Source organism: Paenibacillus sp. JJ1722 (assembly GCF_048282685.1).
In the GTDB taxonomy this organism is placed as follows: domain Bacteria; phylum Bacillota; class Bacilli; order Paenibacillales; family Paenibacillaceae; genus Paenibacillus; species Paenibacillus polymyxa_B.
This window is the reverse complement of the sequence record NZ_CP182500.1, coordinates 5894447-5952117: the sequence shown is the minus strand read 5'-3', so window position 1 is coordinate 5952117 and position 57671 is coordinate 5894447. Positions and strand designations below refer to the sequence as shown.

Genomic DNA, 57671 nt, shown 5'->3' with positions numbered 1-57671 from the left:
GAAATGGGTTATTTCCGGGGTGGCTGCCCGTGTCGCGGCACCTCATAAGTATGTTACCAATTATCTTAAAGGAGGGCATGCAGTATCCTTGCATCGAGTGCTATTCAGCCTTTTTAAGCACAACCGCGCGAAAGCAGATGCCTATTTTCGTAGAATCTCCAAACTATCCGTCATTATTGCCAAAAAGATCAATGAACGGCATCCGGTTCGCGAATTGGGGGTTGATATTGCCATAGATAAAAAAGGTCATATTTGGATTATCGAGGCCAATTCACACCCAGGACATATGCTATTTACTCAATTTCCCGATCCTACTATGATCAACACCATCATGAGAAACAAGAGTCTTATTCGAAAGTAGATTCCATGCACGTTATTTTTAGGGGAGAAGGAGAAAGTTTCAATGAAAAAAACAAAGCAACTTAGAGACTTGGTCAATTCACAAAAACCAGAGTTTATCATGGAGGCTCATAATGGTCTGTCAGCCAAAATTGTGGAGGAGGCAGGATTTAAAGGAATTTGGGCCAGCGGGTTATCCATCTCTGCAGCGATGGGAGTAAGGGACAACAATGAGGCCTCCTGGACGCAGGTTTTGGATGTTTTGGAATTCATGAGTGACGCTACCTCTATCCCGATTTTGTTGGACGGAGATACGGGGTACGGCAACTTCAACAATGCAAGGCGCTTGGTGAAGAAACTGGAGCAGCGCCATATTGCGGGGGTATGTATCGAAGATAAGCGGTTCCCCAAAACGAATTCTTTCATTAACGGTCAAGAGCAGACTTTGGCTGATATCGAAGAGTTTTCCGGGAAAATTAAAGCGATGAAAGATACGCAGACGGACACGGATTTTACGGTGGTGGCCAGAGTAGAGGCATTTATTACCGGGAGTGGGCTTAAAGTGGCGCTGCAGCGGGCGGAGGCATATCGAAAGGCAGGAGCCGATGCCGTATTTATACACAGCAAAAGATCGGATGCCGCAGAGATTGAAGCGTTCATGAAAGAATGGGCTGGAAGATTGCCAGTAGTGATCGTGCCTACCAAATACTATACGACTCCAACCATCAGGTTTCAGGAGATGGGGATTAGCCTTGTGATTTGGGCAAACCATAATTTGAGAGCATCCATTCAAGCCATGAAACAATTATCTGGCCGAATTTATCGGGATGAAAGCCTTGTTCATGTCGAAAAGGAAGTCGCAACCCTCGAAGAAGTATTCCGGCTTCAAGGGGTCGAAGAGCTGCAAGCTGCGGAAAAGAAATATCTTCCATCGTCAGAACCGGATTCGGGTGAGCGCGTATAATGGACACGAAATTGTTAGGAGAAGAGCTGAAAAAATTAGGATTTACCTTTTTCAGCGGTGTTCCATGCTCCTTCTTGAAAAGCTTGATCAATTATGCCATAAACGAATGCGATTATGTTGCAGCGGCTAACGAAGGGGATGCGGTCGCCATTGCATCCGGAGCTTATATAGGGGGGAAGAAATCGGTAGTCCTTATGCAAAATTCGGGGCTGACCAACGCTGTTTCGCCATTGACCTCCCTTACTTACCCTTTTCGTATTCCTCTGCTTGGATTTGTCAGTCTGCGCGGAGAACCGGGGATACCTGACGAGCCTCAGCATGAACTGATGGGCCAGATTACAACGCAAATGCTGGATTTGATGGATGTGGAATGGCAGTATCTCTCCAAGGATTTAGAGGAGGTAAAAAATCAATTGATCCAGGCTAATGAGCAAATTGCCCGGAATCGCCCGTTCTTTTTTGTCGTTAAAAAAGGCACGTTCGACAAAGAGCCATTGAAAAAACAGCAAACCTCCATCCATTTAAATCAGATCCGGCAGCATGGTCGTGCGAATCATCAAATGCCTACGCGCTATGATGCATTATGTGCGATTAACTCCATGAAAGACAGCCATACCGTCCAGCTCGCAACAACTGGTAAAACTGGGCGCGAACTATATGAAATTGAAGATGCAGATAACAACCTGTACATGGTAGGTTCTATGGGGTGCATCGGTTCTTTTGGACTGGGGTTAGCTCTGAGCCAACCAAGCAAAAATATTGTCGTGATTGACGGAGACGGATCTCTGCTGATGCGTATGGGGAGCCTGGCAACCAACGGGTACTACCATACGGCCAATATGATTCATATCATGCTAGATAATAATGCCCATGAATCAACAGGCGGGCAAAGTACGGTATCGCATAATATTGATTTTATAGATATTGCTGCTTCCTGTGGGTATACAAAGTCGATTCTTGTTCACAGTCTCGAGGAACTAAAAGTCTTTTTACAAGAATGGAAAATGAATAGAGAACTTACGTTTTTGTGCCTGAAAATATCCAAGGATTCCAAGGATCAGCTTGCTCGTCCGCATATGAAGCCTCACGAAGTAAAAGAACGTCTGCAGCGTTTTATTCATAACGATCCTTTGAAGGGCAAGGAAGTGGGCGGTTCATGAGTTCTGTCGTCAAGAAAAACATTTTGCTTACCCCTGGGCCGGCAACGACTACAGAAAGTGTGAAATGTTCACAGGTCGTTCCGGATATTTGTCCTCGTGAAGCCGAGTTTGGCCAAATCATGGAGTACATTTCTACAGAACTGACCCGGTTGGTTGCTGACCCGGATGATTATGCGACCGTATTGTTTGGCGGATCAGGTACTGCAGCGGTGGAATCCATCATCAGTTCGGTCCCGAATCACGATGCAGTAATCATTGTCAGCAATGGGGCCTATGGAAAACGGATGTGCGAGATAGCGAAGGTTTATGGGGTAGATTATCTTGAATTCAAAAGTCCCCCCGATGATGCGATTGATTTGGCTGAATTAGAAAGGTGTATCCAATCTTCCGAACGCACTGTCTCCCATCTGGCCGTCGTACATCATGAGACGACAACTGGCCTGCTTAACAAGGTGAAGGATATCGGAGAATTGTGCAAAAGATATCAAATCGACATGATCGTGGATGCCATGAGCTCATTTGCGGCCGTTCCAATTCAATTGAAGGAAATGAACATTGCCTACCTGGCGGCAAGCTCCAACAAAAACTTACAGGGAATGGCCGGGGTTTCGTTTGTGATCGCCGAAAAAAGCAAATTGGAGAATTTGAAAGGCCAGAAACCAAGAAGCTATTATTTGAATTTGTATGCTCAATATAACTACTTTGTGGAACATGGGCAGATGCGGTTTACTCCCCCAGTCCAAACCTTATATGCGCTTAGACAAGCGATTGAGGAATTAAAGCAAGAAGGGGTGGATAAAAGGTACGAAAGGTACGCGACATCCTGGAAAACCTTAATTAACGGGTTAGCCCGGTTAGGCCTAACCTATATCATTCCCGAAGAGCATCATTCCAAGATCATTACTTCCATTCTTGAACCTCATTGTGCAGGTTATGATTTTCAATCTATGCATGATTATTTTTATAGCAAAGGCATGATGATTTATCCCGGCAAGCTAGAGAAGCTAAATACGTTCCGGATTGCCAATATAGGTGATATTACGTATAAGGAAATGGAGTTATTTTTGGAATTGCTTGAAGGCTATCTCAGTAGCATAAAATGCGGATGAGAAAGGTGGAGTTCCCATGGCATCAGGAGCAAAAGATAAGTGGTACAAATATTTGTTATTGAGAAGGTATGCGTCTCTGAGGTCTTATGTCCCCGAGACGAGGCTCCTGGATAGGCATAATTTCTCGAAACTTCTCTCCAAGTACGTGCATGTTATTGTGAAACCGGTGTGGGGGAGTCGTGGACGGGGGATCTTCCAGGTCTCCTGGTTAGGAAACCATAAGTACATCGTACATTACGAGAATAAAAGAGTTTTAGTAAGGGGTAGAACCAATACGTATCATTATATTAGAAGAAAAATCGGGAACGCCAGTTATATGGTTCAACGCAGAATTACCCGTCCGACCATCAACAAACGCCCTTTTGATATGAGAGTCATCATTCAACGGAGAACCGGCTCACCTGTATGGGTAGTCACAGGGAAGGTTATCAAAGTTGCAGGCAAAGGTTATATTGTTTCCAACAATACACGGAGTAAGGGAACTTTACTCAGTTTTAAATCCGGCATAAAACAATCTTCTGTTCGGCACCTGTCTGCCAGTGCCCTAGAGTCCCGTATTAATCGTGTTTCCATCCGTTCCGCGAAGAGATTAAGTAATTTTTTTCCGGGACATCGTATGTATGGACTGGACATTGGAATAGACCGGAAAGGACGTATCGGGATTATTGAGGCTAATCTTTATCCGGCAAGGTCCCATTTCCGTAAGTTGAAGGATAAAACGATGTATTACCGCATTACGGATTACAAAAATGGATAACATAAATGAAAAGGTGGCTCTGTATTCATCAGAGTCATCTTTTTCTCATACAGTTTCTAAGTTGGGAGTTTTAGTCATGGGACAAGGATTATTAAATGGTGTTACCACGGGATTTGTGATAATATTTACACCTATATAGAATGAGGAAGTGACATAGTGATTAATATAACAATTCCAACTCCGGATATCACAATTACCAAACAGGTTAACCCTGAGCTCAGCCATATTTACGGATTTACCGACTTTCACCTGATCCCTAGAGATAAGGCTGGTATCTTTATGTTCTACAACACACAGGAGGAATTGCTGTTCGTTGGTAAAGCAAGAAAGCTGAGACAAAGAATCAAAAAGCATTTTGAAGATACCGTATCGCCGATCAAGGACAAGCGGAACGAAGTAGCGATTATTGAGGTTTGTATTGTGGAAGATGCTGTAGAGCGAGAAATCTATGAAACCTACATCATCAATTCACAAAAGGCTAAATATAACGTCGAAAAAGTGTTTTTTAAATAATGAAGTAACTTCCGTATGAAAAAAAAGAGCAATAAGTCGCAGTGACTGTACTGCCCTTATTGCTTTTTTGTATTTCTGCATTTTAGATCCTTCCAGAGAGGGGCCGTGGTATGAACAAAACAGATCGTTTGCTAGCGATCTTGCTAGAGTTGCAGCGTAAGGATATTTTACGAGCCGAGGATTTGGCAGCCATATTCGAAACGAGTGTGAGGACCATCTATCGGGATATTCAGGCTCTAAGTGAATCGGGTGTACCGATTGTAGGAGCACCGGGCATTGGATATTCCTTGATGGAGGGGTACTTCCTGCCCCCCCTGAGCTTTACCGCAGAAGAGGCTGTGGCGTTGCTAATCGGAACGGATTTTGTCGAACAAAAATTTGATACAGACTACGGTATCAAGGCGCAAACCTCCCGCAGGAAGATTGAAGCCATATTACCGGAGAGCGTTCGCAGGGAAGTTTCCCGGGTGCGTACGACCATCAGACTGCTCGCGGTGGGTGAAGGGGTAAACCATAGCGAGAAAACCTGTTTGGAAACGTTGCGTCTCGCAGTATTGGAAAAACGGAAAGTACAGTTTGGCTACTCCAAGAGAATGCCAGAGGCTGACGGGAATCGTCAAAGTGTGCGTGTGGTCGCTCCTTATGGTCTTGTACTGCTCCGTGGTTCTTGGATGTTAATTGGGCAATGCGAATTGCGACAGCAGCTTCGCCATTTCCGTCTGTCACGTATGGACAAGCTTATCGTGCTGGAGGACAGGTTTCAGTTGCCTGTCGATTTTCATTTGCAGGATTACAAGCAAACCGATGACCGTCATGTAACTGTTCGCATATTAGCACGTTCAGATATCGCAGATAAGGTGAAGGAAGCGAACAACTTTTATATGGAGGCCATAGAGGAGCGTGCAGATGGACTGCATGTACTCTTCCGCGTCAGACAGCCAGAGGAACTACTGCAATGGATACTTGGATGGGGCGCGGATATGGTTGTGCTGGAGCCTGAGTCGCTCAGGGAGCGGATACGTGTGGAAGTGGAAAAAATGTTGAAATGCTACTGACATAATGCTGTCAGTAGCATTTTTGTATAGTAAAGCTACTTTGATAGAGAGGGGCAATTATTAATATATGAATACAACTGAAACATTGCAGCGTTTCGAAGAAACGGCACAACACTATCTTCTTGAATTGGACAGCTTTAGCTTGGAGGAACTGCAATACACACCTCAGGAGGGTCAATGGTCGCTTGGACAAATGTATCTTCATTTGGTGAACTCTGCACTGTATATGCATCTTAAGAACATTGATCTTTGTCTACAGCCTAATGGGGAGACAGGAGTTAAAACGGAGGCAGGCACAGCCATTTTTAATCTGGGGAGCTTTCCGCCAATGCGTATCCAAGTTCCACCATCCCCTCAGTACACTCCCCAACAACCCACTAGCAAAGAAGAAATTGTGGAGGGATTAAACGTCGTGATCCGCAAGATGAGAGAGATTGAGCCGACCGTTGGGAAATCAACAACGCTGTTCACCGTCTCTCATCCCAGTTTTGGTGCGTTGAATGCTGGAGAGTGGTTTGAGCTCATTGAGATGCATTATCGTCATCATCTTTTGCAGAAGGAGCGCTTGAAGCACGCAATAGCCGATTAATCGTCTCCCGACGCAGCCCAATAAACTGGCCGATTTCCTCCTGCGTCAGCACGTCCGTTAACGTGGCGGGTGCGATGTAGGAGTGGAACCAGCGTTGGAGCTTCCGAAGCTTCTCGGCAGGTGACACCTCGGTGAGCTGGTCAATTCGTTGCTGCATCATGCGTAACTTGTCCTGTAGCTGCAAAGCGATAGCCCGACATTGAGCCGGATCTTGCTCCAGCGCCTGATACCATTCTTTTTGCGACAGAACCTCGACCTCAGAGGTTACCAACGCCACCGCTGTACCATAATAAGGATTGGGGCTGATCAGGGAGTGGTGCGGGATGATTTCATCGGGCACAATCACATTAACTAAAATTTGCGAGCCGTCTTCATGGACTCGGACAATTTTTAACAAGCCGCTCTTTAAGTGATATAAAGGGCCGGATTCTCCTTGTCGAAATAAGGTCTCGCCTTTGTTTAATATCATGAACGTAAACAGCCTCCATTCCATGTATTCCAGCTTTTAGATGAACCCGCCATTGACGCGGATCGTTTGCCCGGTAACCCACTGTGATTTGGCGCTGACCAGGAACTCAATCACATCAGCGATATCTTCCGGTTCGCCGAGCCGACCCATAGCATTCATTTTTTTCATGCCTTCGATTTGCTGCTCGGTTTTTCCTGCTTGGAAAAGCTCGGTGTTCACAGGACCGGGAGCCACAGCGTTGATCGTAATTTGCTTGCTTCCGAACTCTTTGGCTAGCTGACGGGTAAATTGCTCCACTGCGCCCTTGGTACCTGCATATACGCTATAGGCCGGGAACATTTGTCCGATCACGGATGTAGACAGGTTCACGATTCTTCCGTAGTTCTCCATATATTTCATGGCTTGCTGACATGCAAAGAAAGTGCCTTTTACATTGAGTGCGAATTGTTTGTCAAAATCAGCTTCGGTCACCTCAGCCAGAGGTTGGGTGATCATCAGCCCAGCGTTGTTAACCAGAATATCCACTTTACCGAATTCAGCAATCGTATTTGTAAATAATGCTTCAATATCACTCATTTTGCCCAGATCAGCGTGAAGTGCAATGGCTTTGCCGCCTTTTTGAAGAATGCTCTTCACGACTTCTTGGGCTTTGTCCGGACTGCTGGCATAATTGATGACTACATTAGCGCCCAGATCAGCCAGTTGCTCGGCAATGGCACGTCCAATCCCTCTGGAGGACCCGGTGATAATTGCTGTTTTTCCGTCCAAATGCTTCATATGTGTTTTGTCCTTCTTTCCTTTATCTATTTTAAGTGATTCCTTTTTCTAAAAGCATCCACACATCCGAAAACTCCTGATTAATCACGGGACTCTTCCATTCGTAAGCATGAGCGGGATGATGAAAACGGGCTGTGGCATAGAAAAGGGTACGCGCCAGTTGGGCTGGCTGATCCGATGTGATGTCCCCGCGTGCAATGATATCAGCGAGCTGATCCACAATGTGGGCGATATGCAGGTCGATTAAATCAGCGGCTTGCTCGGTGACCCTCGTATACATCTCAAACATTTCCTCGTCGTCGCGGGCATAATACTGCTTAAGTTCGACTAAGGTCTGTATATATCGTTTTAAATGTGGCGTTCCCAGTATAGATGAATTCTGACAGACCTCCGTTAACGGGCCAATAATCTTTTCATTCAGCCATTTTTCGGTCACGCCTTCAAGAAGCTCGGCCTTACTTTTAAAGTGTCGGTAAATGGTGCCATGACTTACTCCCAGTACTTTGGCAACATCGGTCACGGAGGTTTTGGCTACACCAAAACGTCTAAGGGTGTCTTCTGTAGCGATGAGAATCTGTTCCTTGGTTAGCACATCTGAGGATTTTTCCATAGGGACACGGTCAAGTGCCGTGTGAGTCACCTCCTTGAAGTCAGGATAACACAAAGAGTATCAAATGACAAATATTCATTTTTGTCATTTGATACTCTTTTTTTAAAGAATCCAAAGAAGTGAACGGAAAAATTACAATAGCGATTCGATGACAGGATCAATGGCACAGGGCTCGGTTGTTACTTCAAATCTTCCTTTTACATGGCCATCGCGATCGACCAAGAATTTAGAAAAGTTCCACTTGATACCGTCGCCAGCGTATATTTCTGGATACTTATCCCGCAGGAAATCCTCCATCCATTGACCGTCTTTGGTCTGGGTATCGAAGCCTTGAAACGGTGCCTGTTGGGTCAGATATTGAAATAAAGGATGAGGAGATGAGCCTCTTACATCCGTCTTCTCAAATAGCGGGAAGGTTACTCCATGGTTCATTTGACAGATTCCCTGAACCTCCGAATGGCTACCCGGCTCTTTTTCATTGAATTGGTTACAAGGAAACGCAAGGATTTCAAAACCTTGTTCCCTCCGTCTTTCGTAGAGCCTCTGCAGATCAGCGAATTGACTGGAGAAGCTACACTTGCTGGCTGTGTTTACAATGAGGAGAACCTTTCCTCTGTAATCTGAGAATTCAATCGGCTTCCCGTTAATTGAGGTTGCCTGAAAATCATAAATAGACATATTAACGTTCCTCCTCACGTTATTTTTTAATACATCATATATCCAGAATTATTATTGGTCTAATATATTATTGGAATCAACTTTATAGGTATTTGCAATAACTTCGTCATGCAAAGAACACTTTGTTCATTTCTCTCTTGAAATCAAAGAAGACTCGCCTTAAAGAAAGTAGGAGATTTGCCTCTTTCATAGCAAACTGTGGCATTCGCCGTTACCAAGATAGAATATAGATGCATATTCATGTAATGTGTGCAAAAACCCAACAGAATCGAGGGATATTCGTGCCCATTGGAAAGATGATTCAATACAAGGAAATGCGACAACATCCCATTTTACGTTCTCACTTGCCCGAAACCCGCTGGATCAGTAATGCAAGGACTTTACGGATGCTGGATACCTATCGCACAGTCTTCATCAAGCCTAATTATGGGAGTGGAGGAACTGGCATCATACGTGCGAAAAAGCTGGGGAGGAAATATGAGATTCGTTGTGGCTCCAGTCGCAGAGTCGTTAGATCCCACGCCGTAAGAAGAGCAGTTAGAACCTATCGGAGACCTCATCGCCGTTATTTGGTACAGCAAGGACTTAAGTTAGCCAAGTACAAAGGTTCCATTTTTGATGCCAGAGTGTATATGCAGAAGCCGGAATCGGAATGGGTCATTTCAGGAATAACCGGCCGTGTCGCTGCACCTCGAAAAGTCGTTACCAACTATCGGAAGGGAGGACATGCGGCGCCGTTGTCCAAAGTGCTTTTAAGGGTCTTTAAAAATGACAGAACAAAAATGAAAGAGATTCTGGACCAGATCACCGAGCTTTCTAGAATCATTGCCGACACGATAGATACAAATCATCCGGTTCGCGAGCTGGGCATCGATCTTGCTATTGAAAAGAGCGGTCAAATCTGGATTATCGAGGCCAATCCGCATCCCGGACATATGTTGTTCAGGCAGCTCCCCAATCACAAGATGATTCGCAACATTTTGAGAAACAAACGTCGTATTCATCACTAGGATAAAGTTTGTGAAATCATTCATTGATAAGAAAAGAGGAGAACGCCCAAGCAAAGATGCGGGAGCGTTCTTCGTTTTTTTTGTTAAATGACTGACGGATTTAAGACGAAGCTTTTATGTTAAAATGTGTCCGCCATCCACATGAAGGACTGTTCCGGTCACAAACTGATTTTGAATCAAATAAATTACACCTCGTGCAACATCCTCGGCAAGTCCAACTCGCTTCACAGGAAGCTTATGCGCGATCGTATCATAGAATTGATTGCGCGTATTTTCAGGCATTTTGCTGCGTGAAGGTGTATCAATAATGCCGGGTGAGACGACATTCACGCGGATGGGAGCAAGCTCTAACGCCAAGGTTTGACCAAGATTCGAAACCGCTGCATTCACAGCACCGAGCGCAGAGGAGCCAATCATCGGCTTGTATGCCACCACTCCTGAAAATAAGGTAATGGAACCCTCGGTTGAAAGTTGGGAAGCTCCGTATTTAGCTGCATAATACTGGCCCCAAAATTTGTTTTCGAATAGCTTGCGGGCTTGATCCGTCTCCAACTGAAGGAATGACCCACCTGAGGTTTCTGCCGCGCTAACGATAAGATGATCATAGGGGCCGACTTTTCCGAAGAAGGATTTTACCTGCTGCTCATCTGACGTGTCCAGCACATGTATTGCAGCACGAGGGCCCAGCATTTCTTTGGCCTTGTGCAATTTATCCTCCGAGCGGCTGGCGATTACCACTTCCGCTCCAAGCGAAATGACTTGCTTAGCTGTTTCTAAACCAATACCTGAGCTTCCACCAATAATGACAATCTTTTGGTTTTGCAAATGGATTCCCTCCTAGTGTTCCTCTGGATTTGTTAATCATGTAATACGGCTTGTAGATGTATATCAAGATCAGTAATAAATTTAGGTATATTTGGATTTTTAATAACATCGTAGCACGCAAAGCTTTTCAAAGGCTCCATGCCGAGAAATGTATGTGCAGAATGCAAATGCCTGAGTGCGGCTTCTAGACTAGCGCCATTAAAAAATTGATTTGGATCATTAAAAGCTTTTTCTGGAGCGTTCCAAGTCGTGGAGAACATATATTTCTTGTCGGTTAATAAACCTCCGCTACCATATTCATGAGCACCCGTGAAGAATACACCGTAAGCATAGACTTCATCCATATAAGTCTTTAATAATCCAGGAACGCTGAACCAATAGATAGGGGTTTGGTAAATGACTACATCCGCCCATAAAAATTTTTCTTGTTCTTCGCTGAGGGTATAGCCATTTTGAACAGACGTTGTTTTGATTTTGTTCTCTTCACTTAAGAGACGCACCATATTGTCCATCAATGTTCGGTTCAATTTCCCTTCAGACGAATCATATTTTTGATGACCGTTAATGATTAGTATATTTTTCATCTCTTCACCTCCTCGTATTAGAGAAAACATGACTTGCTACACCGATATTGTATATGTAGTAAGTTTATTTAGGGAAGTAGTGATATTTAATTCATATAGTTTCCTAAATGGAACTATTGTGATACCATTGGGTTTAACAGATATTTTTGGAGGAGTTCCTATGCACGCCCAAGAACCTATTGAATTGACCAAAGGAATACCAGGTAAGCCGTGTCCTATTGCCCAAACACTTGATTTGATCGGAACGAAATGGACTTTTTTAATCATCCGCGACCTTCTTATCGAAGGAACACTGAGATTCAGCCAACTTCAAAAATCCATGAAGGGGATTAGCCCCAAAACGCTTTCCCTACGCCTGAAGGAACTTGAAGATAACGGCCTGTTAGAAAGAAAGGTATATGCCGAGGTTCCCCCGCGTGTTGAATATTCGTTAACGGAAAAAGGGAAGCGACTGGAAGGTGTTTTTATTGAGCTGAAGAGATTTGGCTTAGATTTAAAAGCAGATCATTGAGGGACATGACGCAGTATTCCAAGGTATCGTTGAGATGAACGATGCCTATTTCTTATATACAAAAAAGGAAGCGTTTACTATAAAGTTCACAGAAAGTTCACTTATGTGGAGGTTTTGACTATTTATATAATTACCAAGGTACACAGAAGGGATGATGGAATTGCCAACAACGAAGAAAGAAGATTTTTATTTTGGTTTAATGATGTGCTTGGGGATGGTCGTATTCATGACATTTTATAATCTATATACAAATGACTTGATTGGCACAATATCTCTAAAAGTAATGTTTCTGCAATTTATTTTATGTTTTATCATTGCTTTCGTATTGGAATTATTTATTGTCGGCCCACTAGCAAAGAAAATAGCCTTCTCATTACCATACGACAAATCTAAAAAGGTATTTGTGATTCTGTCCCTCTCATGCTGTATGGTCATTGGAATGGTTCTCTGTATGTCACTTTATGGATTGGGGACAGCTTACTTTTTTAATGGTCTTTCGGGAGACTCATTATTTAAAAATTACTTGTCTTTAGTTTGCAAGAATTTTATTTTTGCTTTCCCTCTGCAGCTCTTAATTGTAGGGCCGCTTGTTCGGTACTTATTTGTTAAATTCGTGAAAGGTACACGAATTGCGGTATCTCTAAGCTAAAAAACGTAGTCAACGACGGTATACGATAGCTCAAAAGCCGCCTTCTGTCTGAGAAGGCGGCTTGTTTTTACGCAGAAATCCCAGTATTTTTACAGCGTTTGTCCGCTGTCCACCGTAATAGTCTGGCCTGTCATGGCTTCCTGTTCCAAAGCAGAGCAGATCATGCTAGCAATATCCTCGGGCGTGGAAATGTGCTGTAGGAGCAAATGAGGAAACAGTTGCTTCATTTGTTCTTCCCTGCCTGCCCACCATCTTGTCGCTACGGCTCCCGGCACGATGCAATTGACGCGAATATCCGGTGCCAGTGCTCGTGCTAAAGATTTGGTCAGCCCGTGGACGGCCGCTTTGGATACCGCATAGGGAAGAGAGGAACCTAGCCCTGTTTGCCCTGCTATACTTCCCAGATTGACGATAGCTCCTTGTTTACTACGCTTCATAAAAGGAGCTACGGCTCTGGCGCAGTAAAACATGCCTTTTACATTTACATCAAATAGATCATCCCATACCTCTTCCGTGGCTGCCTCCAGATCATCCATAGGAATGTGATGTGTAATGCTAGCGTTATTCACGAGTATATCAATCGTACCAAATTGCTGGACAATCTGATCAACCATAGTTCGAACTTCCTGATCTCGGGAAACATCTGCCTGTAATGCGATAGCACGTCCGCCTTTTTCAAGGATCATACGTACAGTTTCCTCAGCATCGTTTTTAGAGCGGGAATAGTTTACGACTACCGTAGCTTTTCGATCTGCCAAGGCCATACATACGGCTCTCCCAATTCCTGTACCTCCACCTGTAACCAGTGCTACTTTTTGATGTAAATCCATATATATTCGCTCCTTCCCATCCAGTTCATTTTGCGTCTGAAAAATAATATGATCTGATATGTATCATTGTAGAAGATGTATTGTGTTCTGTATAATTGAATTAACTGAATTTACAATTCAATAAAATTGAATTAATTGTGCATATAGGAGTTTGAGAATGGACATTAAAACACTCAAAACATTTCAAATGATTGTGAATTACGGGAGTTTTATTCGTGCAGCGGAAGAGTTGAATTATGCACAATCTACCGTGACGATGCAAATACAGAAGCTGGAGTCCGATATGGGAATTCAACTGATCGAACGGGGCAAGAAAATAAAGTTAACTGAAGCGGGCAGGATGTTTTACGAGCAAAGTCTACATATTGTAAAGGATATGGAGCAATTGCAGGAAAATATGGACAATCTGCAAAGAGGAACCGCAGGCGACCTTCGTATAGGAGTGACCGAACCGACTGCCAGTTACCGACTACCAGAAATTTTAAAACGATTCTTAACCCATTATCCGAACATTCGAGTTTCTGTTGAGTTTGGGAATACCCCTACTCTAAGCGAGCGTGTTCTCAAGGGGGATATTGATTTAGCGCTGTGTTCCGCACCGGATTTGGGCACAGAGCTATATTTTGAACCTTTATTTAGGGAGAAATTTGTAGTTTTAATGCCTGAAAATCACCCGCTTGCGGAAAAAGAAAACATTGGGCCGGAGGATTTACAGGGGCAGCGGTTGCTTATTACGTCGGCCACCTGTCCATATCGTCGCAAACTTGAAATGGTCATGAAGGAATATGGAATAACCATATTAAACACGATGGAAATTGGCAGCATGACGGCTCTGAAATTTTATGTGGAAAGCGATTTAGGTATTGCACTTGTGCCACAAATTCTGGTCAGTTCTGTCCCGACAGAAACAGCGGTGAGGGAGTTAAGCGGCAGCCTGATCGATATGACCTTCGGCCTTCTTTGCAAAGCAACAGACTATCCGCTAAAGCCGGCAGGTTCAAGGCTATACTCTGTGTTGAAGCAGGAGCTTGGGGAGTTGCCTGGGAGCATTAAGCTAGAGTAGCGAGTATGCAGGGAGTTGTGTTTTCTGCCACCTTATGATGTAAATGCAGTACGGTATAAAACCGACTGCAATAGGCAGTCGGTTCGTTGTTTACTTTTTCTTAATCGGAATCCAAACTTCACTTCGGTAGTCTTCAGCATGTGAATCGCCCATAGTATACACTTCCAGTTCCGGGCCGCCTGAATGCTCATAATTACTGGCAGGGAACCATTCCTGAAAAATTCTTTGCCATACCTTTTGGATCGAGTGAGGCATAGGGCCGATGGATGTAAATACTGCCCAGGTTGAAGCCGGAATGGTTCTGGCTTCTAATCCGCTGGAAGCGGCTACGTCCTCGCTGCCTTCTGCGGCAATCAGGTACGTGAATTTCTCTTCCCCATGCTTGAAATCCAAACAAATACCGAGGATATCGTCGCCTGTTCCCAAGGCATGAATCTGATCCGATGTACCATCCGCATTCAGTTCGTTCCAGAATTTTGGGATTTCTCGAAGATTATCGCCGTTCTTAGTGGTGACTTGAATGGACTTGCCAATGACCGTAAAGGCCGCCTTCTCTATAATTTTGTAATCCATTTCCTGATCTCCCTTCAACGATAAATGGAAGGTGATGCGTGGAAAGGCTTTCAGGTTTACCCCAGGGCTTCTGGCCTCAGAGGGCGAAATACCGTGTACCCTTCGGAACGCTTTAGAAAAAGATTCGGGGGAATCATATCCGTATTTGAACGCTACATCCAGCACCTTGGCGGAAGAAAGACTCAATTCCTGAGCAGCCAAGGTCAATCGACGTTTGCGCACATATTCTGCAACCGTAACGCCGGTTAGCATATGAAACATACGCTGAAAATGGAAAGGAGACGAGTAGGCTGCCTTTGCAATTTCATCGATATCGAGTGGCTGCTGCATTCTCTCTTCCATCAGATCCAGTGCGTTCTTGATCCGAAGCAACCATTCCAACCGCATCACCTTCCTTAGTTGTAATCATATCATTAGGAGTATCTGTAATCCTGTCTTTGCGTGCTCTTGTTGAACAGGTTCTGTCGCCTAGTTTAATGTGGCTTGTACTTTGTTTCAAGATATAATTTCGCGCTAAAATTTTGGAGAAACCATGTGCCTGCCCCCTTGTGTTCATAATTAAAATTTGGGACAATGGAAGAGGCGTTTAAATAGCGCAGATTACTTAAACATGCTATGATGCAATGATGGTTGAGACGAATGGTGCGTGCTTAGTTTCATATAGAGGAAGACGAATTTGAATGTTTTGAAAAGAGGATCGAACATGAAAAAAGAATCCATTTATGGATTAACGCTAGATCAATTGACAGCATGGCTCATCGAGCATGGACATAAGAAATCCCGGGCATTGCAGGTATGGGACGCATTGTACCGGAAGCGGGTTACTGATTTTGCAGCGATGGCAGAGGTTCATGAGGATTGTACTCGCCTGTTGGCCGAGCATTTTTCCATTGAAACACTTGAAGAACACGTGAAGCAACAGTCAGCAGACGGGACGGTTAAGTTCTTGTTCCGGCTTCAGGATGGTAATTTGATTGAGACAGTATTGATGCGGCATAAGTTTGGCTTATCCGTATGTGTGACTACGCAGGTAGGGTGTAACATTGGGTGCAGCTTCTGTGCGAGCGGATTGTTGAAAAAGAGCCGTGACCTGTCCAGCGGTGAAATTGTAGAGCAAATTATGAAGGTCCAGCTGTATCTGGATCAGGAACGACCGGGCGATCAGGTCAGTCATGTTGTTGTGATGGGAATTGGCGAACCGTTTGATAACTTCGTGAACCTGTCCGATTTCATTCGGGTCATTAAGGATCACAAAGGGCTAGCGATTGGGCCACGGCATATTACCGTTTCCACAAGTGGACTGGCTGATAAAATCATTGAATTTGCAGATTCCGACCTGCATGTCAATTTGGCGATCTCCCTCCACGCTCCGAATAATGAGATTCGTACTCGCATTATGAAGATCAACCGGGCGATTCCGATTGAGAAACTCATGCAGGCGATTGATTATTATTTGGACAAAACAAATCGTCGGATTACGCTGGAGTACATCTTGCTGAAGGATGTTAATGACGGTAAGGAGCACGCGCTCGAACTGGCTGAGCTGGTGGGCCATCGACGTAATCTGGCCAATGTAAACCTGATTCCGTACAATCCGGTGGATGAGCATAGCCAATACCAGCGGAGTGAGTCGGAGTCGATTACTGGCTTCTATGATGTTCTGAAAAAACAAGGCATTAGCTGTAGTGTTCGGCTGGAGCATGGAGTCGATATTGACGCGGCCTGCGGGCAGCTACGCAGCAAGCAAATCCGCAAGGATGCCAAGGGTAGCCGCAATGCGGAGCGCGAAGCCATTAGTTAAATACACAAGCGTACTCTCTAACAGGAGTACGCTTTTTTATATCACGAGCCGCAGGGCGAAACGTTACCCGAAAATGTGAAAATAGTCACGTAATAGTTGCTGCTTTTACGTTATAGTGAGTGGTTAGTGGAGGGGTTATATGGCTAACGTAATTTCGAATGTGGCGCTCGTTCCGGGCATTTATGTGATGAAAATAGAGGGAAAGTTTAAAGGGAACATGGGGCAGTTTTACATGCTGCGCAGCGGGACAGGTTACCCACTGCTGCCCAGACCCATCAGCATTTATGATATCGGGGAAGAGAGTATTTCCTTTTTGTACCGGGTTGTTGGAGAGGGGACAAATTTGTTTTCCCAATTACAGCCTGGTCAGGAGATTCATTTAGAAGGACCTTTCGGAAACGGTTTTCCGCAGGTAGAGGGTAGTTTGGCTTTGATCGGCGGTGGCATGGGTACAGCTCCGTTGCTGTTGGCTGCAAAGTATTACCCGCATGCGCACGTTTATTTGGGGTTTGCACAGCAAGCCTTCGGGGTTGAAGCGTTCGAAGCTGTGGCGGCATCTGTGCAGGTCAAGGTAGGGGGAAGCATCGTCGAACAGGTTGATCCGACGCTTTATGCAAATATGTTCTCCTGCGGGCCAACTCCGATGTTGCAAGCACTCGCCATGAAAACGGTGGATACGTCATCCCGTTTATATATTTCAACTGAAAGACACATGGCCTGTGGTATTGGCGCATGTTTGGGCTGTACGATGCGTACCCGTGGAGGCAATCGAAGGGTATGTAAAGAAGGGCCTGTATTCCCGGTGGAGGAGGTGGAGTTTGATGATCTCCATGGTGTGTAATATTGCGGGTGTACCATTCAAGAACCCGATCATCATGGCTTCCGGTACGTTTGGATTCGGACGTGAGTATGCGGAATTTTATTCTCCTGAATTATTGGGTGGTATCGTCGGCAAGGGACTGACCCTGCATCCGAAGGCTGGTAATACGGGATCACGAATACATGAGACAGCATCGGGCATGCTCAATAGTGTGGGGCTGGAGAATCCGGGTGTTGCCGCCTTTTTGAAGGATGAGCTGGATGACATGACACGCTGGAACACGGCTGTTATTGCCAATGTGGGCGGCTCCAATCTGGAGGAATACGTTCAGGCCGTAGCGATGATTACGGAAAACGCGCAAAAGCGTCGCACGATGAACCGCAGAGGCGTTGATATGCTGGAATTGAACATTTCATGTCCCAATGTGAAGCAGGGTGGAATGCAATTTGGTATCCAGACGGAGGTAGCACGGGAGGTTGTGCGTCAGGTGCGCAATGTGACGGCGCTTCCGTTGGTCGTCAAGCTGTCTCCAAACGCAGAGAACATCACACAGATGGCCGTTATGTGCGAGGAAGAAGGCGCAGACGGAGTTTCGCTGATCAATACATTTTCTGCAATGAAAATAGATATACGCCGGCGTCGCAGTGTCTTCGCCAACACGTATGCTGGTCTTTCCGGCCCGGCAATTAAACCGATTGCCTTGCGCATGGTTCACCAGGTGGCACAGGCGGTGTCGATTCCGGTGATCGGGATGGGCGGGATTAGCTCGGTGGAGGATATTATTGAATTCACCATGGCAGGGGCCGCTGCCATTCAGGTGGGAACGTACAATTTTGTTCATTTACATGCAGGGGCTGAGCTGGTACATGGCCTTGAACAATGGATGCAGCGGGAAAAGGTGCAGTCATTGGATGAGATACGGGGAATTTTGTGAATTTGGAACCTTTTTGCATACACTAATTCATATAGAACCGGCTTGTCTTTAAAAGACAAGTCGGTTTTATTTATTTTACTGAAATAGCCAAGCATCAACTAGTGGTTAATATCGCACTTGTTCAAGATGAACGAAATTTGATTTTCCAGCCGATGAATGGCTTCCTCGGACGCCTGGTCGTTTGCACCTTGTTCCTGAAGCGCGCAGAGCTTGCAGAATAAGAAGGAAATTGTCAAACGATGTCGAATATCAAGGGAATATAGGGTCAGAGATAAGCTCTTCTTCCTAATGGGGAGCTTAACAAAAAAGCTAGGTGATGGGGTTGCGATTAAAAAGTAAGTCGAAACCGAGACGACAATTCAAGGTTTCGCTACAATTCATGATTATTATTTTGGTTGTTTTAGTTATCATTATTTCTTTAATTATATCCTTGCTTCTCATTCGTAATTTCGTGATTAACAAGCATTTTGATAATACGAAGGAAAAACTTTCGGGTATTGCCAAGATGGTTGCTAGTGACAACGATGTTATTCGTAATGTTGAGCAGGGAGTTCCTGTGAAGCAGATCCAAGACTACTCGCTTGGAGTCATGCACAACGTTAATGTGGATTTCGTTGTCATTTTGAATCACGATTTAATTCGGCTATCTCATCCGGATGCAACGATGGTTGGCAAACCGTTCTCTGATTTGAATGATGCCAGAAGAGCACTATCCGGTCAGGGACATTTTTCTGAGAATATAGGTATTTTGGGCAAAGGTTACCGATATTTTACGCCGATATTTAATCAACAGCATGAGGTCATTGGCATTGTATGTGTAGGGCTGACCATGAGAACCCTAAATCATGATTTGATGCAGGCGCAGTATACCATTTTTGGGGGGCTGATGCTTGGGCTCTTTAGTGGAGTTCTGGGCGCGATCATTCTGGCTCAGAAAATCAAAACGATTTTATTTGGGCTTGAGCCGCAAGAGATAGCGACACGATTGCGCGAAAAAGAAATTATTGAAAATGAGGTCGCTGAAGGAATTATAGCCATTTCGGCTGACAAGAAAATTATGCTCATGAACAAAGAAGCTCAGGCCAAGTATCAACTGGCAAACCAAGAGATGAAAGCCCCGATTGGCGAGCAGCTAGATACCAACTTTTATAACGTGCTCTTCAAGAGAGTGTTTGATGATAAAAAGAAAATCAAGGATCGCTCATTTTATGTGAATGGTATAGAAGTCATTGCGACAGTAACCCCTATATATATTGAAAATGAGTTTTTTGGGGCAGTTGCAACGCTGCGCGACCAATCCGAGATGATCCATCTCAGCAACCAGTTAAGTGGTACAAAATATTATATTAACTCCCTTCGCGGACAGACCCATGAATTTATGAACAAAATGCACGTAATATCCGGCCTGATTGAAATGAGGAAATATGCGGAGGTCAGTCAATATATTCAGCAGCTAAATCACCGGTATCAAGATGAGGTAGGCTTTTTGACTGAGAGAATTAAAGTTCCGGCATTAGCAGGTTTTATTATGGGTAAAATCAATGAAGCACGCGAACAGAATATTTCGGTTCTTCTTGCAGAAAGCTCGGATGTCTCTAATGTGGAGATGCAGGATATCGTTCATGATGTCATACACATCCTGGGTAATTTTTTTGACAACGCCATAGATTCCATCTTACAAAAAAAAGAACCCGGCAAAATTGAGCTGAAATTGAATTATGAGTGTGAGGGAAATGTATTCATTTTGAAAGTGAAAGATAATGGTATGGGGATTGATTTTGAGATGCAAAAAAGGATATTCGAGCATGGCTTTTCAACCAAAGGAGAAGACAGAGGCTACGGCTTGAATCTGGTTAAAACCATGGTGGAAAATCATCAAGGAATCATTGAGCTTGATAGCCAACCGGGTCTCGGAACAAGTATATATGTAGAGTTGCCCTGTACATTGGAGGTGACAAATGAATGAAAGTTCTAATTGTTGAGGATGATCCGATGGTTGCTGAGCTCAATCAACAGTTTATCGAGCGCATGGACAATTTGGATGTTGTATGTAAGGCAGATACCGTCAAGAAAGCACAGGACTGCCTTCAAAAATGGTCACCGGATCTGGTATTACTGGACGTTTATTTACCTGGAAAAAGCGGATTAACTTTATTATCACATATGCAGGAGCATCAGTATCATGCTTCAGTTATTTTAATTACGGCTGCAAAAGATATTCAGACGGTGAAGGAAGCTGTTTTTTATGGTGTTGCAGACTATTTAATTAAGCCCTTTACATTCGAACGCTTTAGACTGGCTGTTGAGAAAATCCAGCGTCTGGCCACGGTGATGGAGGAAGGGAACGGAATTAATCAAGCTGTTATTGACCATTATTTTAATAAAGAAGAGCATGCGGGTGTGGAAAAGAAAAAACCTGTTGAACATCCATCGCATAATCTACCGAAAAACCTATCTAAAAATTTGTCCAAACTAACCATGACCACGATACTGAAGAATATTCAAGAGCTGGACGGACCATTCTCGGTTGAAACATTAGCCAGAGAAGTGGACTTGTCCCGTATCACGGTAAAAAAATATATTCAGTTCCTGGTGGACGATGGCTTTCTAGTTGAATCGATAGAATACCACAAGGTTGGCAGGCCGCTAATGCTCTATCAGTTGAATCCTGATATAAAAGAACCGCCATTTCCGATGTAATCTGGAAATAGCGGTTCTTTTTTGTTCAACAAGAGTACCGAGCTTCCTAATTATTTCATAGAGAGAACAGGAAGTGGGACTAGGTTATCCGAAGAATGAGTTGTAACGATATCATGGAAGTTGTCGTAGCTAGTTTCAATCATGTTGGATAACGCCGTAACGGTATTCGAGCCAGCATGAGGCGTTACCAAAACTCTTGGATACAGCTCCACAAGCTTCTGGATCGTTGGGTCCGGGAGCATTTGCCATGGTTCAAATGCTCTAAAGAATAATTCATCTTCTTTAGGGAAGACATCCGTAGCGAAGCCTTCCAGATGGTTACTGAGCAAAGCGTCCAAAATGGCTTGGTTATCTTGTAATTCTCCACGTGAGGTATTGATGAGAATAGATCCCTTTTTCATTTTTGCCAAAAAGCTGGCGTTAATCATTTTGTCGTTCTGTCCCGGCAGATAAGGAACGTGCACACTAACGACATCACTCTCTGCCAGTAATTCATCCAAGGTCGTGAATGGAATGACTTCCTTGGCCGCATCTGATTGGTACACATCATAACCAATAACAGAGGCTCCCAATCCTTTAAACAATTTGGCCTCCGTCAGACCAATGCGACCAACCCCGATAATCCCAACTTTACAGTTATGGATCTCTTTGCTGAATGTATGCTCATCCACAATAAAATTTTTGAACGAGCTTTTGGTAGTCATATAAGCGGTGTGTCGGAACAGCATCATTGCTAAAGTTAGGGAGAGCTCGGCGATGGCATTCGGAGAGTAGGATGGCACGCGTGCCACCTTCATTCCGAATTCGCTGCAGGCATCCAAATCAATGTGGTTGATTCCGACTGTTCTGGTGAAAACATATTGAATGCCGTATTCATTGAATTTTGTGATATTTTCCCGATTGGCAGCACAGTTTCCTCTTAGCAAAACGGCATCGTGATGCTGTGCCAATTCTGCATTGCTGGTGGTTAACAACTCTTCTACTAGCGTTAGTTGGAAGTTATATTTATTGAGATCCTGGAAATAGGGTTTCTCATAAGAACGGACACCATAGCAAATGATTTTTAACATGTTGTTTTCCCCCTGATTTAGAAAATTCCAATTTTATCAATGACATTGAGCGTAATGATCCACACTGGAATCATGACGACAGAAGTGATAGTAGATAGAAGCGATGCATTAGAAGTTAATATGGCTTCCTTATCAAAACTGATGGCATAGGCTGCGGCTACGGTAGCTGTAGGAGTAGCCATCATGATGACAATAGTAGCTAAAGCGACAGAATCGACTGACAGAATATGGGATACAGTCAACAAAGCCAGCAAGACGATGTTAACAATAGGAACAAGCCAAACCTTAACTATGCTGTAATACCAAGAGGTCTTATCAGTAGCTGCCGACTTGAAGCTGATCTCCCCCAATGTCGAGCCAATCGATAACCAGGCTAATGGAGAAGCTAGTCCAGCTAGGTAGGTCATGGGCTTGAACAGCCAGACAGCGGTTTGATCAATTCTTAGAAAGGCGAACTGCTGAATGGCCCCATCCTCTGTAGCTACACTCATCTGTGGCAAATAACCTTGAAACAACCAAACAAACAAGCCTAGAAACGTGGCGATAACGATGGGATTCAAAAACATGGTTTTGAGATTTTTAAGCTCCATTTTCAAGCCGCTCATTTTGATATAGCCATAGGAGTATAAGAAAATGCGGTACCCTATGTTAAAAATGGAACTGTACATCACTCCGGTAGGACCGTAAATGGCTCCGACAATTGGAATTCCGAAGAAAGTAGTAGAACCGAAAATGGTTAACACCCGCAAAACATCCTGTTTATCCTTGTTGTAGCTCAGGAAGAACGGTTTAGAAATAAAGATGAGAATAATATAAATTAGAATTCCCCATATTAAAACATTCATTCCTTGTTTTAACATTGTAGGATTAATATCCTGCATGAAAGAATTAAAGGCTAGTGCTGGTAGAGCCACGGTTAGAACAACCTTGGATAACATCTTTCCTACTGCTGCGTTAAAAATCCCCTTCTTCCGACAAAAGAAACCAAGAAGGATAATAAAAACGGTGGAAGCGATAGAACTGAGAATTTTGTTATCTGTTAAGGTCGCTGTAATCATTTCTAGTAAAGACATAGATAAAACCCTCTCTTGTACCTTTTTTCACATAAATGACGATGCAGAATGTGACGATGCAATTCCCTGATCTTTTGGCCAAAGTGTTGGTTTGCACTTTTATAGTAAAATGACTTTGTGAAAAAAAGAACAATATCTAATTAATTTAACTTATGAAACTAATTTAAAAAATTTATACGTTACATCAGATGGCAAATGAAACGAGAGGGGACGTCTTCACGGAATGATTATTTCTTGGCTTTGTGAGTGCTCATCAACTTCCGTGCTATAATGTAAATCATTAAACCCCACTTGATTAGTGGGTTAAATAGAAAAGACGAGCAGGAGGGGTCACATGAACCCGATACAACATATACTGGACGAATTTCAGCTGATCGTGCTGGACGGCGCAATGGCGACCGAGCTGGAGCGTCATGGACATGATCTGAACGATAGCTTATGGTCAGCTAAAATCCTCCATGAGCATCCGGAGTCGATCAAGCGTGTACATAGAGATTATTTTGAAGCTGGGGCAGACTGTGCGATTACTGCGAGCTATCAGGCTACCGTTGAAGGCTATGTTAAACGGGGCCTAAGCGAAAATGAGGCGCTGGAACTGATTCAATCATCGGTGCGGATTGCTGTGCAGGCACGCGATGAGTTTTGGGCTGACGTGACGGCTACTGCTAGTCAGCGGCATCGTCCCAAGCCGCTAGTCGCGGCCTCTGTTGGCCCTTACGGGGCGTTTTTGGCAGATGGGTCAGAGTATCGCGGCGATTACAAGCTGAGCGAGGAACAGCTAGTGGAGTTCCACAGGCCGCGTATGAAAGCTCTGATTGAGGCGGGTGCAGATATTTTAGCTTGTGAAACGATACCCTGTCTGGTTGAAGCCAAGGCCATCGCCCGATTGCTGAAGGAATTCCCAGGCACGTATGCCTGGATCAGCTTTAGCGCAAAGGATGGGCAGCATATCAGCAATGGTGAGTCTGCCGCTGCATGTGCTGAGTGGCTGAATGGGCATGAGCAAGTGGCCGCTGTAGGAATCAATTGCACTTTGCCGAATTTCGTTCCATCGCTTATTCACGAAATACGCAGTCACACGGATAAGCCTGTGGTGGTATATCCCAATCTGGGGGAGGAATATGACCCGGTCAGCAAGACATGGCACGGCAGCACTTGTACAGAGACATTTGGACAAAGTGCCCGCCAATGGTATGAAGCGGGAGCTCGTCTGATTGGCGGCTGTTGCCGGACTCAGCCGCTGGATATTGAGGAAATAGCATCATGGACGAGAGATGTATAAACGAGGATAAGCGTAGCGTAGGGATAAAGGTTATCTATAAGAGGTAACTCGATGGCCCGAAAAAGAACAAGCAGGCTGAACCAAGTTGTGCTCCAGCAATGGAGCAGCTTGGTTCAGCCTGCTTTGTTGACTACCTACGCCGATCCGGTCAGCTTTCTGCCAAACGTTCCAGCAGCGCGTCCCCATTGCGGCTCACCCGAATATGGGCAAAATGTGCGTTCTGTTCTACAGTACGTCCGGTTCCCTCAGGGATGAAATAATTCTCAATACCGTACAGAATACGAGAACCATACCATTGTCCATTTAGAACGACCTCATGACTGGTAAGTTTTTCACCATCTTGATATAGGCGATCCGCGACGTATACTCCTTGGCTATCTGGTGTGAGAACGACTTTGACCTTGCCTCGGCTCCATTCCTCCTCCTGAAGAGGGGTCTTGGAAGGCGGGGTAGATATGTCGTAATTCAGTGCCACATAATCGCCTTGCAGCAGGGAGCGCGGGTCTATAGGAGCCAGTTTGAGCTTAATTGAAGCCCCTGTGGCGAGCAGGGTTTCACTTCTCGCCGTCTGATAGCCGATGATCCCCAGCTGTAGCACGATGACAATAGCGATGAGTAACGGGCTTAAGCGCATGAAGCTAAAGCTGCGGTGGTCGGCATCAAATGCTGCTTTGCCGCTATGGGCCATTCGCCGATCCGCCCACCAGGTCAAGCCGAGTGCAATGACCCCTAGAAGCGCCAACGTAAAAGACTTATACAGTAGCGTCCACAATAAATCATAGTATTTGAAGCCGATAAAAATAAACCAGAAGACAACGCTCATGAGGGTCTCCGATTTTTGTTTCAGACGGGCAAAGGCAAAGATCATCCCGGTAACGATAACAAAATAAAAAATGTTAATGAACATATAAGAGTGTGGAATGACATCCTCGAAAAACGTCGCCCAAAAAAGGAACAACAAGCTGAAAAATAATGAACTATTCCGCAGATGTTCTTTTAACTCCGTCTTGAATTTAAAGTAACTTACCCCATATAACACGGCATTGACGATGAAAAGAGAGAAGATGATGAACTTATAGGTCCAGTTCCAACCATCCCACTCCTGATACTGCTGAAATAAAATGGTCGCCAGATTCAGGTTTACAAAGGTGTAGGCAAAAAACAACTGCCTTTTCCCCTTGGAGCGAAACCATCCAGCGATGGAAACGATCAGAAATAATACCGAAAGCAGCGACTGATCTGACCATAGAATGGCCGCCAAGCCTGTTATATAGCTGATGGTCAGCAGTGTATAACGTATTACCGAATCCAGCTTGGATTCCGGTATGACAATCATCAAAATCATAAGCAGCAACGACACAACCAACAGTACATATTCGGTGTGGTTTACATTCGTGCTAATCATAATCAATCCGATGAGAGATATACTACCGATCAGCACTCCAACCACTTTGATTACACGGGATACGGTTTTGCTGATCCATTCACTGCCATGTTCCTCGGGAACGGTCGTCTCAGTCTTTGATGTACTAATGTCCGTTATCCCTGCTTCCGGCGGTGTTTTTCCCAAACGATTCAAATAACGGAAAAACCACACGTTACCCGTCAGCAGCAGCGCCACAAAAATCAAACCAAACACAAAAAACAGAGATGAGGAGTACGCCTCTGCCAGCTCTATAAATTTAAAGACAGCAAACGCTGAGAGCGCCAATGCATTCAAGGTCAGTAGCGTTTTATTCAGTCGCACCTTGATAAATATATAAAATCCTAAAGCAATCACAGCGATATACGGTATATTCATGACCAGCCCATACCCATCAAATGCAAAAGAGTTGGTCATCGCTAACATGGCTATATGAAAAACAGTAAAGCTCATATATTGTAGTGGAGCAGAGCGTATACGATGAAGGAACGCCAATAGAAACAACACCAGATTGACCAGTGCGAACACTCCGGCAATCGACAATGATCGAAGTTCGCTATAAGGCACACTTTGCATCGTAGGGTAAAAATAAAGCCACAAACCAAGTTGAATCAGTACATAAGACAGCATATAAAAGGGATTGTAGCGAGTAATCCAGCTAAGTAGCAGAGCCGGCACCGACCAAATGAAAAACAATCCGTAGCTGTCCGCATGGGAATTGTAAATTTGACCGAGCAATGCCACGGAAACGCCAAAGGCTATACAGCCAGCCACCAAAAACATATTAGACAGAAAAGCTTGTTGGCCGGGAACAGCACGTATCCGTGCAAATACAAAAGACAAGCCATAGAACAGAACAACAAGCGCAGCAGCAAGTACAATCTTGGATGTCCGATCCAGTCCGCCCCAATTGGAGGCGAAAAAATAAATAATTGCGGCCAGTATCAGTGAGATGCCCAGCAGATAGCCCGTACGTATCGCATTGAATCGCAGCATGGATTTCACGTACCTTTCCTGTTGGTTTGAAGCCTATTATAGCGTTGAAAGGGTTCAGAACCAAGTGTAAGTTAGGATCAGGTCATAAAAAGAGAGCCACCGTATACGGCGGCTCTCTTTAACGTTACTGGATTCCGACTAAGCGTTGACGGTACGAATCTCTTGCCGGGACTGATGTCGGAAGCGATACTCACGCGGTGGAATCCCTGCCGTTTTCTTAAATGCCTTGGAAAAGGTGGACATATCGGTATAGCCGATGGACTGGGCTATGATCGACAAATTGTAAGTTGTCTGCTCCAGTAATCTTTTGGCTTCGTTAATCTTGAGGTTTTGCAAATACTTGGCGGGAGAGATGAGGAAGGTGGAATGGAACTTACGTGAAAAATGCGCACGATCCACACCTACATGCTCGGCAATTTGCTCAATCGTAACACGGTCACAATAATGCATTTCAATGTAATCTTTCCCCTGCTGGAGCCAATAATCAGAGCATACAAAGTTGCGCAGCACGTCAGATGTGTTGCGGGACAATTCCTCGAAGATCTGGTGCAGTGTAATCAAGCGGGCCAGATCGCTGCCTTGTCTGCTGTTGTCGTGTACGATGGAAAACAGGTTGGAGATAAGTCCGAGGATTTCCTCGCTCACTGCGTTAGCCATAAATGGCGTAGAGGGATTAATTCCGATCCGCTCCAGCAATGCGAGGGACTTGGGTCCCTCAAAGGCAATCCATACCTTTTGCAACGGGTGCTCCTGATCGGTGTAATATTCATGGGCAAGATGCGGAAAAAAACAGAATAAATCAGACTTTTGGACACGGTAATTCTGCTGCTTATAAATAAACTCAGCCTGACCTTCAAGTACAAAAATCAAATAAAAATAAGGAACAGCCTTGGGACCGACATGGCAGCTTGTTTTCGAAATATCCATACCAAGTCTGACTGGCCAAATGGCGCTGGATTTTTCCAGTTCGGTAGCTGTGAAATAATGGTCTTCCACGATGTCGAAGTGATCTTCATTTTTTGCTCTTTTCATAACTTGTCACCTCTCCTTTGGTGGAGATAAGGGAATTTTGATTTTATTGTATATAAAGGGAAGCGTAATTACAAGTTAATTCATTGGAATTAAGGGTTATATAATTAAAACTAGGTATGCCAAAGGCTCCATGGCCGGTTTGAGACGAGCCATGGAGCCTTTTAAGTTCTGTATTATGAGATGAAGATTAGCCTACATTTATACGTTCAGGATTCCTTCTTTTGGAGTAACGTTAAAGGCTTTCGCCAGATCGGCCAATTCCTGATCCGTAATTCGTTGCTGAATATCATGGTGAGCAATGAGCATATAAATTTGCGCCGCTTTTTCAATCGTTTCAATCAGGCCAAACGCTTCATCAATGGAGCTGCCCGTTCCGAAAATGCCATGATGAGGCCATAATACAGCGTGATGATCCTTCATTTTTTTAGCCGTTTCGCGGCCGATTTCGCTGGAACCTGGTACCATCCAAGGGATTACACCAATACCGTCTGGAAAGACGACAATACATTCGGTACACATTTCCCACAGCGTTTTGGTGAATTGGTTTTCGTCCAGACTATGAATGAAGGTCATGGCAATAACATGGGTGGCATGATTATGAATCACAACACGATGGTTAGGATCGACCTTCAAGCGCTCAATGTGGCCCATAAAATGGGAAGGTAACTCACTGGTAGGCACTGCGCCATGTTTGAGGCCCCACAAGACTTCCAATTGCTCACCATCCTGGGAGACACGAAGGACTCCTAAGTTAGCTTCTGGATCTGCAATTACGTTTTTAAAATATTTTCCTGATCCGGTGACGATAAAATATTTACCAGCCAGTTCATTCACTGGGAAAGCAGGTTTAATCGTCCGAATGACCTGATGAATATCTATATATTTTGCAACCTCAGCTTCATCCAGAATATAGCTTACATTACCTCCATTGCGTTCATCCCAGCCGAATTTCCACATGTTTTGTGTAATTTCCGCCATCTCGCGAACAAATGGGATATCCAGTCCCGATTTGCGTTCTTTTTGATTCTCCAGCACAGTAGTCATGGATAATCTCTCCCTTTGTATGATATGAATATAAGCATTATCAGTGCAGTAGTTACCGTTTCAGCAGTACCTGTTGTTCATAGTTTTTTACTTCGGCCAGCCATTCCTCACGAACAGGAACGCCGTTTTGAGCGCAATAGTAATCCCATATGGCACCAAACGGATACGATTTAAACTCTTCGACCAGAGCAAGACGAGTGGTGAAATCCCGTTCCTCTTCCGCCTGCTTTAATGCTTCAATCGGTTCGAGCATAGCGCGAAGCAGCGCTTTGATCGTGTTGCGTGTTCCGATGACCCATGCTGCTACATGATTGATACTGCCATCAAAGAAATCAAGACCGATATGGGTTCGGGAAAGCAATTCACCGCGAACCAGCTCACGGGCAATGTCCAGCAATTCGTCGTCCATCGTCACGACATGATCACTGTCCCAACGAACCGGTCTGCTGACATGGAGCAATAATTGATCGGTGAACATCAGCACAGAGGACAGTTTGTTCGAAATGACTTCAGTTGGATGGAAGTGACCAGCGTCGAGACAGATAGATTTACCGCGTGTCAGGGCGTAACCCATATAGAATTCATGTGAGCCCACGACATAGCTTTCTGAGCCGATGCCGAACAGCTTGCTTTCAACCGCATCGATGTTGTATTCCTCGCTGATTTCCTCGCTAAAAATTTCGTCCAGCGCATCACGCAGACGTTCTCTTGGAGCCAACCGATCAACCGGAGTATCTTTATAGCCATCCGGCATCCAGTGGTTTGTGACACAGGGCTGACCGAGTTCTTTGCCAAAATGCTCTGCAATCCTGCGTGATTTTTTGCAGTGTGTGATCCAGAAATCGCGGATTTCCGAATCCTTGTGACTCAGTGTGAAGCCGTCTTCCGCTTTGGGATGGGAGAACAAAGTTGGATTAAAATCAAGCCCGAGCCCTTGCTGTTTGGCCCAGTCTACCCAGTTCTGAAAATGGCGTGGCTCCAGTTGATCCAGATCCACTTGTTCTGTGGTGTCCGCATAGATTGCGTGCAGATTGACCTTGTGTTTACCCGGAATAAGCGATAGAGCTTTTTCTAAATCCTGACGCAACTCATGCGGCGTGCCTGCTCTGCCCGGGTAGCTGCCCGTTACGGCAATCCCCCCGCTAAGCTGTTTGTCTTTGAACAGAAATCCCTGAACATCATCTCCCTGCCAGCAGTGCAGTGATATTTTGATTTGTGAAAGCTTCCGTAAAATGTCGTCAACTTGAATACCGTGGCGGGCATACAGCTTTTTCGCTTCGTTATAACTAGCTTCAATAGCTTCATTCATGGCTTTACTCCTTTATTGAGATATCTGAATAGAGGATGTTGCTTGTATCTTGAGGCGCTCCCAGCGATCCAGGAGTTCTTGCAAGCCTTCCACCGATTTCGGCTCATATAGCCGAGTCGGAAAGGAGCGGGCGATGGTTCGGCCAGCAGCTTTGAGATCTTCAAGAGCACCAGAGCTGATTAATTGCACGACAATATTGCCGATGGCCGTAGATTCGGAAGGACCTGCCTGAACCTCAATTCCCAAGAGATCGGCTGTTAGCTGACATAGTAACTCGTTGTTAGCGCCTCCGCCGACAATGTACAATCTGGTAATCGTTTCGTCTGTTAAACGTTGCAGTTCGTGTAAGGCATCGCGGTAGCTTAAGGCCAGACTGTCGAAAATACAGCGGGCGAGTGAACCCGGCGTCTTGGGGATGGGCTGGCCTGTTTCTTCACAGAATCGCTGGATTTCAAGGGTCATACTATCCGGGTTTAAGAAGGATGACTGGTTACAGAGGACGAGACTGACAAACGGTGTCTCTGCTGAAGCCAGTTCGGCCAATTCAGCAAAGCTATGTGCGGAACCGCCCTCTCTTCTAACCTCTTGAATCATCCATAACCCCATAATATTTTTCAGAAAACGGTACGTACCGTAAGCGCCCCACTCATTGGTGTAGTTCGCCTGCATGGCTGCCTTGGTATTCAAGGCTTGGGATCGTTCCATTCCCAGTAGTGACCACGTTCCGCTGCTAATATAAGCCCAAGATTCTTCCCGCTGTGACGGAACACCTGCAACAGCCGATGCAGTATCGTGAGTAGGAGCAAGAATGATCTGACAGTCCGGAAGATCATATTTTTGAACAAGCTCCGGCAAAAGAGAACCCAGAACCTGTCCAGGCTCGGCAAGCTCTGAAAACTGATTGCGTCGCAGTTGGAGCAGGGATAGCAGGTCTTCATCAAACTCTCGGGTGTTCACGTTGAGAAGCTGCATCGTGGACGCATTCGTCATTTCATTGATCATGATGCCTGTCAGGCGATAGTACAGATAATCGGGGACCATCAATATTTTATCTGCCTGGGCAAGCTGTTCCCGATCATGGACGAACAGTTGATACAGGGTATTAAAGTTTAGTTCCTGAATGCCTGTTTTCTCATACACAGCCTCTCGACTGATGAGCTGGTGCAGCCTGTCGGGCGCATGGAGGGTACGTGCATCCCGGTAAGCGTATACCTCATGAATGCGGTTTCCTTTCTGATCAAGCAGTACGTAATCTACAGCCCATGTATCAATGCCGAGCGTACAGGAGTGAATCCCCGTCTGTTTAGCTTTTTGCAAGCCCTGAATAATCTCATTCAATAGTTCGTCGATATTCCAGTAATCGTGTCCGTTTTTTTCGGTAAAGGAGTTGTTGAAACGGTGAAGCTCTTGCAAGTGTAGCTGGTCACCTTGCAGAGTTGCACTTACGAGCCTTCCGCTTGAAGCTCCAATATCAACAGCAAGATAATTATTCATACCCAATCTCCTTGCATGGATAAAATACTGGCAGCCTGAAAGTCTGCCTTTTGCTTTCTTAACTAACTCCATACTACTTCCGTTTTTCTTTGTAGTCAACATAAACGGAAGTATAATTTGTGGTTTTATTTTTGTTTTCTAAAATTATAATTAAAATTAAATGTTGTTTTGCATGTATTTTTGTTTTTTATCTGTTTTCTACAATCAGGATTATGCAAAGTCCTTACAATATATATACCTTGAACAAAGGTCGGCTTGATTTACGATATTCCAATTGTGGAAGGTTCTCCAAATGCCGCTGTCTGTATGAAAAATAGTCTTGAAACCGCCCGCCAGAGGGTGTAGTATACAAGATATCAATTTCATATGACTCGTATAATATTGGGGATATGGCCCAGAAGTTTCTACCGGATGACCACTGTAATCGTCCGACTATGAGTGATAGCGCATCGGCTTTGGATGAATGCGGGCATTTATTTGTGCGCCAATCCGTCAGGGATTACAACCCCAAGGACAGGCTTCACTTGAGAAACAACTCAAGGGAGCCTGTCCTTTTTTTGGTTTTGGCAGGTTTTATACTATTTTAAAGTACAGAAGGAGCGATACTCGCATAATGAAAGCTTTGGAGGAACGTATTCGTCAAGAGGGACAAATTTTATCTGACACCGTATTAAAGGTAGATTCATTTTTGAATCATCAGGTAGATACAGCATTAGCATTGGAGATTGGTAAGGAGTTTGCACGCCTTTTCGGCAGTGCTCCGATCACCAAGGTGCTTACAATTGAAGCTAGTGGTATTCAATTTGCTATGGCTACTGCTATTGCCTTGGGGGTCCCTTTCATTTATGCGAAGAAAAAGAAAGCAATCACGCTGAATGAGCAGGTATACTTCGCAGAGGTTCATTCGTTCACTCGGCAGGAAACCTATCAGGTGAGTATTTCCCAAAAATATCTCCATGCCAGCGACCATGTGCTGATCGTAGATGATTTTTTGGCTACTGGCGCAGCATTGGTCGGACTTACGGATATTGTTAAGGAAGCAGGAGCGGAGTTGGCCGGGGTTGGCTGTGTGATTGAGAAGAGCTTCCAGGAAGGTCGTGGACTGTTGGAGCAAAGAGGCATTGCCGTACGTTCTCTTGCGCGTATCGCTTCCATGGCACCAGGCGAGGTTCATTTTATAGAGGAAGCTGGCGTGGTGATTCCTCCCGTTAAGGAGAATGTGGGATGTTAAGTAAACAAAAGTTATTCGCGCTGGGCTTCCAGCATGTCATGGCGATGTACGCTGGAGCAATTGCTGTACCTCTAATTGTAGGGGGAGCATTGCACCTGACACCAGCCCAGATGGCTTATTTGGTGGCTGCCGATCTGTTCACTTGCGGGATTGCTACGTTATTACAGATTATGGGCACACGCTTTTTCGGTAGTAGACTGCCTGTCATTTTAGGCTGTACGTTTACGGCAGTAGGGCCCATCATCGCGATTGCTTCGACCTCAAATTTAGCGACAGCGTATGGTGCAATTATTTTGTCTGGTATATTTGTGGTGTTAGCAGCACCGTTGTATGGCAAGCTGCTACGCTTTTTCCCCACGGTGGTTACAGGTTCGGTCGTTACGATTATCGGTCTATCCCTTATTCCGGTGGCGATGAACAATGTAGCAGGGGGCCAGGGCAGTTCGGACTTTGGACAGCCACGTAATTTACTGTTGGCGTTAGTCACACTACTGGTTATTCTGCTTGTGAATCGGTTGGCAAAAGGCTTTTTGCGCTCGATTTCCGTGCTTATTGGTTTGTTCGCGGGCACAGTGGTTGCTTATGGAATGGGAATGGTGCATTTTGCTCCCGTGGCGGAGGCCTCATGGGTGAGTGTTGCACAGCCGTTTTATTTTGGTAAGCCAGAGTTTAGCATTATGGCAGTTTGTACGATGATTATCGTCAATATTGTCAGCATGGTCGAGTCAACGGGCGTTTATCTGGCAGTAGGCAAAGCGATTGATCAGAAGGTGGAGCAGAAGCAGATCGTCAATGGTCTGCGTTCCGAAGGACTTGCGATTATGCTTGGGGGTATTTTTAACGCGTTTCCTTATACAGCTTTCTCGCAAAATGTTGGTTTGATTTCACTCACGCGCGTCAAATCGCGAAACGTTATTTTTGCTGCGGGCGGTATCATGGTTGTTCTTGGTTTGCTTCCTAAGCTGGCTGCCTTAACGACAGTGATTCCTAACGCTGTGCTGGGCGGGGCGATGATCGTCATGTTCGGCTCGGTCGCTGCATCAGGCATGTCTATTTTGTCAGAAGTGGATCTACGGAAAGAAAGCAATCTGCTGATCGCAGCATGCAGCATTGCCGTGGGCCTAGGCTCTGCCGTTCTGCCGCAAATGTTCGACCAGCTGCCGAGCTTTGCTAAAATGCTGTTGCAAAATGGCATCGTTTCGGGTTCGATTACAGCGATTGTCTTGAACATCGTTTTGACAAGAAAACAGGGCGAACCGGTCAAAAGCGTGACGGTTCAGGAGGTTCCACAGAAGGTTTGATGATTAGGAATAAATAAACCCTTGCCGTCTGGGGACATATAGATATTGACCCTGTCCGACTGTGCAGTGGCGCTAAAGTTAACTCTTAAGTTGATTTATTTACTAGAGGAATTTGCTAGAGTAGTGGGCGAGGTCGTGGTATAATTTACCTTATGGATTTTGAATAGTGGTGGATGTTTTCGGACTACGGTGCAGCTTCCCGAAAGGGGGTGAAGCCGATGGTTACACTTGTGTCGTGCTACGATGTGGTGCGTTGGATGGTTACGTTACTAAGCCTGGTGTTTAGTATTCGTAAACTTTATCGCTGGCTACGTCGAAAATTTCGGAACAAGCGAAAACCCACCGCGTAATTAGGTTGGCCCCTAACGGTGGGTTTCGTTTGCATTAACATTTAGTTATGCAGCGCGCCGTGGTGGTGATCCACAGCCTTTCAAGTCCTAAGAGTCTTTGCCGTTGGCGCGGCGAAGACTCTTTTTAGTATACGGACACGATGATTATCTATATACCTAATTTTAGCACGTTCATTTCGTGCACGCAATGAATAGACATCACCTTCATTCTCGCCACATCGTTCAAATTTAAATTATTGTGCAGCATTTATTGACAAGCCTGTGACAACAAAATAAGATCGTAATGGAAAGAAATAAAGGAAGAAAACAGGTGTGAGCCGGACGACTCTATGTACGAGGTTTTGTTGAGACCATGTAGATGGTTGTTGAGCGTGTTCACTTAAAAGGGAAGTTCGGTAGATTCCGACACGGACCCGCCACTGTATACAGGCATCAGCAGGATACTGCTGGAGCTTTCAGAACAGCCACTGGAACTGTGAAGAACCGGGAAGGCCTGAAAGATGCGCCTGGAGTCAGGAGACCTGCCTGTTTTGACATCACTGTCAGACCCACGGGATGCTGGGGAGGTGGTTAGGCGTGCTGCATACGGAATGTCTGAAACCGATCCGATCCCTTCTATGTTTTTGGAGTTGGCTTCGAGGTGAGTTTTGACATTTTATAATGAAAGCATTTCTGACTGCTGATCAAGTGGTCCGGAATGCTTTTTTCGCGTTTTGCGTTAGGTTTATATGATTTTACAAGATAGAGGGGGATTCATTGAATGATTAGCAATCGTAGCAGGCGTTCATGGTTGATATGTACAGGGGTGATGCTGTTGCTGGCAGTTATGGCTCTTTCGGGATGTGCCAGCAATAAGACGTCGGATAGCTCCGGCAAGGGTGAAAACGCGTCAGCACAACAAACAGCGACAGATAAAAAGCTGGTAATGGCGTATACATGGAAACCGTCAGGCGTTGACCCGCACGGAGATAATAGCTGGGATGTGATGCGATCCGGTGCAGGTGAGACACTGGTACGTTTGAATGAAAAGCTGGAGCCTGTGGCTTGGCTGGCAAAGGAGTGGAAGCAGGATAGTCCTACAGTTTGGACGTTCAGCTTGCAGGATAAAGTCACTTTTCATGATGGAAAGAGTATGGATGCAGCAGGTGTAAAAGCGTCTTTGCTGCGCTCTATCGAGAAAAGCCATCTGGCGAAGGATTTACTGAATGTGAAGTCCATTGATGTAAGCGGCCCGCTGGCTTTGAAAATCACGACAAACCAGCCGAACGCGGCGCTGGTGTCCAATCTAGCTGATCCATCGACAATTGTACTGGATGTGGCATCGATGAAAGATGAGCAGAGTTACCCAGCGATGACAGGCGCCTTTAAAATCAAAGCGTTCAACAAGGACCAATCGTTGGTCGTAGAGCGTTATGACGGATATTGGGGCGAGAAGGCACGACTGGCTGAAGCGACGATGAAGTTCATTACGGACGGGAATTCGCGTCTGATGGCGCTGCAATCCGGCGAGGTGGACGTAGCGACGGATATTCCGGTTGATAATGCAGAGGTACTGAAAAAGAATGACAAGCTACAAGTGCTGTCGGCTCCCTCCTTGCGCACCCATATGATCGTGTACAATATGGAATCGCCAGTATTCAAGGATGCGGCGAACCGTAAGGTGGTGGACAGCCTGATTCCACGCACATCGATTGTGAGCGCCGTCATGAGGGGCTTCGGTACGGAAGCAAGCAGCCCATTCCCGAGCATTCTTCCCTTTGGTAAAGTTGAGCGTAAAGCGCTGGGGGGAACGGCAGAGCAGCTGTTGACGAAGGATGGCTGGCAGAAGGACGCCCAAGGGACATGGACTAAGCAAGGCAAGCCGTTCGAGGTTACGCTGCTGACTTTCCCTCAGCGTCCGGAGCTCTCTGTTATGGCTGAGGTCATCCAAAGCCAATTGCTGAAAGAGGGAATCCAGGTCAAGATTCGCAAGGTGGAAAATATCGACGAGGCGTTGACCAAAAACGATTGGGATTTTGCAATGTACAGCATGCTTACTGCTCATACAGGAGAGCCGCAATATTTTATGGACATGTTTTATTCTTCGAAAAGCGAAGCCAATGTAAGCCGGTATAGTTCCAAACCGCTAGAGAGTATTCTTAACAGCTTGAAGCTGGCGAAGGATACAGCGCAGCGTAATGCTGTGACACTACAAGCGCTGGATATCATCAATGCGGATTTGCCACAGTCGTTCATTGTGCATCCTGATAATGTGTTTGGTGTGAAAAAAGGGGTGGAGGGTTTTACACCCCATCCGATCGAGTATTACTACATTACAGCGCAATCTGATATTACGGAATAACGAGCTGCGTATCCTATGATTCGTTTTATACTGGAACGTGTGGCGCAGCTGCTCATCATTGTATTCGTTGTATCCACGCTGACTTTTGTACTGATGCGGCTCGCTCCTGGTGACCCTGCTACTATTTTGCTCACCGCGCATAATGTCCCTGCCTCTGAGGAGGCGTTGACGACGCTACGGCAGGAACTGGGCTTAAACGAGCCGCTTCATATTCAATATGTGAACTGGCTGCGAGATGTGTTCACGGGGCATTGGGGCACCTCGTATGTATCCAAGGAATCCGTGCTAGCCGAACTATGGAACAGACTGCCTGCTACTGTGGAGCTAGCTGCTGCGGGCTTTGCCGTCATGACGGTGCTTACGCTGGGGCTGGGACTGGCTGCCTCGCTAAAAATCAGCGGCCCACTGGATCGTCTGGGCAGGCTGTTTGCCCTGCTGGGATCGTCGATTCCCTCTTTTTGGCTTGGTTTTCTGTTGATCTATCTATTCTCCGTTCGCTTGGGCTGGCTCCCATCCATGGGAAGGGAGGACTGGACACATCTAGTGCTCCCAGCGCTGACTCTTGGCGCAGGTTTGGGAGCGGTGCAAGCCCGTGTACTGCGCGCTCAAATGCTGGAGCTGGGTGACCGGAATTTTGTGAAAGCAGCGAAGGCTCGAGGCTTTTCACGTATGCATATCCTGTTTTTTGAGATATTTAAGCATGCGGTTCTGCCTATGATTACACTGCTAGGTACCAATCTATCATTTATGCTGGCAGGTAATGTCATCGTCGAGACCATTTTTTCATGGCCGGGGTTAGGTAAGTATTTTATAGATGCGATTACCCAGCGAGATTATCCGGTGATTCAGGGGTATGTTATTTTTGCCGTATTTTTAATTGTAGGTGTTCAGTGTTTGGTGGATTTGGTCCAGACGGCGATAGATCCGAGGCTACGTTTGCGTTAAGGGGGAAGCTGAAAATGAAAAAGATACGGCTTTCCTTTCAAGGGAGCTTGCTGGCAGGAGGCGTACTTTTTGGTCTGATCGTGCTGCTTGGGTTATTGGCTCCATGGGTCGCTCCTCATGATCCTCTTCAAGTGGATCTTTTGAACCGTCTGGCACCACCCAGTCGGAAATATCCTTTCGGTACGGATCATCTGGGTCGGGATGTGCTGTCACGGCTAATTTACGGGATTCGGACGAGCGTGCTAATCGCATGTGCAATTACTGTAGCTACGTTGTGCTTCAGTCTGCCTATAGGGTTGCTCATTGGTTATGTGCGTGGACGTGTAGATCAGCTGATCATGCGGGGAATCGATGGCGTATTGGCTTTTCCTGATATTATTTTAACGGTGGCAATTGTGGGCATTTTGGGCCCGGGTTTTGTTAACATGACCCTTGCGATTATTGCGGTACGGTGGGCGGGCTATGTCCGGTATATCCGTAGTCTGGTTCAAAAAGCCTGTCAGGAGGACTACGTTCGGTATGCCCGTTTATCCGGCAATTCACACGTACGTATACTGAGACGTTATGTATTGCCACAAGCGTTGCCACAGTTGTTGGTTTATGCGGTATGGGATATCGGACGCGTGGTGCTGATGATCGCTGGGCTATCCTTTCTTGGACTGGGTGTACAGCCACCCAAGCCAGAGTGGGGCGTGATGCTGCATGATGCAACCTCATATTTTCAGGTGGCTCCGCATGTCATGATTTTCCCGGGCTTAGCGATTATGCTATTCGTACTTGCCTGCCAGCTTTTGGGCGACCGCTTTTCGGAAAAGGGGGCGGCCAAATAGTGGGAGATCAAATAGCCCTTGGGGGCAAGGATACGATAGAACAAGTGGCAGGGCGAAAACCGTTGTTACACGTGGAACATTTGGAAATCTGCCGCACAGGCGTAGGAGCAAGCGGAAGTGGGAGCAAACCACTGCTGCGGGATGTGAGCTTTTCCATATATTCAGGGGAGATTGTGGCCCTGACCGGACCGAGCGGATGCGGCAAGAGTCTGACCGCACACGCAATCGCAGGCATGCTGGAGCCAGGTATCGGTGTTACGCAAGGGCGTATCTACTATAACGGGGAAGACATTCTCCCGTTCCAGGAACGGCGCTGGCAAAGGCTGCGCCGAGAGGATATTGCCCTGCTCATTCAACAATCGCTGAGCGGGTTGAATCCGATCCGGACTGTCCGCGCCCAGCTGATGGATACGCTTAGACTGCACGGGCGGCGTCGGATGCCGCACGACCAGATGGAGCCGGGGCACGCTGGTGCTGCCCCATCCCACACTGCACCGCAGCAAGTCCACCCGCTGAGCGTGCTGCCACGGATGCGGCAGATGCTGATCCGTGCCATGGAGATAGCCAGAGGAGGCGCTACTCCAGTGCGGGAGGCCTATTTGCGCTCTCTGCTCCGCAAGGTTGGGTTTGCAGATCCTGAGCATATTTTGTCGTCATATCCTTTTGAACTAAGCGGAGGCATGTGTCAAAGGGTGCTGCTGGCTGCAATGTTAAGCTCAGGTCCGAGCCTCTTTATTGCCGATGAGCCTACTACGGCGTTGGATGTTATCAACCGCGACAAGGTTTTGGCATTGCTGCAACAATTGAGAGAAGACTTTGATCTCACCATATTGTTGATTTCACATGATCGCCAAGGTATGAGCCGCATAGCAGATCGAGTGTTGGAGATGAGCCCGGAAGGAAGGATGCACCAGTGATGCTGGAATTGAAGAATTTGACCAAAGCATACCCTGTCCGCAAACGGAGAAAAGGCTGGTTCAGCACGCAAGATAGCGAGCAGGCCGTGAAGAAGGTGAGTCTGGAGTTACGGCAGGGGGAGTGTCTTGGATTGGTTGGAGAAAGTGGAAGTGGCAAAAGCACGCTGGCACAATGTATTCTAGGGCTGGAGTCGTTGACCTCAGGGGAGATTTGGCTGGATCATCAGCCTATACATTTCGAAAAGACGAAGGACGTTCAGCTGTACAAGCGAATCCAGTTGGTTGCACAGGATTCGTCCTCCTCATTGCATCCTCGTATGACCATTCGAGATATTTTAATGGAGCCGATCCACAACTATTTTCCTGAGCTAAAAGCGCAGGCGCTGGATATTTGTCTGTCTCTATTGGAATCAGTAGGAATGGAGGCTGACAGTCTGGAAAAATACCCAGCACAGCTGAGTGGCGGGCAAAAACAGCGGGTATGTATTGCCCGAGCGTTGGCGGTGGAGCCGGATATTATCTTGTTCGATGAATCGATCGCCAATCTGGATACGACAACGCAGTCTTCTGTACTGGACATGCTCAAAAGAATGCAGATGGAACGTCAGTTGTCCTACCTATTCATCACTCATGATCTCCAATCTACTCGTCAGTTTTGTGATCGAGTTGCCGTCATGGTTCAGGGGGAGATCGTGGAAATCTTTAAGGAATGGGATGAAGACTTGTTACAGCATGAGTACACGCGTACTCTGTTTCAAGCGTTGGAGAATTAAGCCATAAATTTAATATTATACAAATTTAAAATAAATAAGAGGATTGCTTGTCGAATATTGTTGACAAAATAGAAAGTGGTACCTATTCTAAATATGATTATGATAATCATTATCACATATATAGAAAAGGGGAAATACATTGATGTCCGTTCGACACCGCAAGACTGCCACCCTTATGTTGGTGGCGCTCCTCTTATTATCCGTTGTTTTGGGCTGCGCGAAGCAGGAAAACACCCCTGCATCCACCTCTACTGACGGAGCTGCCAATGAAAAGTCGATCACGCTATCGTGGCCGCGTGACATTGGTACGATGAATCCTCACGTATACAATCCTTCCCAACTTTTTGCACAATCCATGGTTTATGAGCCGTTAGTCAGCTACAAGCAAGGAGGCAAGCTGGAGCCTGCTTTGGCTGAATCCTGGACTATTTCCAAGGACGGCAAAATATATACGTTTAAGCTGCGCAAAGGTGTGAAATTTTCGGATGGAACGCTATTTAATGCGACCATTGTCAAAAAGAACTTTGACGCTATTATGAAAAATGAGAAAACGCACAGCTGGCTTGGTATAGTAGGCGTTCTCGACAAAACTGAAGCTGTAGATGACAGCACCTTCCGAATGACGCTCAAAGAGCCATACTACCCAGTGCTTCAGGATTTGTCTGTCGTTCGCCCGTTCCGTTTTCTGGGTGAAGCTGGGTTCCCGGATGATGGAGATACGTCCAAAGGAATCAAGAAACCTGTAGGTACAGGACCTTGGATGCTGGATGAATACAAGCAAGATGAATATGCAACCTTTAAGCGTAATCCGAACTATTGGGGTACTGCACCGAAGGTGGATAAAATTACGGTAAAAATCATTCCCGATGGCGAAACCCGTGTAATGGCCTTTGAAAAAGGCGACTTGGATCTGATTTATGGAGAGGGTGTCATTAGTCTGGATGCTTTCAAACAGCTTCGCGACACGAATCAGTATGTTACCACGCTGTCCGAGCCTGTCGGTACAAGAAGCCTGTTACTCAACTCATCCAATCCCAAGCTGGCAGACCTTCGGGTACGTCTGGCACTCCAGCATGGCTTTAACAAGCAGGCAATGGTGGAAGGTGTAACCTCGGGGCTGGAGGAAACAGCGGATACGGTTTTATCCAAAAACTATCCGTATACGAATGTAAACTTACAGCCTGTTGGCTATGATGTGGAAAAATCCAAATCGTTGCTGGATGAGGCTGGCTGGAAGCTGCCCGCAGGCGGTACAGTACGGGAAAAAGACGGACAACAGCTGGATTTTGAGCTGATTTTTGATAAGACTGATCCGATCCAAAAGGCGATGGCTGAAACCGTTCAGGCTGAATGGGGAGAATTGGGTGTCAAAGTGAACCTGACCGGACTGGAGCTGACGGTTCAAATTAAGCGCCTTAGATCCAACCAGTTTGATCTGTACTTCTGGTACAACTATGGTGCGCCTTATGATCCGCACTCCTTTATTAATGTCATTGCCAAGAAGAGCTTCGGAATTTCCGAGGTGCTGAGTGCCCTTCCGATGAAGAAAGACCTGGATCAGCAAGTACACGAAGCGCTCTCATCGACAGATGAAACCAAGCGTCAAGAGCTGTATGCTTCGATTCTGAAGACGCTTCAGGAGCAATCTGCCATTGTGCCTATTTCTTATATTAAGAAAACGGCAGTGTACCAGAAAAAGATTACAAACTTTGTATTCCCGGCTAATCGGGATGAAAATCCGTTTGAGGGAATTGAAATCGGAAAGTAGCTGAAGCCGATAGGTAACGGTAGTTTACAGGATAGGAGGACAACTCATGATCAGCTATATCGGGAAGCGAATGGTAGCGGTCATTCCTATTGTTCTCTTTGCCACCCTCGTTACCTTTGCACTGATTCATATTTCACCAGTTGATCCGGCCGAGGCCTATTTGACGGCTGCTCATATTTATCCTACTCCAGAGATTCTGGAGCAGAAAAGACATGAGTTCGGGCTGGATCAGCCTTTGCTGACGCAGTATATGCATACACTTCAAAGAATCAGTCAATTGGACTTTGGTACTTCGTATCTGACCAACAAGCCGGTGTGGGATGAGGTCAAGGTTCGGCTGCCCGCCACTTTTGAATTGGCTGTGAGCAGTATGGTGCTATCTATTGTGGTGAGTATTCCACTGGGCGTGCTGGCGGCGATGCGTAAAAATGGATGGATCGACATGCTTAGTCGAGGAATTTCATATTTTGGCGCATCTATACCCCAGTTCTGGCTGGGATATTTGTTAATCTTCTTTTTCTCTGTCCGATTGGATTGGCTCCCTGTAGAGGGGCGAGGAACGTGGCAGCATCTGGTGTTGCCCACGGTGACCCTGTCGCTGGTTCTGATTGCTTTATATACGCGCCTGCTGCGTTCCAGTGTGTTGGAGCAGCTTCAGGAAACGTATGTGCAGTATGCCAGAACTAGAGGGATTCGTGAGCGGGTAATCATGCTCAAGCATGTACTGAAAATTGCCATTGCTCCACTGATTACAAGTCTGGGTATGAATCTGGGCAAGCTTCTGACCGGAACAATTATTGTGGAGCAGGTGTTTTCATGGCCCGGGTTTGGCCGTTATTTTGTGGAAGCGATTTTTAACCGGGATATTCCCGTCATACAATGCTATGTGTTTTTGGCGGCATGCCTGTTCATCGTATGCAATTTGCTCGTTGATCTGGTGCATTTGTATATGGACCCCCGAATTTCATCGAAGGGACGAGCAGAGCAGTGATGATAAGGTTGCGTACAATGTTCAAAGGTCAAAAGGTAATCGTGGTCTGCTCTGTCGTACTGGCTGCTCTTTTTATCATTATGGCGCTAGCTCCTTGGCTGGCTCCCCATGATCCGGTTAAAGTCAATTTACTGCACAAGCTGGAGGGACCTTCGAAAGAATACTGGCTGGGGACCGATCATTTGGGTCGGTGCAATTTATCCCGGTTGCTGTATGGAGCGCGGATTTCCCTCGGTTTTGCGACATTAATTTTCCTGTCCTCGCTTAGCATCGGCGTTGTGGTCGGGTCGCTAGCAGGTTATGTGGGCGGCTGGGTCGATAGTGTGTTGATGCGGTTTTGCGAAGGTATTATGGCGTTTCCGAATTTGGTGCTTGTGCTGGGCATTGTCGGTATTTTTGGGCCGGGCCTCATGCAGGTGCTGCTTGCCTTAATGATGGTGCAGTGGGTGTATTATGCCAGAATGTGCCGCAATATGGTCGTCAGTCTGAAAGAACGGAATTTTATAGCTGCTGCAAGGATTAGCGGGTCCTCCTCAGGGGCCATTATCCGGCGGCATATTATTCCGAATGTGCTGCGGCCGATTGTGGTCATTGGTACGCTGGAAATGGGCTGGGCGATCATGGATATTTCCGCGTTGTCGTTCCTTGGTCTAGGCATTCAGCCGCCGACTCCCGAATGGGGAGCGATGATTCATGAGGGAACGGGATACATACGCAGTCATCCGGAATTAATGATCTATCCGGGGGTTATGATTCTGGTGGTGGTGATGGCCTTCAATATATTGGGGGAGGCGCTGTCCGACCGATACGGAATTGCCAAACGTCAGTAAAACGGGAGTGAGTTACAACGATGGACGACAGGGAGAAGGTGCTGGAGGTCAGCGGCTTACAGGTGAAGCTCAAAACCGGTGCCGGGGCGGTATCTCTGCTGGAGCCAACTCATTTTGAGCTGAAAAAGGGACAGGTACTGGGTCTTGTCGGCGAGAGTGGAAGCGGCAAAACGGTAACCTGTAAAGCGTTGCTCCAACTGCTGGATCGCCAGACGATGGACGTGGAAGGTAGTGTCCGTCTGAACGGGCGTGAGCTGAACGGAATGGTGGCCGAGGAGATGCGCCGTATTCGGGGCAAGGAAATCGCGTTTATTATGCAAAATCCGATGAGCGCTTTTACGCCAGTGTATACGATCGGAGCTCAGTTTATGGAAACGGTCCGCACGCACACCGGATTAACCAAACGACAGGCCCATGAACTTGCCATAACGGCTCTGGAAAATATGAATCTGCCCGATCCGGCCAAGCTGATGAAGCGGTATTCGTTTCAGTTGAGCGGCGGGATGTTGCAACGGGTCATGATCGCCATTTCCATGTGCCTGCGGCCAGCAGTAGTTATTGCGGATGAACCAACGACGGCGCTCGATGTGGTCAATCAGCTACAGGTGCTAAGAGAGCTGGATCGCTTGCGTACGGAATACAATACGTCCATTTTGCTGATCTCGCATGATCTGGGCGTCATTTCCCAATTGGCGGATGAAGTGGCTGTCATGCAGCAGGGTCGTATTGTTGAGCAGGCTGAGGTCCATCAGTTATTCGATCACCCGCAGGATGAATATACGAAAATGCTGCTGCATGTCAGACCCAAGTTGTCCATTCGGGGCATAAATCAGGTAGGTGGTTAGTCGCCTGTTCGACGGTTACACTTTCAAAAGGGGAGCGAATGCGCATGCTACAAGTGAAGAAAGTAACTCATAGCTATGGAAGGCGCAAATGGCTGGGCCGCTCTGAACCACGTCCTCCTGTGTTGGCTAACGTTTCGCTTACTATAGAAAGTGGGTTTTGCCTAGGCTTACTTGGTACCAGCGGAGCCGGTAAAAGCACGCTGGGCAAGGTTATTCTGGGGCTGGAGAAGCCGCAGGAGGGTCAGGTGCTGTTCCAGGGACAGGACATTTATAATGCGAGCCCCCAAGTCCGCAGGGGGCTGCGACGGGATATGCAGGTCGTATTTCAGGACTGCTACTCTGCTGTAAATCCCCGAATGACCGCCGGGCAGATTATTGGTGAGCCATTGGACAATTACGAACGGTTATCGGTGCAGGAACAAAAAAGAACGGTCGAAAGCCTGCTGGAACGGGTCGGCCTCAAGCCGGAAGATCGGATTAAATATCCGCATCAATTCAGCGGCGGACAATTACAGCGGATCAACATTGCACGGGCGATTGCGCTCAAACCAAAGCTGATCGTGCTGGATGAGTCCGTCAGCAGCCTCGATATGGTTCACCAGATGCATATTTTATCCCTGCTGGGAGAACTGAAATCTTCGTTTGGATTGTCATATCTGTTCATCACGCATGATATTCGGGCGGCATATGCCATCTGTGATGGCATTGCTGTGATGGAGCAGGGAAGATTGATTGAGCGCTGTGATGAGAAGGATCAGATTTTTGAATCTGCTCATCCGGCTGTACGACGGTTGATCTCGTCCATTTTGCCGGAACATCCAGCAGAGCGTTTTCCGCTTCATGGATAACAGTGGACCCGCAAGGGTCCTTTTTTTGTGCAACATATGGATAAATAATCGAAATGAAATTTACTTGTTGTATTATTTGAATAACCCGTTATAATATAAAATCATAGTAAATTACTTGGATATTAAAAAGGGGATGTCATATATGAAGAAATCTGCTTTGGTAGCAGCGATTGGCCTATCTCTTGTGTTATTAACGGGTGCCTTGAGTGGATGTTCCTCGAAGGATGCGGCATCGGGGGATAAGGTAATCTATGTCGGCACACAAAATGACTACCCTCCGTTTGCTTTTACGAATGAAAAAAACGAGCTGACCGGATACGATGTGGAAGTAGTCAAGGAGATCGACAAGAAGCTGGACGGCTACAAGTTTGAGTTTGTACCTTCTGGCTGGGACGGAATTTTCATGGCGCTGGAATCGAACAAGATTCAGGTCGTAGCAGATGAAATCGCCAAAAATCCTGAGCGCGAGCAAAAATATTTGTTCTCGGATGAATCCTACTTTCAAGCACAATCCGTCATTGTTGTGAAAAAAGGCAGAACGGATATACACTCTCTCAAGGATTTAGAAGGCAAGAAGGTAGCCGCATCAGTAGGCGACTCCTACACACAATTGCTGGAACAATATAATGCGAAGAATGGGAATAAAATTATTTTGAAATACAATGATACAGGCACTTCGTCCGATAACCTTCAAGACGTACAAAATGGCCGGGTGGACGCTTATGTGAATGATCCAGTCATGACGGCTGCTACGATCAAGAAGGAAGGTTTGCAGGTCGAAGCGATAGGTGATCCTGTGCAAACGGATGATATCAATCTGGTGTTCAAAAAGGATAAGCAGGGCGAAGAGCTGAAAGCTAAAATCGACCCGATTATTAAAGAGTTGAAAACGGACGGAACACTGAAAAAATTGTCTGAACAATGGACAGGTGGGGAATATATCCCGCAGTAACAACAATGTAAAGGGTAAAGTGAGGTTCCTATGGAAAAGCTGTTTGACCTTGATTATATGCTGAAAAGCCTTCCCCGGATCGTTGAGTATCTACCCGTTACGCTATGGATTGCATTTTTGTCCATGCTGCTGGGTACGATTATCGGGTTGGCAACGGCGTTAATTCGGATATACAAGGTGCCTGTCTTGGCGCAACTGTCTACGCTGTATGTCTCCTACATCCGGGGAACACCGCTCATTGTGCAGCTGTTTCTCGTATATTATGGAATACCCAAGTTTTTATATTATTTTCAGAGCGAATACGGTTTCTTACAGCAATTAAATATCTACGTGATTCCACCCGAGGTTTTCGCATTGTTGTCATTTTCACTAAATCTCGGGGGTTATCTGTCGGAGACGTTCCGGGCGGCGATTCATTCAGTCGACCGGGGACAATTTGAGGCAGCTAATTCCATCGGCATGAGCCAAACACAAATTATGCTCAAAATTGTATTGCCGCAGGCGTTGACGGTGGCTTTGCCCAATCTGGGAAACACGCTGATCAGTACGGTGAAGGATACGTCTTTTATTTTTATGATCGGTGTCGTCGATATGATGGGACAGGCTAAAATTATGGGCGCGCGGGCGTTGGCTTTTTTTGAGGTATATGTTGCGGTGTCCCTGATTTACTGGTTGGTGTGCATTATTATTGAGCGCGGGCTTGTCGTGCTGGAGAAGCGTATTCGAATTTACGAAAGAAGTGAGTAAGAGCATGATCAAGCTTCATCAAATTCATAAGCATTTTGGGCAGCATCATGTGTTGAAGGGCATAGACCTGACGGTAGGCAAGGGAGAAGTTGTAGTCATCCTGGGCCCAAGCGGATCGGGGAAGTCCACGCTGCTGCGCAGCATTAATTTTTTGGAACAGCCAAACAGCGGAGTCATTGAAATTGACGGTGTAAAGGTCGATGCCGCCAAGGCAGGAAAAAAGGACATTCTCGGACTACGGATGGCAACGGCAATGGTATTTCAGCAATATCAATTGTTTAAAAATTTGAATGCACTCCACAATGTGATGATTGGTCTGACCAGTGTGAAAAAGCTGGATCGTAAGCAGGCGAGGGAGATCAGTGAAGGCATTTTGGAAAAGGTCGGGTTAAAGGATCGTATGACCTATTATCCTGCCCAGCTTTCGGGTGGACAGCAGCAGCGAGTTGCGATTGCCCGTGCTTTGGCACTAAATCCGCAGGTGTTGTTGTTTGATGAACCGACATCCTCACTTGATCCTGAACTGGTGGATGAAGTGCTGTCCGTGATCCAAAAGGTGGCGAGTGAAGGCAATACGATGATTATTGTCACGCATGAGCTTGGTTTTGCGAGAGATGTAGCGGATCGGGTTGTGCTGATGGAGCATGGTGTGATCGTGGAGCAGGGACCCGTGGAGCAGTTTTTCACCAATCCGAAGGAAGAACGGACACGGCAGTTTCTGGGCAAAGCGTTGGTACAGAGAGCGCCACAGGAGCAGCCTGTATCCCCATAAAAAGTACGTGGATGGGTTATAGGTATGTACAACGCTGTAGACTTATTGCACTTATAGTAAAAAGCACGTTAGACAAGTCGCAGGAGGAAGGAAGGCCCGCGCTTGTTTGTCGTGCTTTTTTGGCGCCTCTTATCCCAAATTCTTTTCCATTGCAAAGTAGCTTATCACACTTATTCATGATAAATTCTAAGAACAATACAGTGAAGATGTAATCGGGAAGGAACATTGGCATATGAAAAAGGTTTTGTTCATTAATACCGGAGGGACCATTTCTTCCTCTTATCAGGAAAACGGCCTGACACCGACCCAATCGGCTGAAAATATTTTGGCGGAAATTCCGGAGCTGAAGGAGATTTGCGAGATTGATGCCCATAATCTGATGAGCATTGATAGCACAAATACACAACCAGAGGATTGGGCTTCCATCGCCCGGATGGTACATCGTTCGCTCGATCAGTACGACGGCATTGTCATTGCACACGGTACGGATACGATGGCTTATACGGCTTCAGCCTTGAGTTTCATGCTGGGAACCGTAGACAAACCCGTCGTTGTGACAGGTTCACAGGTTTCCATTTTGGCGGAGCACAGCGATTCCAAAAAAAATGTAATTGACTCATTCCTGACCGCATGTGGCGAGGTGGCTGGGGTTTTTGTCGTGTTTAACGGCAAAATTATCAATGGTAGCCGTAGCTCGAAAATCAGAACACGCAGCTATAACGCCTTTGAGAGTATTAACTATCCGTACATTGGCCTCGTGGAGAACGGTAAGGTGGTCTATACGGAGGGCGTATTTGCAAATCGCAGTACCGTTCGTCATCCATACAACGACGGGTATGCTTCCGAAGTATTTCTGCTCAGGCTGATTCCGGGTACGAATCCGGCGATTTTCGATGCCATTCAGGGCTTGGGCTATAAAGGTATCGTCATTGAGGGCTTTGGTATGGGTGGCGTCCCTTTTAAAGAAAGAAGCCTGATCAGTAAAATCGAGGAACTGATGAAGGACGGTATGAGTATTGTCGTGACTACTCAATGTCCTTATGAGGGCGGGGATTTGACGATTTACGAAGTGGGGCAAAAGGTACTGGAGAAGGGTGTTATTCCGGGGTATGACATGACAACGGAAGCGCTGGTGACGAAAATGATGTGGGCGTTGGGGCAGACGACCGATCCGGCCGGGGTAGCCAAGATTATGGCAACGAACTACGCAGACGAAGTTTCCCTGCCTGCGGATACAGCTTCCTTATAGGAAGCTGATTTCCGTAGATACCGGGTTAACGCTGGCCTTGCCCCAGTCTGCTTTTAATCTCAATAGCCACTTTCAGCGCTTGTACAGCCGATTCCAGTGGAATCAGGCTTTCCGAATGTCCACCAAAACATTCAAGTGCATGATCCAAACTTTTTTCGTATGGATTGGCAGATTCGAGGTTGATTTTTTGCTGTCCTGATGCGGTATACTCATATAATGCGGTAGGTATAAGATCGTTTTCGTCGCTTTCATGAAATACCAGCTTGGCCTTTTCGAAATAAGCTTCATAGGCCACTGTGAAGGGGTAGCTTCCCGGCATGTGGGATGAGGCGATGACTTCTGTGAATGTATCCCGATGCTGAAAGTAAGCACGAACCTGTGCTTGTTCAGGATGGGTAACTTCTGTACCCCAGACTGTAAATGGATCACAGGGGCCTAATAGCCAGGTCAGTAAATCCAGTTCATGAATCATGAACTGAGTAGGGATGGAGCTTAGTCCAAGATCCCCCCACAGAGGAGGCGTTTCTCTTTTCAAAGATAAGGAGATAAGCTTTCCGTACTTCTGTTGGCGGTATGCCTCATACAGATAGGTATAGGCGGGATCAAACTTAATGAACTGGTTGACCAGAATCTTTTTGCCATATTGCTCCGCAGCTTGTTGCATAAGAAGAGCGTCTTCGAGATTAAAGCAAACGGGTGTTTCACAAAATACATGCTTACCGTGCTTTAGCGCATCCACAGCATATGACCTATGCAGGTGGGAGGGCAGGCATAGATCGACGATATCCACGTCTGGATCCAGCAGAATATCCTCTATATTTTGTGTGACTTCTACGTTTAGCTCCTCTTTCAGCTTTTGCAGCTTGGTTTCGTTCCTTCCAAATACCATGATTCTGTTTACCTTGGGATGGTTGTTTAACAATGAGGCATGATATGCGCCGAATCCCGTCCCCAATATTCCAATATTCATCATCCATTACACCCCTTTACTTCTATGATACACACCTATTGCTGCCAACAGGGTGTCAACAATCTTTGCATCATCTTTTCAATTCGGGTTAACCATCTATTGTGGAGGTATGATTGTGAGACTGCATCGTTTAATCGCGATTTTATTATGTATCGAATCTAGAGGGAGAATGAAGGCCAAGGAATTGGCGTTGGCACTGGAAACCTCTGTACGCTCCATTTACAGGGATATCGACCTCCTGGCTGAAGCCGGCGTTCCGATTGTTACCGCATCCGGACCGAAGGGCGGAATTTATTTAATGGAGGGTTATACGGCGAACCTGAAACAGTTGAATGGCGGGGATGTCATTCAGTTGTATTTAACAGGGATGGGCATTTATACAGGCGGGCCCACCGAATCGGGTTTGAAGTTAAAGAATGCTCTGCTCAAACTGGAACAGACGATGCCAGACCCGTATCAGTCCGATATTAAGAAAGCCAAAGCACGGTTTTATTTTGATGATACGCCGTGGTGGACGGAACGTATAGCCATTCCTTGTCTTGAGGCCGTGAGAGCTGCAGTGTGGGGGTCCCATAAAATAACCATTCAATATGAGAAGGCTGACGGAATCTGTTCTTCCCGTCATGTGCATCCCTATGGACTTGTGGTGAAAAAAGGAGATTGGTATCTCATTGCCTTCTGTGAAGTTGGGCAGGAGATTCGGACCTTTAAATGTGAGCGAATCAAGGAGGTTCAGCCGTCTGCGAAAGTGTTTGAGGTTCCGGTCGATTTTTCGCTGGAACATCATTGGATGAGGCAAGAAACCGCGTTTAAGCAGCTTTGTACAGAGAAAGAATACTATCCCGTTCTGATCCGAACGAATAAGAAGCAAGCGGGAATTATAGCGAAAAGAATGGAAATCATCCAGTCTGTACAGGAAGGCAGTCATTTCATTCTAAAGGTCAACATGTATAGTTATGAAGCGGCTTGTCGCGATGCTATGGATTGGATCGGTAGGGTTGAAGTTTTGGAGCCTGCAGTACTCCGACAGTTTGTGAAGGAAGAAATTAACCGACTCCAGAGGATATATGGATAAATGATTAAAAAAACACCTGCCTAGGGCAGATGCTTTTGCTTGTTAAGTCCAGGCCCAGAGAAATCCGTCACGATCCCAGGCAATTCTACCACCATGAAGCTTGCGGAATGCTTTTTTGATTTCTTTTTCCAGAGATACATGACCATGCTCGCTTATAAACACATACTGCTCTCCATACTCAGAGCGTACATATGCAATTGCATCTTCTTGTTTCAGGGTGCCCACTTCACGGATCTGCGCGACCATCCATTGTGCAATCTCTTGTTCTGTTGTAGGGGTGTTGTCCATTTGTCGTATCCTTTCCTGCGTACCGATTGGGTGTAGCTGTTCGGCTCACCTCCCCGTAGTATACGGCAATTCGGAGAATTATTGAATTTTTTGATATAAATTTACTTGAGCGGTTGGCTAAGTGGGCTTTCTTTTGTATAATTAAGGGAATATTCACGGGAATTTTCTTTTTTTGTATTGTAATCATGCAAGTAATCCCTGGGGGTGCCTGATTTGAAGGAAACAACCACAATTCGCGCAGAGCTGGAGCAGTACATCAGACGAGAAGGAATTACGATTAGTAAGTTTGGGGAGAACACAGGTATTAATGCAGGGACGATCAGTGCCATTATTAACGGTAATCGTCCGATTGCGATGCTGCTGTTGGATCGGATTGGTGCAGGCATGGGGCTTGAAGAAGGGAGCCTCTATGAGTTATACATTGATGAATTTATACGGAATACGGCACCGAATTGGCGACGGGTTCGCCCCTTTTTGCATCGCTGTGCAGAGCTGAACAAACTGGATTGTATTAAGCAAGTCGTGGAGTTTATGATGGACTATCTCATATACGCCCCAGCTTTGTTTGAGACAGCAGAAGAATTATTCAGTGAAGGTAAGTTCGAGGCTGCGGCAATTATTTATAAAAATGTTTCGGAAAGTGAAAAGTACCAACATTCAGAGCGTCTGGCGCTCTGCCAATACCGTTTATTTACGATTGCCGTTGGCGATGACCAGGACGAAAACTTATGGGCAGCCACACATTTCGAAAGCTTTGTGGACCGACTGGGTGAAGCAGACCAACTGGATGCCTTAAGAGACTTGGCCAATACCTATGCCTCCTTGCGGCGTTGGGATAAAGTAGAATGGTTTGCTGAAAAAATGGCTCAAAAAGCCAAGGTACAATACGAGCAAAAATACGGAAATACCAGAAGATCGGAGCGTGGCAAGGAACCTAAGGGTCCTTTGTTTATGTATATTGTATACTCTTATGTGCTGCGCGCCGGGGTGTGGGATGAGCGCGGGGATTATCAGAAGGCGCTGGAATTTGTATCCCTATACTCTGATTTGAGCTGGGTGCAAGAGGATACGGAAGAAGCTCAGCGTTTGAAGGCCCTTTGTAGCAACTGGGCTGAGGCCAACGGGTATTTATATCAATTGATGTCCGGCAGCCTGGATGTGATTCCACAGTATGTAGATTATTTGGAAAAAAACGAAGGTGAAATTCTGGTGGGGCTACATAAAATTATGGTAGCGGCCAACCGTTATGATTTTAATGTAGATCATGTACTGCAGCGCTTTGAAAAACAAATTGAGGCATTTGCAGATCAGCATGTCAAGGTAGGGACCTATACGGAGCAAATGTCAGCAGATCTCTATGCACGATTTTTGGCAGAGATGGCTTGTTATGATCTCAACAAACATCGTTATTCCAAAGGTATGAAATTCCTGCTCGAGAGCCTTTCCTATTCCGTCGTGCTGAATGGTAATCCTGTCACAATCAAATGTGTAGGATTATTTGAAAAGTTTCGGCATACTGCCACTTCTGAGGACAAAGAGGAATATAAAAACTTACTTGGAGAGGTAGAGTACATCCATGATAAAAAAGATCGTTTTTTCTCTGCTCGCATTTAATGTTTTTGTCCTATTGAATTTTTCACCCGTTCCCCCCCCTATGGAAGATCCTAGCGACGTCCACAGCCATGGGCTGGGGGGATGGGCTTTTTCATCCCTTGATACATCTACCTGAAAAGGTCTAGATTGTCGTAACCCAAAAGGTATCCTCTTATGAAGAAGAGGATACCTTTTTTTGATGTGGAAGTGCATTTGAAGGAGCACTTTTGCCGTCAAGAGTGGGGAGTTGGAAGTTGAGCAGGCGGAAACCAGACATGACGCAGATCCACCCAGCCCTGACTGTTAAAAGATACACCGCGCACAGAAGGAAGATAGGCCGTCTGAACGGGCTTTTCATATAAAATATGCAGCTGGTGCTCATCCATGAGCCGAGTTTCGATATGTTCAAATTGCTGCGCCCTAACAGTATGATCGGCCTCCCGTGCAATTTCACGCAGCAGTCTTTCGATATCCACACGGCTATGAGGCTCCACATGCCCAGATACATTGAGATACAAGTCAAACAGGCGTAATTGCTCATCACGGTCACGAAAGAGAGAAAAGATGATTAAGTCTGACTCCATACGGATAGATGAGCTTTTGAATTCATTCATAGATGCGGCCACGATGTTACAGGTATACCCACAGGATTCGAGCTGAGCCGCAACCCGGTCTGCGTCCGCTTTATACTCGGGAATGGTAGCAATTTGTAGTGCCGCCAGTGGTTCATAAGAATCGTTAGATGAATCCACTGCTGGAGGAAGGGAGCGATGATCCAGACATGCTACAATGCGGGCACGTATTTCTGGGTTGCGCAACGGTCCATCCTTGTGTGTATTACATGTGATAAATTTGCGTACCGAAGCCGCCGAGTGAATCTGGCTCCATGCGGTATCCGTATCTCCCGCTGATACGGGATTATGGATAATGTGAAAAGAAGAAGCGGTGTCTTCCGTATCCGACGATTCCAGCTTAGTCGCCCACGGGAGTTGGACAATTTCCACTCGGTCCAGATGAGCCCGGCCTTGAAAATAAGGTGCGAAAGCCTCCAGTGTACACAGGCTTTCGTTCATTTCCGTGACTTTGAATGCCCCTGTACCGATAGGGCGGATGCCAAAGGCGGCCTCACCCACCTGATTAAGCTCACGCGGCACAATCGCAGCCCGGCTGGTACACAGGAAGGATAGAAATAGCTCGTTCGGCTCTTTTAGTACGAAGCGTACCATCGTCGGGCTCAACGCCTGGACGTGCTGAATTTGCCGGACGATAAAATGATAAAGTCGCCTTCCCGGCGCCCGACTCAGTCGCTCAAAGGTATAGACGACGTCTTCAGCGGTCAGTATTTTTCCGTTATGAAACAGCACTTCTTTACGTAGGAAAAAGGTCCACTGTGTACGAGTGGCGTCCACCTCCCAAGCGTGCGCCAATCCCGGCAAAATCTCACCGCTTTCGTTCGCCCGGCGGGCCAGGCCATCAAAGACGTGGCTGGATACGAAGGACTCGGCGAGCCAGTTCAAGTACAACGGGTCCAGCGTATAGAGTTGCTGGCGAATAGGCAGACGCAGCGTGTCGATCTGCTGCTGATCACTGCGCACCTCCGCGTGATGCCCAAAATAATTTAGCAGCCAGCCTTGCAAATGCTCCTGCATGGTGGAGGAGCGTGAATGAACTCGGATCTCATCCAGCGCGCGTTTGATATCATGGCGGTCTATGGCTTGCATCATGGATTGCACGGCAATGTCTTCCGGCTGAATGAGGAAGCGCAGACTGGAGCGGCGGCCTCTGCCTCGGCGGGGAGTCCATTGTATCCAGTCGTGCTGCTCCATTTTCTGAATGATCATCAAGGCGTTGCGGTGAGTACAGTCAAAAATAGCCGCCAGCTCATCCAGCGTCGTCTCTATGGTATGGTTTTCGTCCTTGTCGTCAGCTGCGTGTGAGTGAAGCCGTAAAAATTGGGCATGGAGTTTCATTCAAGGTTGCTCCGTTTCCCCTATATTTGATTAAAAGCGTAGCCACTTTTATAAAATAGGAAATTTTGTTTGAATTAATTTCTCTTTATCTTCTTATTTTATCATCTACAATAAGGGTTATAAAGCATATTTGTGGAGGTATTTACCATGCATGACAAGATGAATGGAACGTCTTTGCCGAAAACGTCGTTTCTGTCCGCCTTTGCTGGCGCAATTGTGTTGGCGCTGGTTCATCAATATCTGTTTTACGGACATGGGCTGGGCGTGTCTATGCCAATTTTTGTTATTGTGTTTTACGCCTATATGTATGCCTTTAATCGAGATCGTTTCCAGTTAGGATCATGGATAGGGCGTTTACTGTTTGTGATCATTTTCATGCTGGCATTGACATATGCGCTGTTCAATAATCCGGTCCTATATGTGTTAAATGCGCTGGCGATATCTGCTCTGATTAGCGTACATATGGTGCTGCTGTTTGGGGAGAAAAGGCATGGCTGGTCGGAACCCGGTATTATTGGTCAGGCGTTAAGCCATTGGTTTTATCAAAACTTTCGTCATATCGTGACCCCGTTTCGGATGGTTAAGACAGTAGCCCTTCGGAATGTGAAGGATGAGCGTAAGCGTGTATTGGGCAAAGTGATAATCGGTTTGCTTATTGCCTTGCCGCTACTGTTCATCATCATATCTTTGCTGGCTTCGGCAGATGGGATGTTCGAAAAGCTGTTATCTGGTATACCCGATTGGATCGGCACACTGTCCTTTGGGAGTGGCATGCTGCGGCTGATCTGGACCTGCTTTTTCACCTTCTGTTTCTTCTGCTACTTGTGGGGATTTGTACAGCCTGCTCCGCGTAATACGCAAAGAGAGACTCAATCATGGCACGGGTTAAATGAGCGCACGAATGGTCCAACCACCGAGTACGATGGTCATTCTTCAGTGATGATTGACCGACCAACGGTGCCTTACCACGAGCCGGTCGCGATCAAGTTTGATCCTGTAATTACCGCTACGGTGCTGATTGTCATGAATTTGGTGTATGTTGTGTTCGTTGTGTTGCAGTTCGGATATCTGTTTGGTGCATGGGAAGGTGCTCTGCCCGAAGGAACCTCGTATGCTGAATATGCGAGAAGAGGATTCGGGGAGCTGGTTATGGTAACAGGTATCAACTTTGTGCTGATGATCAGTGTATTGAAGTGGACTGAATTTGGCTCAGGTATAGTGCAAAAAATGAACAGCGGCCTGCTGTACATACTCGTGGGTTGTTCGGGTGTGATGCTGTACTCGGGATATACCCGGCTGGTTATGTACGAAGAAGCATACGGCTATACGTACACCCGCTATTTGGTACACGCGTTTATGATTTTTCTGGGCTTGCTACTGCTTATTGCAGCTGTGCGCATTCATTTCCGTCAACTGCCGTTGGCGAAATATTATATTGTACTCGCTCTGGTCGCCTATGTCGTCGTGAACTATGTGGGCATTGATATACGGATTGCTGAAAATAATCTCGAACGGTATCGTACGACATCGGTGATAGATAAGGAATATTTGAGTGAGCTATCGGCAGACGCGATTCCGCTGCTGATTGACTTTAGTCGTAAGGAACATGGATCACTAGATGAGTTTTTACAAGCCCGTTTGACGAGCATGACGAGAGAAGAATCGGCTTGGCCTGAATTCAATTGGGCAAAGTATCGAGCGCAACGGGAATTGCACGACTATATTTTGGAATGAGAGGTGTTTGGGAATGATCGGAACAGAGACGGTACAGGGTATGGTATTGGAGCTACAGGATGAAATGTCACAGTATCAGCATCAGTTTGGGGTAAGACGAAACCATTTTCTCGCGGAGGCTATGTCCTACGGAATGAGTGAGGAGGAATGCCAGTCTTATGCTATCCAGAGTATTGGTCCGGTCGTTCCCGTCGCCTATATGCCTACGTTGGCCCCCGGCAAAACCCGACCGCTCAGTCCAATGTTGGCAGCGCGGTACCGATATGCGGGGGATTGGAAGGACATCGACGAGCATCTGCTCCTACCAG

Annotated in this window: 56 protein-coding genes and 2 riboswitches (2 of these 58 running past the window's edge); of the genes, 38 read left to right on the top strand and 18 right to left on the bottom strand. The window is 46.2% G+C overall.

Going from position 1 to position 57671, the window contains the following annotated elements; translation table 11 throughout:
- From ACM1ND_RS26495 to ACM1ND_RS26460, 8 genes are all read left to right on the top strand, one after another.
- Positions 1–361: the 3' end of a YheC/YheD family protein gene (locus ACM1ND_RS26495; protein WP_053326440.1), read on the top strand. 368 nt of this gene lie to the left of the window's left edge; the window shows 361 of its 729 coding nt (coding positions 369–729); its start codon lies off the left edge, out of view; the stop codon is at positions 359–361.
- Positions 362–403: 42 nt separating this feature from the next.
- Entirely contained in the window at positions 404–1303 is a 900-nt protein-coding gene (gene aepX / locus ACM1ND_RS26490; RefSeq protein WP_023991021.1) for a phosphoenolpyruvate mutase, read from the top strand.
- Positions 1303–2463 (top strand): phosphonopyruvate decarboxylase, encoded by a 1161-nt coding sequence (gene aepY, locus ACM1ND_RS26485; RefSeq protein ID WP_028540900.1) that lies wholly within the window; start codon positions 1303–1305, stop codon positions 2461–2463. The genes aepX and aepY overlap by 1 nt, the downstream gene beginning before the upstream one ends.
- Positions 2460–3572 (top strand): 2-aminoethylphosphonate aminotransferase, encoded by a 1113-nt coding sequence (locus tag ACM1ND_RS26480; protein ID WP_418026890.1) that lies wholly within the window; start codon positions 2460–2462, stop codon positions 3570–3572. The genes aepY and ACM1ND_RS26480 overlap by 4 nt, the downstream gene beginning before the upstream one ends.
- A gap of 16 nt (positions 3573–3588) precedes the next feature.
- On the top strand, positions 3589–4329 hold the full coding sequence (locus ACM1ND_RS26475) for a YheC/YheD family protein (protein WP_053326436.1): 741 nt from the start codon (positions 3589–3591) through the stop codon (positions 4327–4329).
- Positions 4330–4485: 156 nt separating this feature from the next.
- Positions 4486–4842, top strand: a complete 357-nt coding sequence (locus ACM1ND_RS26470) for a nucleotide excision repair endonuclease (protein WP_023991017.1) — start codon at positions 4486–4488, stop codon at positions 4840–4842.
- 110 nt (positions 4843–4952) lie between these two features.
- Complete coding sequence (locus tag ACM1ND_RS26465; RefSeq protein ID WP_028540897.1) at positions 4953–5897, top strand: helix-turn-helix transcriptional regulator; 945 nt, start codon at positions 4953–4955, stop codon at positions 5895–5897.
- Positions 5898–5964: 67 nt separating this feature from the next.
- Positions 5965–6486 (top strand): DinB family protein, encoded by a 522-nt coding sequence (locus ACM1ND_RS26460; protein WP_023991015.1) that lies wholly within the window; start codon positions 5965–5967, stop codon positions 6484–6486.
- Here the strand turns inward: ACM1ND_RS26460 and ACM1ND_RS26455 are convergent.
- From ACM1ND_RS26455 to ACM1ND_RS26440, 4 genes are all read right to left on the bottom strand, one after another.
- Positions 6419–6955: a Crp/Fnr family transcriptional regulator gene (locus ACM1ND_RS26455; RefSeq protein ID WP_023991014.1), complete on the bottom strand. Its 537-nt coding sequence runs from the start codon at positions 6953–6955 to the stop codon at positions 6419–6421. The genes ACM1ND_RS26460 and ACM1ND_RS26455 overlap by 68 nt on opposite strands.
- A 36-nt stretch (positions 6956–6991) precedes the next feature.
- The gene (locus ACM1ND_RS26450; protein ID WP_023991013.1) at positions 6992–7732 is read right to left on the bottom strand and encodes an SDR family oxidoreductase; all 741 of its coding nucleotides are present in this window, start codon (positions 7730–7732) and stop codon (positions 6992–6994) included.
- Positions 7733–7763: 31 nt separating this feature from the next.
- On the bottom strand, positions 7764–8342 hold the full coding sequence (locus tag ACM1ND_RS26445; protein WP_075154961.1) for a TetR/AcrR family transcriptional regulator: 579 nt from the start codon (positions 8340–8342) through the stop codon (positions 7764–7766).
- A 132-nt stretch (positions 8343–8474) separates the two neighbouring features.
- Entirely contained in the window at positions 8475–9020 is a 546-nt protein-coding gene (locus tag ACM1ND_RS26440) for a glutathione peroxidase (protein ID WP_023991011.1), read from the bottom strand.
- A gap of 281 nt (positions 9021–9301) precedes the next feature.
- Between ACM1ND_RS26440 and ACM1ND_RS26435 the strand changes: the two genes are divergently transcribed.
- Complete coding sequence (locus ACM1ND_RS26435; RefSeq protein WP_023991010.1) at positions 9302–10030, top strand: YheC/YheD family protein; 729 nt, start codon at positions 9302–9304, stop codon at positions 10028–10030.
- A gap of 114 nt (positions 10031–10144) precedes the next feature.
- On the opposite strand, the gene ACM1ND_RS26430 is transcribed toward ACM1ND_RS26435, so the two are convergent.
- Together ACM1ND_RS26430 and ACM1ND_RS26425 are read right to left on the bottom strand one after the other, a co-directional pair.
- Entirely contained in the window at positions 10145–10855 is a 711-nt protein-coding gene (locus tag ACM1ND_RS26430; protein WP_023991009.1) for an SDR family oxidoreductase, read from the bottom strand.
- 32 nt (positions 10856–10887) lie between these two features.
- Positions 10888–11439: an NAD(P)H-dependent oxidoreductase gene (locus ACM1ND_RS26425; RefSeq protein ID WP_076295185.1), complete on the bottom strand. Its 552-nt coding sequence runs from the start codon at positions 11437–11439 to the stop codon at positions 10888–10890.
- Positions 11440–11599: 160 nt separating this feature from the next.
- On the opposite strand from ACM1ND_RS26425, the gene ACM1ND_RS26420 reads away from it, so the two are divergent.
- A complete protein-coding gene (locus tag ACM1ND_RS26420; RefSeq protein WP_013312645.1) occupies positions 11600–11950 on the top strand; it encodes a winged helix-turn-helix transcriptional regulator in 351 nt (116 codons plus the stop codon).
- Between the two features lie 160 nt (positions 11951–12110).
- Positions 12111–12599: a hypothetical protein gene (locus ACM1ND_RS26415; protein WP_053326631.1), complete on the top strand. Its 489-nt coding sequence runs from the start codon at positions 12111–12113 to the stop codon at positions 12597–12599.
- An 89-nt stretch (positions 12600–12688) separates the two neighbouring features.
- Here the strand turns inward: ACM1ND_RS26415 and ACM1ND_RS26410 are convergent, their stop codons facing one another.
- The gene (locus tag ACM1ND_RS26410) at positions 12689–13429 is read right to left on the bottom strand and encodes an SDR family NAD(P)-dependent oxidoreductase (RefSeq protein WP_068939178.1); all 741 of its coding nucleotides are present in this window, start codon (positions 13427–13429) and stop codon (positions 12689–12691) included.
- A gap of 157 nt (positions 13430–13586) precedes the next feature.
- On the opposite strand from ACM1ND_RS26410, the gene ACM1ND_RS26405 reads away from it, so the two are divergent.
- Positions 13587–14492: a LysR family transcriptional regulator gene (locus tag ACM1ND_RS26405; RefSeq protein ID WP_053326430.1), complete on the top strand. Its 906-nt coding sequence runs from the start codon at positions 13587–13589 to the stop codon at positions 14490–14492.
- Between the two features lie 90 nt (positions 14493–14582).
- On the opposite strand, the gene ACM1ND_RS26400 is transcribed toward ACM1ND_RS26405, so the two are convergent.
- The gene (locus tag ACM1ND_RS26400; RefSeq protein ID WP_053326429.1) at positions 14583–15452 is read right to left on the bottom strand and encodes an AraC family transcriptional regulator; all 870 of its coding nucleotides are present in this window, start codon (positions 15450–15452) and stop codon (positions 14583–14585) included.
- Positions 15453–15768: 316 nt separating this feature from the next.
- Between ACM1ND_RS26400 and rlmN the strand changes: the two genes are divergently transcribed.
- The 5 genes from rlmN (at position 15769) to ACM1ND_RS26375 (ending at position 21320) form a co-directional block, all read left to right on the top strand.
- Positions 15769–16866, top strand: a complete 1098-nt coding sequence (rlmN, locus tag ACM1ND_RS26395; RefSeq protein WP_023991003.1) for a 23S rRNA (adenine(2503)-C(2))-methyltransferase RlmN — start codon at positions 15769–15771, stop codon at positions 16864–16866.
- Between the two features lie 139 nt (positions 16867–17005).
- Positions 17006–17707 (top strand): dihydroorotate dehydrogenase electron transfer subunit, encoded by a 702-nt coding sequence (locus ACM1ND_RS26390; RefSeq protein ID WP_023991002.1) that lies wholly within the window; start codon positions 17006–17008, stop codon positions 17705–17707.
- Positions 17688–18620, top strand: a complete 933-nt coding sequence (locus tag ACM1ND_RS26385) for a dihydroorotate dehydrogenase (protein ID WP_023991001.1) — start codon at positions 17688–17690, stop codon at positions 18618–18620. Before ACM1ND_RS26390 ends, ACM1ND_RS26385 begins: the two co-directional genes overlap by 20 nt.
- Before the next feature lie 379 nt (positions 18621–18999).
- On the top strand, positions 19000–20586 hold the full coding sequence (locus tag ACM1ND_RS26380) for an ATP-binding protein (protein WP_341056938.1): 1587 nt from the start codon (positions 19000–19002) through the stop codon (positions 20584–20586).
- Complete coding sequence (locus ACM1ND_RS26375) at positions 20583–21320, top strand: response regulator (protein ID WP_023990998.1); 738 nt, start codon at positions 20583–20585, stop codon at positions 21318–21320. Before ACM1ND_RS26380 ends, ACM1ND_RS26375 begins: the two co-directional genes overlap by 4 nt.
- A gap of 50 nt (positions 21321–21370) precedes the next feature.
- On the opposite strand, the gene ACM1ND_RS26370 is transcribed toward ACM1ND_RS26375, so the two are convergent.
- Positions 21371–22390 carry a 2-hydroxyacid dehydrogenase gene (locus ACM1ND_RS26370; protein WP_028540889.1) on the bottom strand — a complete coding sequence of 340 codons (1020 nt, stop codon included), beginning with the start codon at positions 22388–22390 and terminating at the stop codon, positions 21371–21373.
- Positions 22391–22407: 17 nt separating this feature from the next.
- Complete coding sequence (locus tag ACM1ND_RS26365; protein WP_023990996.1) at positions 22408–23463, bottom strand: AEC family transporter; 1056 nt, start codon at positions 23461–23463, stop codon at positions 22408–22410.
- A 334-nt stretch (positions 23464–23797) separates the two neighbouring features.
- Between ACM1ND_RS26365 and mmuM the strand changes: the two genes are divergently transcribed.
- Positions 23798–24745, top strand: coding sequence for a homocysteine S-methyltransferase (gene mmuM, locus ACM1ND_RS26360; RefSeq protein ID WP_023990995.1), 948 nt, complete (start codon positions 23798–23800; stop codon positions 24743–24745).
- Positions 24746–24893: 148 nt separating this feature from the next.
- Here mmuM and ACM1ND_RS26355 read toward each other — a convergent pair whose 3' ends face one another.
- The 5 genes from ACM1ND_RS26355 to rhaB all read right to left on the bottom strand — a co-directional run bounded on the left by ACM1ND_RS26355 (position 24894) and on the right by rhaB (position 32043).
- Positions 24894–27164, bottom strand: coding sequence for a GDYXXLXY domain-containing protein (locus ACM1ND_RS26355; protein ID WP_199768898.1), 2271 nt, complete (start codon positions 27162–27164; stop codon positions 24894–24896).
- 138 nt (positions 27165–27302) lie between these two features.
- The gene (locus ACM1ND_RS26350; protein WP_028540885.1) at positions 27303–28196 is read right to left on the bottom strand and encodes an AraC family transcriptional regulator; all 894 of its coding nucleotides are present in this window, start codon (positions 28194–28196) and stop codon (positions 27303–27305) included.
- 198 nt (positions 28197–28394) lie between these two features.
- The gene (gene rhaD / locus ACM1ND_RS26345; RefSeq protein ID WP_023990992.1) at positions 28395–29240 is read right to left on the bottom strand and encodes a rhamnulose-1-phosphate aldolase; all 846 of its coding nucleotides are present in this window, start codon (positions 29238–29240) and stop codon (positions 28395–28397) included.
- A 52-nt stretch (positions 29241–29292) separates the two neighbouring features.
- Positions 29293–30549, bottom strand: a complete 1257-nt coding sequence (rhaA, locus tag ACM1ND_RS26340; protein ID WP_053326424.1) for an L-rhamnose isomerase — start codon at positions 30547–30549, stop codon at positions 29293–29295.
- Positions 30550–30561: 12 nt separating this feature from the next.
- Complete coding sequence (gene rhaB / locus ACM1ND_RS26335; RefSeq protein ID WP_069081037.1) at positions 30562–32043, bottom strand: rhamnulokinase; 1482 nt, start codon at positions 32041–32043, stop codon at positions 30562–30564.
- Between the two features lie 351 nt (positions 32044–32394).
- A riboswitch (purine riboswitch) is annotated at positions 32395–32498 on the top strand.
- 158 nt (positions 32499–32656) lie between these two features.
- Between rhaB and ACM1ND_RS26330 the strand changes: the two genes are divergently transcribed.
- From ACM1ND_RS26330 to ACM1ND_RS26255, 16 genes are all read left to right on the top strand, one after another.
- Entirely contained in the window at positions 32657–33274 is a 618-nt protein-coding gene (locus tag ACM1ND_RS26330) for a xanthine phosphoribosyltransferase (protein WP_053326423.1), read from the top strand.
- On the top strand, positions 33268–34575 hold the full coding sequence (locus ACM1ND_RS26325) for a nucleobase:cation symporter-2 family protein (RefSeq protein WP_071558032.1): 1308 nt from the start codon (positions 33268–33270) through the stop codon (positions 34573–34575). The genes ACM1ND_RS26330 and ACM1ND_RS26325 overlap by 7 nt, the downstream gene beginning before the upstream one ends.
- 689 nt (positions 34576–35264) lie before the next feature.
- A riboswitch (cobalamin riboswitch) is annotated at positions 35265–35469 on the top strand.
- Positions 35470–35685: 216 nt separating this feature from the next.
- Positions 35686–37266 (top strand): ABC transporter substrate-binding protein, encoded by a 1581-nt coding sequence (locus ACM1ND_RS26320; RefSeq protein ID WP_418026889.1) that lies wholly within the window; start codon positions 35686–35688, stop codon positions 37264–37266.
- A 15-nt stretch (positions 37267–37281) separates the two neighbouring features.
- The gene (gene nikB, locus ACM1ND_RS26315) at positions 37282–38211 is read left to right on the top strand and encodes a nickel ABC transporter permease (RefSeq protein WP_023990985.1); all 930 of its coding nucleotides are present in this window, start codon (positions 37282–37284) and stop codon (positions 38209–38211) included.
- 14 nt (positions 38212–38225) lie between these two features.
- Positions 38226–39041 carry a nickel transporter permease gene (nikC, locus tag ACM1ND_RS26310; protein WP_053326421.1) on the top strand — a complete coding sequence of 272 codons (816 nt, stop codon included), beginning with the start codon at positions 38226–38228 and terminating at the stop codon, positions 39039–39041.
- Positions 39041–39958 carry an ATP-binding cassette domain-containing protein gene (locus tag ACM1ND_RS26305; RefSeq protein ID WP_418026888.1) on the top strand — a complete coding sequence of 306 codons (918 nt, stop codon included), beginning with the start codon at positions 39041–39043 and terminating at the stop codon, positions 39956–39958. Before nikC (ACM1ND_RS26310) ends, ACM1ND_RS26305 begins: the two co-directional genes overlap by 1 nt.
- Positions 39955–40731, top strand: coding sequence for an ABC transporter ATP-binding protein (locus ACM1ND_RS26300; protein ID WP_071558035.1), 777 nt, complete (start codon positions 39955–39957; stop codon positions 40729–40731). The genes ACM1ND_RS26305 and ACM1ND_RS26300 overlap by 4 nt, the downstream gene beginning before the upstream one ends.
- 142 nt (positions 40732–40873) lie before the next feature.
- The gene (nikA, locus tag ACM1ND_RS26295; protein ID WP_418026887.1) at positions 40874–42499 is read left to right on the top strand and encodes a nickel ABC transporter substrate-binding protein; all 1626 of its coding nucleotides are present in this window, start codon (positions 40874–40876) and stop codon (positions 42497–42499) included.
- Between the two features lie 46 nt (positions 42500–42545).
- Positions 42546–43490 carry a nickel ABC transporter permease subunit NikB gene (nikB, locus tag ACM1ND_RS26290; RefSeq protein ID WP_076156646.1) on the top strand — a complete coding sequence of 315 codons (945 nt, stop codon included), beginning with the start codon at positions 42546–42548 and terminating at the stop codon, positions 43488–43490.
- Positions 43490–44320, top strand: coding sequence for a nickel ABC transporter permease subunit NikC (gene nikC / locus ACM1ND_RS26285; protein ID WP_080682961.1), 831 nt, complete (start codon positions 43490–43492; stop codon positions 44318–44320). The genes nikB (ACM1ND_RS26290) and nikC (ACM1ND_RS26285) overlap by 1 nt, the downstream gene beginning before the upstream one ends.
- 20 nt (positions 44321–44340) lie before the next feature.
- Positions 44341–45165 carry an ABC transporter ATP-binding protein gene (locus tag ACM1ND_RS26280; protein WP_068939150.1) on the top strand — a complete coding sequence of 275 codons (825 nt, stop codon included), beginning with the start codon at positions 44341–44343 and terminating at the stop codon, positions 45163–45165.
- Positions 45166–45203: 38 nt separating this feature from the next.
- Positions 45204–46013 (top strand): nickel import ATP-binding protein NikE, encoded by an 810-nt coding sequence (gene nikE / locus ACM1ND_RS26275; RefSeq protein ID WP_023990977.1) that lies wholly within the window; start codon positions 45204–45206, stop codon positions 46011–46013.
- A 142-nt stretch (positions 46014–46155) separates the two neighbouring features.
- A complete protein-coding gene (locus ACM1ND_RS26270) occupies positions 46156–46965 on the top strand; it encodes a transporter substrate-binding domain-containing protein (protein WP_023990976.1) in 810 nt (269 codons plus the stop codon).
- Positions 46966–46995: 30 nt separating this feature from the next.
- Positions 46996–47712: an amino acid ABC transporter permease gene (locus ACM1ND_RS26265; RefSeq protein WP_023990975.1), complete on the top strand. Its 717-nt coding sequence runs from the start codon at positions 46996–46998 to the stop codon at positions 47710–47712.
- 4 nt (positions 47713–47716) lie between these two features.
- Positions 47717–48484: an amino acid ABC transporter ATP-binding protein gene (locus ACM1ND_RS26260; protein WP_418026886.1), complete on the top strand. Its 768-nt coding sequence runs from the start codon at positions 47717–47719 to the stop codon at positions 48482–48484.
- A gap of 232 nt (positions 48485–48716) precedes the next feature.
- Positions 48717–49733 carry an asparaginase gene (locus ACM1ND_RS26255; protein WP_013312613.1) on the top strand — a complete coding sequence of 339 codons (1017 nt, stop codon included), beginning with the start codon at positions 48717–48719 and terminating at the stop codon, positions 49731–49733.
- A 25-nt stretch (positions 49734–49758) separates the two neighbouring features.
- On the opposite strand, the gene ACM1ND_RS26250 is transcribed toward ACM1ND_RS26255, so the two are convergent.
- Entirely contained in the window at positions 49759–50706 is a 948-nt protein-coding gene (locus tag ACM1ND_RS26250; RefSeq protein WP_264454385.1) for a Gfo/Idh/MocA family protein, read from the bottom strand.
- 112 nt (positions 50707–50818) lie between these two features.
- Between ACM1ND_RS26250 and ACM1ND_RS26245 the strand changes: the two genes are divergently transcribed.
- Positions 50819–51778 carry a helix-turn-helix transcriptional regulator gene (locus ACM1ND_RS26245; protein WP_418026885.1) on the top strand — a complete coding sequence of 320 codons (960 nt, stop codon included), beginning with the start codon at positions 50819–50821 and terminating at the stop codon, positions 51776–51778.
- Between the two features lie 42 nt (positions 51779–51820).
- Here the strand turns inward: ACM1ND_RS26245 and ACM1ND_RS26240 are convergent, their stop codons facing one another.
- On the bottom strand, positions 51821–52066 hold the full coding sequence (locus ACM1ND_RS26240; RefSeq protein ID WP_013312611.1) for a DUF6953 family protein: 246 nt from the start codon (positions 52064–52066) through the stop codon (positions 51821–51823).
- Between the two features lie 213 nt (positions 52067–52279).
- On the opposite strand from ACM1ND_RS26240, the gene ACM1ND_RS26235 reads away from it, so the two are divergent.
- Positions 52280–53680 carry a transcriptional regulator gene (locus tag ACM1ND_RS26235; RefSeq protein ID WP_023990971.1) on the top strand — a complete coding sequence of 467 codons (1401 nt, stop codon included), beginning with the start codon at positions 52280–52282 and terminating at the stop codon, positions 53678–53680.
- Between the two features lie 212 nt (positions 53681–53892).
- On the opposite strand, the gene ACM1ND_RS26230 is transcribed toward ACM1ND_RS26235, so the two are convergent.
- The gene (locus ACM1ND_RS26230; protein ID WP_053326412.1) at positions 53893–55629 is read right to left on the bottom strand and encodes an ABC transporter substrate-binding protein; all 1737 of its coding nucleotides are present in this window, start codon (positions 55627–55629) and stop codon (positions 53893–53895) included.
- Positions 55630–55776: 147 nt separating this feature from the next.
- Here ACM1ND_RS26230 and ACM1ND_RS26225 point away from each other — a divergent pair, with 147 nt between their 5' ends.
- The gene (locus tag ACM1ND_RS26225) at positions 55777–57363 is read left to right on the top strand and encodes a DUF4153 domain-containing protein (protein WP_254348344.1); all 1587 of its coding nucleotides are present in this window, start codon (positions 55777–55779) and stop codon (positions 57361–57363) included.
- 13 nt (positions 57364–57376) lie between these two features.
- On the top strand, positions 57377–57671 hold the 5' portion of the coding sequence (locus ACM1ND_RS26220; protein WP_264454387.1) for a hypothetical protein. It continues 272 nt past the right edge of the window; only the first 295 of its 567 coding nucleotides appear in the window; it begins with the start codon at positions 57377–57379; its stop codon lies beyond the right edge, outside the window.

Excerpts from the sequence above, each read along its gene's own strand:
- nikC (WP_080682961.1), top strand. The coding sequence starts at position 43,490 with ATGATAAGGTTGCGTACAATGTTCAAAGGTCAAAAGGTAATCGTGGTC.
- ACM1ND_RS26255 (WP_013312613.1), top strand. The coding sequence starts at position 48,717 with ATGAAAAAGGTTTTGTTCATTAATACCGGAGGGACCATTTCTTCCTCT.
- ACM1ND_RS26465 (WP_028540897.1), top strand. The coding sequence starts at position 4,953 with ATGAACAAAACAGATCGTTTGCTAGCGATCTTGCTAGAGTTGCAGCGT.
- ACM1ND_RS26400 (WP_053326429.1), bottom strand. The coding sequence starts at position 15,452 with ATGCGGTTGGAATGGTTGCTTCGGATCAAGAACGCACTGGATCTGATG.
- ACM1ND_RS26250 (WP_264454385.1), bottom strand. The coding sequence starts at position 50,706 with ATGATGAATATTGGAATATTGGGGACGGGATTCGGCGCATATCATGCC.
- ACM1ND_RS26455 (WP_023991014.1), bottom strand. The coding sequence starts at position 6,955 with ATGATATTAAACAAAGGCGAGACCTTATTTCGACAAGGAGAATCCGGC.
- ACM1ND_RS26405 (WP_053326430.1), top strand. The coding sequence starts at position 13,587 with ATGGACATTAAAACACTCAAAACATTTCAAATGATTGTGAATTACGGG.
- ACM1ND_RS26260 (WP_418026886.1), top strand. The coding sequence starts at position 47,717 with ATGATCAAGCTTCATCAAATTCATAAGCATTTTGGGCAGCATCATGTG.
- ACM1ND_RS26450 (WP_023991013.1), bottom strand. The coding sequence starts at position 7,732 with ATGAAGCATTTGGACGGAAAAACAGCAATTATCACCGGGTCCTCCAGA.
- ACM1ND_RS26480 (WP_418026890.1), top strand. The coding sequence starts at position 2,460 with ATGAGTTCTGTCGTCAAGAAAAACATTTTGCTTACCCCTGGGCCGGCA.
- ACM1ND_RS26230 (WP_053326412.1), bottom strand. The coding sequence starts at position 55,629 with ATGAAACTCCATGCCCAATTTTTACGGCTTCACTCACACGCAGCTGAC.
- ACM1ND_RS26370 (WP_028540889.1), bottom strand. The coding sequence starts at position 22,390 with ATGTTAAAAATCATTTGCTATGGTGTCCGTTCTTATGAGAAACCCTAT.
- aepX (WP_023991021.1), top strand. The coding sequence starts at position 404 with ATGAAAAAAACAAAGCAACTTAGAGACTTGGTCAATTCACAAAAACCA.
- ACM1ND_RS26380 (WP_341056938.1), top strand. The coding sequence starts at position 19,000 with ATGATTATTATTTTGGTTGTTTTAGTTATCATTATTTCTTTAATTATA.
- ACM1ND_RS26225 (WP_254348344.1), top strand. The coding sequence starts at position 55,777 with ATGCATGACAAGATGAATGGAACGTCTTTGCCGAAAACGTCGTTTCTG.
- ACM1ND_RS26425 (WP_076295185.1), bottom strand. The coding sequence starts at position 11,439 with ATGAAAAATATACTAATCATTAACGGTCATCAAAAATATGATTCGTCT.
- ACM1ND_RS26270 (WP_023990976.1), top strand. The coding sequence starts at position 46,156 with ATGAAGAAATCTGCTTTGGTAGCAGCGATTGGCCTATCTCTTGTGTTA.
- nikB (WP_023990985.1), top strand. The coding sequence starts at position 37,282 with ATGATTCGTTTTATACTGGAACGTGTGGCGCAGCTGCTCATCATTGTA.
- ACM1ND_RS26365 (WP_023990996.1), bottom strand. The coding sequence starts at position 23,463 with ATGTCTTTACTAGAAATGATTACAGCGACCTTAACAGATAACAAAATT.
- ACM1ND_RS26330 (WP_053326423.1), top strand. The coding sequence starts at position 32,657 with ATGAAAGCTTTGGAGGAACGTATTCGTCAAGAGGGACAAATTTTATCT.
- rhaB (WP_069081037.1), bottom strand. The coding sequence starts at position 32,043 with ATGAATAATTATCTTGCTGTTGATATTGGAGCTTCAAGCGGAAGGCTC.
- ACM1ND_RS26280 (WP_068939150.1), top strand. The coding sequence starts at position 44,341 with ATGGACGACAGGGAGAAGGTGCTGGAGGTCAGCGGCTTACAGGTGAAG.
- ACM1ND_RS26390 (WP_023991002.1), top strand. The coding sequence starts at position 17,006 with ATGGCTAACGTAATTTCGAATGTGGCGCTCGTTCCGGGCATTTATGTG.
- nikB (WP_076156646.1), top strand. The coding sequence starts at position 42,546 with ATGATCAGCTATATCGGGAAGCGAATGGTAGCGGTCATTCCTATTGTT.
- ACM1ND_RS26240 (WP_013312611.1), bottom strand. The coding sequence starts at position 52,066 with ATGGACAACACCCCTACAACAGAACAAGAGATTGCACAATGGATGGTC.
- aepY (WP_028540900.1), top strand. The coding sequence starts at position 1,303 with ATGGACACGAAATTGTTAGGAGAAGAGCTGAAAAAATTAGGATTTACC.
- ACM1ND_RS26445 (WP_075154961.1), bottom strand. The coding sequence starts at position 8,342 with ATGGAAAAATCCTCAGATGTGCTAACCAAGGAACAGATTCTCATCGCT.
- nikC (WP_053326421.1), top strand. The coding sequence starts at position 38,226 with ATGAAAAAGATACGGCTTTCCTTTCAAGGGAGCTTGCTGGCAGGAGGC.
- ACM1ND_RS26355 (WP_199768898.1), bottom strand. The coding sequence starts at position 27,164 with ATGCTGCGATTCAATGCGATACGTACGGGCTATCTGCTGGGCATCTCA.
- mmuM (WP_023990995.1), top strand. The coding sequence starts at position 23,798 with ATGAACCCGATACAACATATACTGGACGAATTTCAGCTGATCGTGCTG.
- rlmN (WP_023991003.1), top strand. The coding sequence starts at position 15,769 with ATGAAAAAAGAATCCATTTATGGATTAACGCTAGATCAATTGACAGCA.
- ACM1ND_RS26350 (WP_028540885.1), bottom strand. The coding sequence starts at position 28,196 with ATGAAAAGAGCAAAAAATGAAGATCACTTCGACATCGTGGAAGACCAT.
- ACM1ND_RS26265 (WP_023990975.1), top strand. The coding sequence starts at position 46,996 with ATGGAAAAGCTGTTTGACCTTGATTATATGCTGAAAAGCCTTCCCCGG.
- ACM1ND_RS26475 (WP_053326436.1), top strand. The coding sequence starts at position 3,589 with ATGGCATCAGGAGCAAAAGATAAGTGGTACAAATATTTGTTATTGAGA.
- nikA (WP_418026887.1), top strand. The coding sequence starts at position 40,874 with ATGTCCGTTCGACACCGCAAGACTGCCACCCTTATGTTGGTGGCGCTC.
- ACM1ND_RS26325 (WP_071558032.1), top strand. The coding sequence starts at position 33,268 with ATGTTAAGTAAACAAAAGTTATTCGCGCTGGGCTTCCAGCATGTCATG.
- ACM1ND_RS26320 (WP_418026889.1), top strand. The coding sequence starts at position 35,686 with ATGATTAGCAATCGTAGCAGGCGTTCATGGTTGATATGTACAGGGGTG.
- ACM1ND_RS26440 (WP_023991011.1), bottom strand. The coding sequence starts at position 9,020 with ATGTCTATTTATGATTTTCAGGCAACCTCAATTAACGGGAAGCCGATT.
- ACM1ND_RS26385 (WP_023991001.1), top strand. The coding sequence starts at position 17,688 with ATGATCTCCATGGTGTGTAATATTGCGGGTGTACCATTCAAGAACCCG.
- ACM1ND_RS26410 (WP_068939178.1), bottom strand. The coding sequence starts at position 13,429 with ATGGATTTACATCAAAAAGTAGCACTGGTTACAGGTGGAGGTACAGGA.
- ACM1ND_RS26460 (WP_023991015.1), top strand. The coding sequence starts at position 5,965 with ATGAATACAACTGAAACATTGCAGCGTTTCGAAGAAACGGCACAACAC.
- nikE (WP_023990977.1), top strand. The coding sequence starts at position 45,204 with ATGCGCATGCTACAAGTGAAGAAAGTAACTCATAGCTATGGAAGGCGC.
- ACM1ND_RS26375 (WP_023990998.1), top strand. The coding sequence starts at position 20,583 with ATGAAAGTTCTAATTGTTGAGGATGATCCGATGGTTGCTGAGCTCAAT.
- rhaD (WP_023990992.1), bottom strand. The coding sequence starts at position 29,240 with ATGACTACTGTGCTGGAGAATCAAAAAGAACGCAAATCGGGACTGGAT.
- ACM1ND_RS26420 (WP_013312645.1), top strand. The coding sequence starts at position 11,600 with ATGCACGCCCAAGAACCTATTGAATTGACCAAAGGAATACCAGGTAAG.
- rhaA (WP_053326424.1), bottom strand. The coding sequence starts at position 30,549 with ATGAATGAAGCTATTGAAGCTAGTTATAACGAAGCGAAAAAGCTGTAT.